The organism is Pseudoalteromonas neustonica, assembly GCF_001653135.1.
GTDB classification, from domain to species: Bacteria; Pseudomonadota; Gammaproteobacteria; order Enterobacterales; family Alteromonadaceae; genus Pseudoalteromonas; species Pseudoalteromonas neustonica.
Map to the genome: position 1 here is coordinate 1 of NZ_BDDS01000006.1, position 57671 is coordinate 57671.

The following is a 57671-nucleotide window of genomic DNA, read 5'->3' on the forward strand; positions in this document are numbered from 1 at the left end:
ACAAGCTCCAATTACCGCTTGAATCGGCCGTGGTTGTCGTACTAACCCCACCCACGTTAACCGTCACGGTGGCGCCTGATTCTGCGCCGCCACCTTGCACGAGTACATCGTTATCCTCGCTGGCATTGACTTTGCCATCGCCTTCAATTGGCGTGGTGATCGTCAGTGCATTCGGCGCTTGGTTATCAAGTGTGATCGATGTGGTCGCCGCCGTTGAGGTATTCCCCGCGCTATCTACTTGCGTTGCTGATACCGTAAGCGTGCCATTATTCAGCGCGCTAATATCCAATTCGTTGCCTGACAAGCTCCAATTACCGCTTGAATCGGCCGTGGTTGTCGTACTAACCCCACCCACGTTAACCGTCACGGTGGCGCCTGATTCTGCGCCGCCACCTTGCACGAGTACATCGTTATCCTCGCTGGCATTGACTTTGCCGTCGCCTTCAATTGGCGTGGTGATCGTCAGTGCATTCGGCGCTTGGTTATCAAGTGTGATTGATGTGGTCGCCGCTGTTGAGGTATTCCCTGCGCTATCTACTTGTGTTGCTGATACCGTAAGCGTGCCATTATTCAGCGCACTAATATCCAATTCGTTACCTGATAATGTCCAATTACCGCTCGTGTCAGCTGTGGTGGTTTTAGTTACACCACCAATGTTAACCGTCACGGTGGCGCCCGATTCTGCGCCGCCACCTTGCACGAGTACATCGTTATCCTCGCTGGCATTGACTTTGCCATCGCCTTCTATTGGCGTGGTGATCGTCAGTGCATTCGGCGCTTGGTTATCAAGTGTGATTGATGTGGTTGCCGCCGTTGAGGTATTCCCTGCGCTATCTACTTGCGTTGCTGATACCGTAAGCGTGCCATTATTCAGCGCACTAATATCCAATTCGTTACCTGATAATGTCCAATTACCGCTTGAATCGGCGGTGGTAGTTGTCGTCACGCCGTCAATGCTGACTGTGACTGTTGCGCCTGATTCTGCGCCGCCACCTTGCACGAGTACATCGTTATCCTCGCTGGCATTGACTTTGCCATCGCCTTCAATTGGCGTGGTGATCGTCAATGCATTCGGCGCTTGGTTATCGAGTGTGATTGATGTGGTTGCCGCCGTTGAGGTATTCCCCGCGCTGTCGGCTTGTATTGCTGATACCGTAAGCGTGCCATTATTCAGCGCGCTAATATCCAATTCGTTGCCTGATAATGTCCAATTACCGCTCGTGTCAGCTGTGGTGGTTTTAGTTACACCACCAATGTTAACCGTCACGGTGGCGCCCGATTCTGCGCCGCCACCTTGCACGAGTACATCGTTATCCTCGCTGGCATTGACTTTACCATCGCCTTCTATTGGCGTGGTGATCGTCAATGCATTCGGCGCTTGGTTATCAAGTGTGATTGATGTGGTTGCCGCCGTTGAGGTATTCCCTGCGCTATCTACTTGCGTTGCCGATACCGTGAGCGTGCCATTATTCAGCGCGCTAATATCCAATTCGTTGCCTGATAATGTCCAATTACCGCTTGAATCGGCGGTGGTGGTTGTCGTCACGCCGTCAATACTGACTGTAATTGTTGCGCCTGATTCTGCGCCGCTACCTTGCACGAGTACATCGTTATCCTCGCTGGCATTGACTTTACCATCGCCTTCAATTGGCGTGGTGATCGTCAGTGCATTCGGCGCTTGGTTATCTAGTGTGATTGATGTGGTTGCCGCCGTTGAGGTATTCCCCACACCATCTACTTGCGTTGCCGACACCGTAAGCGTGCCATTATTCAACGCGCTAATATCCAATTCGTTGCCTGACAAGCTCCAGTTACCGCTTGAGTCGGCCGTGGTTGTCGTACTAACCCCACCCACGCTAACCGTCACGGTTGCGCCTGATTCTGCGCCGCCACCTTGCACGAGTACATCGTTATCCTCGTTGGCATTGACTTTACCGTCGCCTTCAATTGGCGTGGTGATCGTCAGTGCATTCGGCGCTTGGTTATCAAGTGTGATTGATGTGCTCGCCGCCGTTGAGGTATTCCCTGCGCTATCTACTTGTGTTGCCGATACCGTGAGCGTGCCATTATTCAGCGCGCTAATATCCAATTCGTTGCCTGATAATGTCCAATTACCGCTTGAATCGGCGGTGGTGGTTGTCGTCACGCCGTCAATACTGACTGTAATTGTTGCGCCTGATTCTGCGCCGCTACCTTGCACGAGTACATCGTTATCCTCGCTGGCATTGACTTTACCATCGCCTTCTATTGGCGTGGTGATCGTCAGTGCATTCGGCGCTTGGTTATCAAGTGTGATTGATGTGGTCGCCGCCGTTGAGGTATTCCCCGCGCTGTCGGCTTGCGTTGCCGATACCGTGAGCGTGCCATTATTCAGCGCGCTAATATCTAGTTCGTTGCCTGACAAGCTCCAATTACCGCTTGAGTCGGCCGTGGTTGTCGTACTAACCCCACCCACATTAACCGTCACGGTTGCGCCTGATTCTGCGCCACTACCTTGCACGAGTACATCGTTATCTTCGCTGGCATTCACTTTACCGTCGCCTTCAATTGGCGTGGTGATCGTCAGTGCATTCGGCGCTTGGTTATCTAAGCTGATGGTCGTGGTTGCTGCCGTTGAGGTATTCCCTGCGCTATCTACTTGCGTTGCTGATACTGTAAGCGTGCCATTATTCAGCGCACTAATATCCAATTCGTTGCCTGACAAGCTCCAATTACCACTTGAATCGGCCGTGGTTGTCGTACTAACTCCACCCACATTGACAGTGACTGTTGCACCAGATTCAGCGCCAGCGCCAGTGATCAGCAAGGCATCATCTTCTGCAGCACTGACCTTACCATCTGTTGATATTGGGGTAGTAATTGTCAATGTATTTGGTGTTTCATTATCAAGTGTGATTGATGTGGTTGCCGCCGTTGACGTATTACCCGCACTATCCGATTGAGTTGCTGAAACACTCAAACTACCATTATTTAACGAACTTATATCTAGTTCATTACCTGCAAGACTCCAGTTACCACTTGCATCGGCGGTAGCAGTTTTAGTGATCCCGCCAATATTTACAGTAACGGTTGCACTTGACTCTGCACCAGAGCCTTGCACCAGTACATCATTATCTTCTGCTGCATTAACTTTATTATCAATTTCAATTGGCGTTGTAATCGCAACAGCACTTGGTATTTGATTATCTAAAATAATTGATGATGTAGCGGCAGAAGATGTATTGCCCGCGGTATCTGTTTGCGTCACATTGATTGATAATGTGCCATTATTCAATGAACTAATATCAAGTTCATTGCCACCAGCAAGTGTCCAGTTACCGCTGCCATCTGCAGTAACAGTTCCTATCACACCATCAACCGAAACTCTTACCGACGCGCCGGCCTCAGCTCCACTGCCAGATATAACAACATCATTGTCTTCACTGGCGTTTACTTTACCATCACCTTCTATTGGTGTCGTAATTGTTGGCGTACTCGCACCAGCATCAATCGTGATGCTAAGCAATGCTGATAATGTACTATTATTTCCTGCCAGATCTGATGCATAAGCCGTTATTGTGTGTGAACCTGCTGATATAGCCGATGAAGGTGTGAAACTCCAAATACCACCAGCGGGGACTGTAACAGTACCTAAAACACCGTCGACATTTGAAGTCAGTGTAATAACATCTCCCACTGTCGCAGTACCATTTAAAGTCGGTGTGGTATCTGTTGTTATATTATCTGTATTTGAAGTTCCTGTATCACTGGCAGTATCTAAGTCAGGTATACTTGGCGTGCTTGGCACAACAGTGTCGAGTGTAATAGCAATACCCGTTGACGCAACGGATACATTGCTAAGTGCGTCAGTCGCTTTTGCTGTAATCGTGTGTACAACATTTGCTGTCAGTTCACTCGTTGTAATTTCCCATGTTCCATCGGTTGCAGTGCCAGTACCAATTACCGCATTACCCGTTTGATCACTAAGCAAGGTAATACTTGCCCCCACCTCTGCTAGGCCTGATAACGTTGGTGTAGTGTCATTCGTATAATTATCAGTATTTAAAGACCCTGAATCTGAGCTTGCAATTAAATCCAGTGAAGTAGGTGCATTTGGTGCTACATCATCAGTAACAGTAATAGAAAATGATTCTTGGAAGGTCGATGTACTATCATCCGATTGTACGCAAACTATGTACGTACCACTTGAAATTGCGGATTGAGTCTCTAAAATACTGCCATTTATTTGAAAGCTACTATTACCTGCATTAGACGAGCAACTACCACTTGTCGAGGTATTTGGTGCCACCAACGTATATGTATGACTGGTATCATCAAGATCAGTTGAACTGATTGTTGCAACATCAGCCCCTGAGGCTGTGACAGATTGATTAATAGTTGTAGCAGATAATGAAATATCAGTAGGCGCATCATCTAGCTGCGTAATTGTCACTGTAGCCTGATTAGTTCCGGTACTGTTCAATACTCCATCAGAGAATATATAATTTAATGAAGCTGAGCTTGACGGATCATCTGAGTTATTAGCATACGTCAAGTTTTGTAATACAGCATCAACCACCGCAGAACTAGCATTACTATTAAATGTTAAAACCAAAGTTCCTGCGGAGTTGGTTGTAACAGTCCCGACGCTATTACCGTTATAAGTGAATAACTCACCTTCGGTAAGTACTCCTAAAAGGCCGGAATTACCAAATACATCTTTACTGCTTGCGCCACCGCTTCGATTAATGGTTAAACTTGCATTATTGTAATTTCCAACACTGCCATTGAGCGCATCAAGCTCAGTGTCGGCAATAGTTACGTCACTATCCAGAACAACAGCTGTCCCATTTTCTATAAATGTCGCCCCTCCATTGAGAGCACTAAATACAGGCGCTGAATTTGCTGAAATAAAGGTAATAACGGTATCTGATCCGCTATCAGCAACAGTAAATGCAAGATCATTGCCTGGTGCATTAGTCAGTGATAGTGTTAATTCTGAAATATTAAAATCAGTGGCATTCGTATCAACTTCTAATGTACTAGTACCATTAAATTGCACGTTTGCGGTTGAAAGACCCGTTACACCCGTTACGGTAATTGTGTCTCCAACCGCTAAGTCTGTAATCGTATCGCCATTGAGCTGTGAACTACTGCCAACAAAATTATCGTTGCCAGCATTACCTGTTAAGGTATCGGTTCCACTTCCTGGGCGCAAAGTATCAGCGCCAGAGCCGCCTTTAAATGTATCGTCACCATTAAAGTTTGATGATGTGATAGATAAAATATCCGAACTAAATGCACTTGCATCTAAGCTCACTGATGCCGAGATAGCACTACCGCTGGCATTTGAGAATGACACAGTGGCGCCATTAGTATCAAAGTTATCAGACAGAGTAATTGTGGTGTTACTATTTGTACCTAACGACAACGCCTCAATATCTGAGACCGTTGTGTTCGTAAAATTAAACGTACCACCGTCCATTAATTTCAACGTATCAATACCAGCAGAGCCTGTGATAGCAGTGCCAAAATCACTTATATTATTCGCATCAATAGATACCGTTGCCGCAGACGATAAGCTCAATGTACCAATATTAAAAAATGAACCTGCTGTTACATCCGCACCATCGATTGCACTTACACTATCGGCTACTGTCGGTTCGCCGAATAAAGTACCACTAAAACCAGCAGCACCAATTGCAAACGTGACCGAGGTATTACTAGAATTATCACTTATATTTTGAGTTGCTGAACTCACTGTTATAGTGCGGCTATTTGAAGAGTCATCCCCCACATTATATGTTTCAACATCAAAGAGTGTAGAGAAATCTCCATCCCCAGTAATATTCACAGTTTGCGTACCGAGAGCGGATATAGTGCCTGTAAAAGCAGCTTGTTGCGAGCGCGTCATAGACACTGTTGCGCCACTGGCCAACGTTAAATTTTCAATATCGCTAATCGTAGCTGCCGTGATATTAGCACCCGTTGAAAGGGACAATGTATCGTTGACTGTACCCTTACCTGTTAGTGCTCCGGTTAATGTTAAACTACCCGCAACAAAAGTGACGGCATCTGTTTCTGAATTCGCGGTTATATTTTGAGAAGCAGAACCAATTGAAATCGTTCGCGTATTTGTGCTGTCATCACCAATTGAAAATGTTTCAATATTGCTAAGCGTCGTTAAATTACCATCACCCGATACAGTAATAGTTTCAGATCCAGGCGCTGTTACTGTGCCTGTAAATAAGCCGACTTGTGATGCTAAAAAATTAACCGATGAGTTGGATGCTAAGGTCAGGTTTGCAAAATTAGATACTGTAGCGCCTGTTATATCAGCACCTGTTGTCATGCTTAAGGTGTCGCTGCCACCATTTGCATTGAGTGTACCCGAAACCGTTAAACCTGCAATATTTACCGTATCTGCGCCCGCGCTACCGGTTATATTTTGGGAGCCATTTGATAACGTAATTGTATTTGCAGTGCTCAACACATACGTTTCAATATCACTCGCAGCAACTAACCCATCCGTTGTCGCAGAAATAGTAATTTGATCTGTACCTGCGCCTGAAATTGTAGAAAACGCATCATGCTGCGCTTCTTTCATCGTGACAGATACGCCGCCGCTCAAATTAAGCGTTTCAAAGTTTGAAATCGTTGCCGCCGCTAAACTCGCGCCATCAGCTAGCGTAAGTGTATCTGTGCCATCCCCACCATCGAGAGTTCCTCGGTACGAAAAGTTGGAAATATCGACTGAATCAGCTAAATTACTGCCTGTAACAGACTGATCTCTATCTACAAGCGTTAATGCAATTGGTGTATTCAAAACGTATGTTGCAATAGTGCTATTTGCCGTTAAATTTGCATCGCCCCCACTGCCTGCTGCAATTGTAAATATGGGAGCACCGCTCCCCGAAATAGTCGTAAATTGCTCATGCTGCGCTTCACTTAGCGTTAAAGTGGCGCTGCTAGGCATTGTTAATGTTTCAAAGCCTGTTAATGTAGTGAAAGCCGTTAAATCGGATCCTGTCGGAACGTGAATGGTATCTGTACCCGTGCCACCATCAGCCACTGAACCTGTAATATGTGATGGATTGCTTATCGTTAATGTTTCGGAGTCACTACTAAACGTTATTGCCGGATTTAAATTTGTACCATCTAAGGTGCTAAAACCCGCTGCTGTAGAGCTAGCTGCTGCTAGATTAGCCACTGAAATTGTCGCGGTACGGCTAGTACTGTTTTCAGTGCCATCATTGATAACAACAGAGACCGTTCGCGCGGTTTCATTTGGGCTAGCATTAGTGTTGTTATACGTTATTGCTTTAAGGAAAGTGGCCACTTCTGCCGTTGTTGCAGTTGCACCTGTAATAGAAATTGTATCTTGTAAAGTAATAGCCGATGCACCACTAACACCCCCAAGTGCATTTTGCGCACTGGCAGATACATTAAGACCCTCAAACAACCCGTCTTGATCGTTTGTTAATGCTACGGTTATTGTTGTTATTGTATCGCCATCACTATCACCGGCACTAGCATCGGGCGCAATATTTACAGCACCACTACCTTCGGTAAATGATACTGAACTCCCCGTACCTGGAATCCCACCATTTAAATCAACAACAGGCGCTGAATTTGTAGAAGTACCTGTGGCACTCAAAGACACATTATACATACTCTCATTTGCATCAGTGTTGCTAATTCTTAAATTACCTGATATCCCACCAACTGTTGTCGTTTGTACAGTTACAAGTATCGTACATTGCATACCTGAGCTTAATGTTTGACCATTCGTAGCACATGTACCGCCTGTAATTGAAAAGTCGCTACTTCCACTTGTTATAGAAACAGCCGTAGTCGTTAAATTACCAGTGCCTTCATTTTTTACCGTAAAGGTTTTTGTTGTAGTTGCTACACCATCCGCTGCAACACTGCCAAAGTCTTCGCTTACAGTTGTCGATCCACTTTCTTCAACATCTATTTCTGGCGATGACCCACAAGCGCCAACACTACCACCTCTCAAAGTACAGCTAGAAGAGCTTACAGTGGTGCACGCCCCGCCTGGTAGGGTGCAGTTTGCACTTGCAAACACCTTTCTTATTAGTAAATCACTTTTTACTTGTGTATTATCGCCCTTAACAATACTTACTTTTTGTTCATTCGTTTCAAGTAATCCCTGCTCTTTTAAAAAGCTTAATGTATTATTTATATCTGGGTTTACTAAGTGTGATTGGGCTTTTTGCCCTCGACTAAATGTCGAAAATGGGCTTTTTGACTCTATACCAACTATTTCATCTTCAGTTTCTAGCGCTAACTTTTTTGAAAATTGTTTTAAATCTACAGCTTCATTTACTGTTTCTGCGTAAGCCCCGCTAGCTATTACTGCAGAAATCGCAACCCCTAAAAAAGTTTTATTTAAGCTTAAACGTTCCATGATACTCATCCTCGACAAAATTCAAAAATATGGCTAGACAACGCGTCTGAGCTTTGAAATAGCTCTGGTTTCCTGCTGTTCGGTACAACAGCAATATCGTAAATCTGTTTTACATCACCCGTAAAAGTCAAATTACCTACCACCTCACCTGTATTTACATTCACTAACCATATTGCGCACACACTTTTCCCATCTAATAATCTTGGGTTTGCTTTAAAGCGAATATGCTCTTCTGATTTACGTAATGTACTCGTACCGACAAGCATCAAGTCACCAAAAAACGTCATTCCCCTTGTAAAACCTTGCAACTCACATAAAACTCTATTAGTACCTGACTTTGGATCGTATACATGAATATCGCCATCTCCAGATGCACAATAATACACCTTGCCTGCGTGGCATCTTGGCGAATGTGGCATTGAAATACCTGATTTGATGACCTTATTTTCAACGACATCAATAAGCACCCCTTTATTCCCTAGCTCTTCACGCCAACCTTGTGCTGTATCTGATTCACTAAAGGCTGTAGCATAACGAGGCACACCATCTAACAACGCCATGCCATTTAAATGGCATCTATTTTCCGGCTTCAGTTCTGAAATAAACGACGGCACCCAAGCAGCGACAAAACTATGGTCAGGACTTAACTTACTTAAACAAGAGAACATCGAGTTAACTACCCACAAACCATCATTACCCCAACAAATATCATGGATGTTGATCATACCTGTTGATAAAGTCGCTCTTTCTATAAACAAACTGTCGGCTGCCTTTACATTTTTGACTTGTTCATCCCACTCTTCACGAAATTTGGGGCTATCTCTGAGTTCATTATCTTGTAATTTTTTTGGCAACTCTTCATAACGATCAAGGTTCCCATTAATAACATCAGCATAACCACTTGGTGTTTTTTGAAAGTCGATTACTTGATTTAGTGTTCCAAGCGTGACCCTATTTTCGTCGGCATAAAGTCCCATTGGTCTTGGAAATGCCTTTAATTTTGTTTCTAGCTTGCCATTATTGGAACGCACTAAAATAACACGTTGTGATTGATAACTTGTCGCAATCAACGATATGCCCAACTGAGCCAATATTTTTGGGAAGTTGTCACTGTGGGTGCTACTAAAATCTAACGGTTCCATTTCAGTGCTCATTAATTTCACTACCTTTTGATCTAATCAAAGTTACACTCTTTATATTATTTTTATTAACTACATGTGCAGGCAAAATATTTTCAACCATCGTTAATTTTGTTAACGGGTATTCAACTCCGCATGCTTTTAGCTGTGCCACAACGCCTGAAACAATAGCGGCTGATGATGAGGTGCCACCAAAATTTACATACCCATTAAGTGACGTTGATTCAATTGAAGAAGGGGCGTAATAATCAACACATTGCCCATAATTAGAAAACTCAGCAACATTCCCATTTTTATTTATTGCCCCTATAACAACCACTGAACTTAATGCCGATAGATGATTGACTTCACAAGCTTTCTTACCCGAATTTCCTGCTGAAACAACGATAATAGGTGCATTTGATGCAGATGCAACATTCTCAATTACCAGTGACGTAATACCCGATAATAACGGTAAAACCCAACTACAGTTGATAACATCCGCTTTCATCAACTTAGCGACCTGAAATGCCAATATTATAGAAGATGACCATGTTGAAACTTGCCTGATAGCTATTATTTCACTAGTCGGTGCGAAACCCTCAACCCCTATATTATCTTGCTTTGCAGCAATAACTCCAACAACACGTGTACCATGGTAATCAGTTGGGTTTTTAGCACTGGTTGCCAGTGTTTTTTCATCAGGATCATATTCAAACAATACTGTTAAATCATCAAACTCTGGGTGAGTAAAATCAAAGCCGTCATCAATAATTGCAACCCGCACAGTATTCTCTGGTTTATCGCATAAAGGAGCATTTTGTGACACAAGCACGCTGCTAGTCTGCCTGCTTGTTCCTGACGTAACTAACTTTGTGACAGGTGCAATATCTGGTTCGATCTCTAGCACATCTTGATGTTTGCTTAACGCTAAATAAACATCAAAAAAATATTCGGGTCTAGGTGTTACCCAGTAAACCAATTCACTTCCTATATTAGCGATTACTTGAACTTGTTTTATTTCATCATGTAGCTGTGAGATCTCATCGACTGATAGCAAAGAGAGTATTATTATTTTTTTGTTAAAAGCGTACATCTTCCCTGCATCATCAATCAAAAAATTACTGTCATGCTTGGCAAATACAACACTACCTTTAGAGCTTTTAAATTGCAGCTTGTCTAAACTCGCCTGAGCAGATACATCTCTTGCAAATAAGCACACAACTATAATTAAACAGCTGAAAACAATATGCCAATTAAGGTATTTCAACATAAGTAAATAACAACCAACAGAGCTCTTTCAAACAACATATAACTTACTTCCTGCACAAACATAATGGTTTTTCATCATATGTAGAATACAGATTTCAAACTAAAATCTGTATTCTCACACATCAATTTCTTGGTGGATAAATTCCATCTAGTGCAATGCAAAAGTTTAACGCTAAGCTAGGTTGCATATTTTCATGCCGCTGACTCTTACCTGACGATGCTAAACTGCTGCTACTCATAGCACTTGTATTACTATCCAGTGGCGCAGTATATCGCAGTGCACCACCTGAGGAGGCAACGTCTATTGCAAGTTGATTATCACTTGGTTGGTCAGTATTACCAGCTTGAAATACACCTGAAATAACATGGTCATGCTTAGGTAGCTGTATGGGGGCCAACGCTACTTGGCTAACACCACCAAAGGTAGAAAATGGCCGAGTCGTTAGTCCTATCCCTGATCCCGCATGCATTGGTGCTCTGCCTTGTAAATCAGGGACTCCAAATGTTGTTCGTCCATCACCACCGAAATTAGTTCCCAGCAAACTAAATAGCGCTGTAGATTGTGAAATACTGAGTATTTGCCCTGCGCATTTAGCCCAAGCTCTAGGACTATACGTAAGACCAAATATTCTAATTTCAGCCATAAATGGTTCAGCCATAATATTTCTCCTTTAATTTCTTGATGGGAAGAGGCCGTTGAGGCAAATAATAAAATGTATAGCCAAATAAGGCATCATATTAGTATGCGGCTCATTAGCACCCACAGTTTCAACTGCAGCGTCATTTAGTTGCTGACTTTCTCCCGTGACAGCGCCTGATATATAAGTTGACTCAGTTGCAGGGCTTCTCGCCAAAACATTACCAATGGCTGTAGATGTAGTTGCACGATTATTATTTGCCTGCAAGCTATGGGTGTGTGCTGGCATCTGCTGTGGTAGAAGCGTCACTTTTTCTACGCCAGCCTGACGCGCTATAGGGTAAGGTTGTAATCCTGGGCCTTGCCCAAAATGTACGGGTACACGCCCTCTTAAATCAGGCAGCATAAATGACGAGCGCCCATCACCGCCATATTGTGCGCCAATCAATGCAAATAACACTTGGTTTTGACTTATTGAAAAAGTAGACCCGCTACAAAATGCCCACTGCCTAGGTGAGAATGTAGTAGCAATCATTTTTATTTCACCGACAAATGACTCAGACATGCTAGTTTCCTTTTTTAATTTCTAGCTGGAAAGGTACCTTCCAGTGCAATACAAAAATTAAGTACGAGTAAAGGTTGAAGATTAGTATGTGGCGACCCACTCCCGCTACTACTAACAACATCCTGAGCAAGTTCTGTCAAATCTAACGATGAACCGTATACGAAAGGTTCAGCTGAGGTACCCTTATTATCCTTTGATTCAGAAAATATACGATCTGTAAACGCGGGGCTATTAGCGGCTATGCTAGCCGTAGCTTTTACTGCATGCGTATGCGCTGGCATTTCATCTAACGTTAACCTAACCGTTTCCTCCCCTGAACTATCTCCAGCATAAAAGGGACGGTTTTCAGTGCTCAAAAACCCACTACCGATAGGCGTGCGCCCCCGTAAGTCCGGTAACTTAAAATCACTTGTTCCGTTACCACCAAACTGAGTCCCTAATAGAGCATATAGTGCCTCATTCTGTGTAATTGCGATAACTCCACCATTACAGAATGCCCAATCTTTTGGGGCAAAATCAAACGCAAATGGTCGTATTTCAGATATAAACGGATCAGCCATATAAATCTCCCTACTCACTTTTATTAAACGAATAATTTAGTCTATTAAACACGAAGTACTATTTTTGTGTCGTGATGTATATCTCATACTCAGTTTCGCTATTTGGTGATAGAAACAGCTCTGCATCATTAAATGCATCGTGTGTGAGTCGATATGTGCCTTGTTCTAAAGGTTCATTTGCAGAGCCTTTAAGCAAAACACGAAATGCATCCCATTGTTCCCCATTCAGTTTTGTTCTATCAACTGATGATACCTTTAACTCTACTTCACCATCTTGACCAGCAACTTTAACAATGGATCCTTGTGCTCTTTCAACATTTTCAAACGTAAATTTTTCCATATTCAACTCCTGTGTTTAACTTCGCTTAGTCACACACCACTCATTAATTTCACTGGGTGTGGGTACCACGCCATAAATTCATATGGCGGGCTAATTGATTCAACTTGAAACCCTAAACGCGCATATAACTGCTTAGCAGCAAAATTATGTTGCTCAACGGTCAGTGTTAAAGGTGCACCAGATTGTAATGCGGCACTTTGAAACGATTGAATTATAGCTGAGCCAAAACCATGCCCTCTCGCACTTGGTAAAAAGCCAATATCGACGATACGAATTTCATTTGGGCCAAAATCAATGGTTGCCTTACCGATTGCTTCATGATGTTTTTCAATAATGAAGTACATTGCGTTAGGAAATTTTTCACCATACCCTTGTGTTTGTGCTTTAAATTGCATTTCTACAATTGACTCAACAAAATCTTTTTCGCCATCAATTAACTGTAAATCTTGGCGCATTGAACTATGCAGCTTTTCTAAAAAAGGCTTATCGTTTGCATTTGACGGTCTTATATTTAAGCCCTTAGGAATATTAAGTTTCATTACCTCTTTAGCTCCTTAGCTTACTTTTTTTACTGCAATATGTTTTTTCTTTAGAGTTCATAATTAAATCCAACAACCACTCATTAACATTACAGTCTATGACAAAGTTGATTCTTGGTGTATCACCGGTATTTATTACAGAATGTTCCGCATCCGCATTTATATACCAACAGCTGCTCTGACTTATTGGAACTTTTAAATCATCCACTAAAAATTCAACATGTTCTGATGTCTCTAAAGAAATATGAATACGTGCCTGGGCTGATAGCTCAATACTCAATCCAAGGTCTCGGTGGGGTTTAATCAAAGAGTTGGGGGAAAGGCGCATAAGCCGTGCAGATAAAATATTACATTTAAATTGTGACAATAACTCACTAATAGAAGGTAAATATTGAAGGTGGTCGCCATCAATAAAACTTGAGCTAGATTCAATTGCGAAAGATTGCAGAATCACATGCTTATCAGCATGCTCAACAGGCACTCTTAAAGGCAATACATCCCAACCGCCCTGATAACACTGAGTATTAACATGTCTAACCCATTCCAATTTTTTTGCTACAAGCAAATCTGCAGACATCTTTTTTACATTATAAAAAATTTCAAGCTTGGCAAACGAAATGACTGGAGAGACTATATTTTCACCAGCATTAACAACTTCAGGAATAAGTATGTCATCATTCATTATTTATTCTCAAACGAAGAGAATGAATGAGTAAGTATTTAATCTTAAAACAAAACGTATACAGGGTGGGGACAAGATCGATTTCTGTATGTATATTGTTGCGGTATGTTGAGCTACTTTCACTCACTATAACGGCTTTAGCACATGACTCTAATTGCATTTTAAGTAAAGACTTTAAATAACAAATTATTGGTTTTGCGCGCCGTAAACGCTTTATAAGCTGCGGACTATGTTTTTCCATACTTAAACATTCCTTTGAGCTTTTATTACAGTATAAAATTCTATCGCAAATTAATACTACATTCAGATAACATAATAGCCCACAAGACGTAGAACACAATTTTTTAGTTCTATTATTTTTAATAATCACTTACTTGAAAAGTCTACCAACTTATTTTTAACAATAAGTTATACATAAGTTTGGCATAAGTTAAAAATAAAAAATATTACACCCTATTACACGGCATTCTTTTTTATTCATAGCGAGTCTTTAGCTACTTACTTAATGGAGTCATGTTTATGTATTGTACAATACGAGGTGTATCCCCCTTATTTGGACAACTACCGTGCGGTAATGTATGCCGCCAAACAATTAAGCTACCTGCCTTTGCAGCCAATGGAGTACTGTGAAATTTATCGAAATTAAAAGAATGTGGATTAGTATTTTTAGGTAGGTTAGCCAGCCAGTTCTCTATTTCTTTATGAAAGCCAGATACACAACTGAATGCACCTTGCTCAGCGGTAACGTCAGTAAGGTACAACAACCCTTGCGTTGCAAAGGTGAGTGGTTTATTAAAGTTTATATCCCAGTGAATATGTGGCCCAGGAAACTGCCAACTTTCTGTCTGTGGTGGATTAAAACTAAGTCTGTCAGTGCTTACTATTAAGTTTTTTCTCCCCCAGAGTTGCTCAAAAACATCTCGAACTTGAGGAAGAGAGCGTATAACTTGCATGGTTATATCATTAAATATTTGTACCATAACCCCCTGTTTAAGCGCATGACAGCTATACCATGAAGCGGGGTTGTTTTTATCCATTTTCAAACGTTCATAAAGCATATTACAAACGTCTTCACATAATTTTTTTGGCACCAACGCTGGAATAATAACATAACCATTATCATCCCAGCTTTGCCACTGCAGTGGCGTTAAAATAGAGTAACGAGGCGTCTCTACTGATGCTGTTTCATTTTTTATGTCTGTTTCCTCAAAAAATGAAACAATGCTTTTATTAAGCTGATTTCTTTTTGCGTTTGAAATAGCTCTGCCATGCACTTTTTTTACCCAATTTTCAAATTCGAAAAAACTATCACTCGCAAAAATAGACTCTATAGTCGGTGTGAGCCCTAAGCCTAGAGTGTCCATTATCATGACATCAAGCGACCATTCGTCTTCTATTATTTTTTTATCCGCACAGCCTTGTTTTTGTAACTGTACTTTGTGCCACATTCGCTTTAATTGAAATAGACCTAAGCCTCCAGTTTCTTTATAACAAGGAAGTGTGCTCTGCGCCATTGTGTCCGAAGGTGGCACTTTTGCTATCAACTCATTTTGCATAATAACTCCTTTTCCTTGCCTGATTTCAGACAACTAAAACACCTTAAATTGATTTATTAACGCTGACTAAACTTAATTAGAATAGAGTGCTATATTATTGCAAGCAACAATTGTTGTAGATAAATACAGGGAGCGATATGGATACTGAGTTACTGAACAGATACCGTAATGCGGTTACACATTTGCTAAATGAGCCAGGTGATGCTGGGTTGATGAAGCCTTTTATCAACGATTTAAAAAATTACTTAGGGAATATTACGTCTATATCAACTGATTTAGATATGAATGACTGGAATGATGAAAATACATCCCAAGGCGTTGCAATTTCTCCCGTACAAGCCGCTAAATGCACTGAAGAGACTCTTCGTACGCAAATCTTTATGCAAGGTGTTAAATTCGCTATTGAAGTACGTTTAAAAGCAACGACTGATGATATTCATATTCTTTATGCCGGTACAGGCCCTTATGGTACGTTACTTATTCCTTATTTAAGTGTTGCCACAAACCCGCGCATAAAAGTCACTCTCATTGACATTCATCCAGAAAACATCAGTGCAATTAAAAAGCTAGTAAAGCACTTTTCAATCACCCAAAACATTGTTGCAATCACGTGTGATGACGCAACGCGTTGGCAAGCACCAGACTCCCAGCAATTTGACATTATTATTTCTGAAACCATGACGGCTCTTTTAAAGCGAGAACCCCAAGTTTTTATTTTTGCTCATTTATGTCAATACCTGAGTGAATCTGGCACCTTGATCCCACAAAAAATTTCTTTAAAGGCATGGCTAACACCTTTTAACTCTTTAATGCAGACAGAAGATAAACCGAGCACTGACATACTCCTAAAAGAGTTTTATTGCTTAAATATCGACGAAGCTAAGCGTTTAAATACGGGAGATACATCCGCCTTTAAAGGCAGTATGCTGATCCCAAATGGCGTTGAAACTAATTACAGACTAAAACTAACAACCGATATTCAAGTATACAAACACCTTAAATTGACCGAAAACCAATGTAGTTTGAATATACCACTGACTTTTTTACCTCATGATGCGCAGCTTCGTGGCGGTGAAGCTATTCATTATGAATATATAATGCCCAAATGCGCAGACTTTATATTTAAATTCCCCATAAAAAATACAATTAAAACAGAGACTAAATTAGCTAAATTTACAGATCTTAATAATTTAGGTTTACCAGGCGTAAAGCGTATGTTTGAGCGTGCACAGGCAGCTAAATGCGGTCACTCCTTCAGCATAGCCGACGATGAATGGGCATTATGGACCAAGCTATTAGATTCATTAGCACTACCATACCATGAAACGACAGCTGCACTTTATCAAAGCCAACGTATTGAAGAATTCGAACATTGGTTAAACATTAATAGTAATCTAACACCATCATGATGATTAACTCTAAACACAACACAGATAAACAGTTAACAGACGTTAATAAAATTTTAGCCTTTCTTACTAATATTGGCATAAAGCACCGATATGAAACACTAGATGAAAAAACTTTTTTGCCTGGCCTTAAAGTAAATAATGGTACTTTATTACTTGATTTTGAAAAGGGATTTTATCCTGGTGACATTCTCCATGAAGCAGGTCATATTGCGGTTACCTCTGAAACAACAAGAACCTGTTTAACTGGGGATATGAAACACCATGATCATCAAGCGGCCGAGGAAATGACTGCAATTGCATGGTCATGGGCTGCAGCCTGCTATTTGGATATTGCACCCGATGTTTTATTTCATGAAGAGGGTTATAAGGGTGCATCGGCGAGTCTTATAGAAGCCTTTAGCACTAACACAGGGTTTGGTTATCCCCTTTTATATTCATGGTTTATGTGTGAACAGCCGAATCACCCTAACGGTTATCCAAACATGTTAAAGTGGCTAAGAGATGACGCCTATACCCAAGCTCAACTAAAAAAATTACGATTATAACTATAAGGAATATACGTGCTTGATAAAAACCTCACTCCAGAGCAACTTACAATAGTATGTGCTGATCTAGCCCATCTAAGATTAATAGCCGATTTAAAACTGGCACCTACAATCCCTTACTTTGCCGAAAAACCTTATCCTATTGGCCGTTGCAGAGAGATAAGAGATGAAGTATTCACATTATTACAAACGCAAATACCAACAACAAATAAACCTGGGCTTAGCTTGTTAAAAGAGCTTATTGCACAAGGCTCCCCATTGCAAAAAGCGTGGGGCTCTTTACGGGATGAGTATTTTCAAAACGCATTTATTTTGGGCCCTTGGTATATTGATGTTTCTAACGACACCGTAAATGCCAACAAACCCAGAATAGAAATTTTGCCTTTAGCAACATCAAACTTTACGCCCATCAAAGATTTTACTCAGTTTATAAAAATAGCACGGTCCTATTGGAAAGTAGATATTTATAGGAATGATGTTTGCCCCGCACTTGCTCCCTACATGCCACTACTATGTGTAGGCACTAATGGGGCTAGCTGGCTTGGGGCTGCGAACGACGACATGCTAAATATTGCAATTAATAGCAACTTTAAAGAATCAAGGCTTATTTTGAACTCTTTACCACGTGCTCCCGTACATATTGTGCAGCGCTGGCAAAAAGTATTAGCTGGTTTTAGTAATGATCATTTGTTAGTACACGAAGGTGATCCCATCAAATATTGTGATGTTTATGCTAAAAGCTCATCTAAACCCGATCTAGTAAAGCGAGATGCAGCCGTTATAGCCTATTCATCTTTACCTAAATCAGTGTAATAAAAAGTTTAAAAGCGCAAGCTGCTTAATGAATCACTAGGGCTTGTTGACCTTTCGTGATTGATTTTGCAGCAGTATGTTTGGTCTTTAGGCAAGGCAGCGCCTATGGTGTGTGGTTGTTCCCCATAAATAGGCGATAACGCAGTATAAATGACAAACATGCGCTGCCCAAAGGGTTCTTCCTAGGGGCGATTGACTCTTTGTTGCTCGATTTTTACTTAGCCCGCTAGGTTACAAACCTCGCGCCGCGATTAAATCGCCCCTAGGTTGAACAAATTTCAACCCACAAAGGTCAACACGCCCTAGCAGACATTTTTATTAACCAAGTATACTTAAACATCATACATCGCGAACAACAGCACGCATTTTTAAAATTTAACTTCTAGAGGTTGTTATTGCTAATAAATTTGCTTTATTAATCTCTTTTTCATGACTAAACGATAAAAAAGCTGCTATTGTTAATTTATCTTAAAATGACTTCAAGGACTGGATCATGAATCAACACACAGCACATGAGTACCTAAAAAATAAACCTCTGGTCATGGTTACCCAACCTTTCGGCCAAGAAGTTGATGTATATAAAGTGAACCATAAAATGTTTGCAACACTATCCGTCGGAAACGAAGGGCAAACAGATGAAAATGGCAATTTAATCTGGTGGATGAATTTAAAATGCGATCCAGACGAAGCCCAAGCACTGCGTGATATTTTTCCGTCTGTCATACCGGGTTATCACATGAATAAACGGTTATGGAATACTGTTATTCTTGATGGCTCAATCCCTAATGGGGAAATTGAACGCATGATAGATAATTCTTTTAATTTAGTGGTCGCAAACATGCCTGAAAAAGACCGTAAAGCAATTGAAATACATCTATAAAAAATTGATATAAACTGCACTGTTCAATTTATTTGCTCAGTGCAGAGTAATCTATAATGATTGACACTAAACATTCCCTCTAACACACGCTAAAACACTATTTCGAGTTAATACCGGCCAAAAGTAAATACTTTCTTGCGTGACCAAGTACCTGCAGCGTGTTGACCTTTCGTGATTGATTTTGCAGCAGACTGTTTGGTATTTAGGCAAGGCAGAGCCTATGTCGTGTGGTTGTTCCCCATAAATAGGCGATAACGCAGTATAAATGCCAAACATGCGCTGCCCAAAGGGTTCTTCCTAGGGGCGATTGACTCTTTGTTGCTCGGTTTTGACTTAGCCCGCTAGGTTACAAACCTCGCGCCGCGATTAAATCGCCCCTAGATTGAACAAATTTCAATCCACAAAGGTCAACACGCCCTAATAAATCACCTGCGTTCACCATTAAATGACTTACGAAAGTATACCGTAAACATGACTGCCCTTTTGGTAAATTAATATCAGTTTTATTCACCGCTATTTCAAATATTTTGTGCCTATTTATTCGCTTTTAATAATTAAACCTTTAGTTGCCAGTAACTGCTTATTGGCTCCCATACGTATAAGCAATCCGCTATTTTTTAAATTTTAACTCGTATTTCAATGGTCCTTAAAGGTTTACCACACCTTTTAGCTAACTGAGCATTCGTAACATCGCAATCTTGCTCACTAATATACACGACAAAGGTCAATATTTTATTAGAGAGTGTAAAAGGCGGTGTATATTTGGGCATTATTTGTATTCATTGCTTAGGTGTTAAATTGCAGTGTGATAGTTAAAGTACCACTTTAAAACTTTATTTTTACAGCAAGCCCGCTATTTAATTTAAGTCAAATCCATAAAAAAAACCGTTAATTTGATTGCTCAAATTAGCGGGTTTTTTAGGGTTTTTAAATCAACGAATTTAAAAACCTATATTAGTGGAGCTGCCCCGTCCGCAAAGCCTCGATTATTATAGGCCGTCAATAAAAACAATGGCTTACTTTAAAATCAGAAACTTAGTTTCTTATGCTATTTTTTAAGGTCTTGTGTAATTTTTTGAATTTGGACATTATGTGGACACATAAAAAACAAGGAAAGTTATGAGTTTCAACTTATTCAAAAAACACCTTAAGTACACAATTTGCATTATGGCAACAATAGTAGCGCTTATGAAGTTTTTCTATTTCATAGATGACTACAGTGATTCATTTAAGAGCAATATTGTTCCTGAAATAGTAGGGATCGCAATTGTAACGGGTATTTTAATCCGAATTCACTTTGTACCTATTTATATAATTCCTAAACTGATTTAGAATCGCCACTCTAATCTGTTTTAAGGAATTTCATGAAAAACCTGATTGTTATATTTTCATTACTTGCTCTGTTATGTACTGCAAGTTTTGATGCTGAAGCACGTAAAAAGTTCGGTAGTAAAAAGCGCGGAAAAACCCCTGAAACCCAACAAACTGCACAAAAACAACAAACCGACACCAATACTGTCGCTCCAGCAGCTAAGCCAAAATCAAGCAAAAAAGGCATGATGGCGGGCATCTTTGGTGGTTTGTTAGCCGGAGGCTTAATCGCCTCAATGATGGGTGATGATTTCGAAGGTATGCAAATTTTAGAAATGATCGTAATGGCCGGTATTGCCTTTATCATCTTTAAACTTGTAATGGGCATGATCCGCCGTAAAAATGCCCCAGCGATGGCGCATGCGCAAGGTACATTTAACGCGCCACAAATGAAACAAGCCGCACCAGAGCAAGCGACTGCTACAGGTTTTAGTCAAACGAATAACGTGCCTTTTAACCTGCCACCTAATTTTGATACCAATGGCTTTTTACAAGGCGCTCGTACTCATTACCACACTTTACAAACAGCGTGGAATGAAGCTGATTACAGCACGATGGCTGAGTATTTAAGCCCTGAGCTAGTGGCGGAGTTTAAAGCTGAACGAGAAACAATCCAAAGCGTAGCGACTGAAGTCATGTTTATTGATGCCGAGCTTGTTCGTGCTGATACAAACGCACAAAAATGGCAACTGAGTGTTCGCTTTAAAGGTAAATATCGTGATTTAGGTGATAATAAAGAAGAGCCTATTTTAGAGATTTGGCACTTAGAGCGCGGCACTGATAATGACGCACCTTGGTTAATAGTTGGCGTAGAAGATTTAATTGATTCATAAAATCTAATCACTAAAAACAAAAAACCGCACAACATAATGTTAGTGCGGTTTTTTATTATTTAAATAAACGCTATTTATATAAACGATGTAATGTAAATATAATTACTTACAAACGTCTGCAACAGCATTTGCAAAGTACTCAATGTTTGTATCACTGATACCTGCCACGTTTACACGACTTGAACCAACAATATAGATTGAATATTCTTTTTGTAAACGATCGATTTGCGCTTTATTAATACCTAAGAACGAGAACATACCGTTTTGGCGATCAATAAAAGAGAAGTCTTGTGCAATCCCTTTCGTCGCTAGGTTATCTTTAATAAGCGTACGTAAACCATTAATACGGTTACGCATTTCATCAAGTTCGCCATGCCACATTTGTGTAAGCTCTGTGCTACTTAAAATAGTATTTACAATGTCAGCACCGTGCGCTGGTGGCATTGAATAAATACCACGCACCACACTTAACAGTACTGAATTTGAAATATCAGCCGTTGCAGCATCTTTAGCGATAATAGAACATGCGCCAATACGTTCACGGTATAAACCAAAGTTTTTAGAACATGAAGAACAAATAATTAGCTCATCAACCGCATTCGCTAAAATACGTAAGCCGTTTGCATCTTCTTCAAGGCTTGAACCAAACCCTTGGTACGCAATATCTACAAGTGGTGTAAAACCAACATCTTTAGCAAGCTGCGCTACAGTGTTCCACTGTGTTTCGTTTAAATCCATACCACTTGGGTTGTGGCAGCATGCGTGCAATAAAACAACATCACCTTTAGGCACTTGCGTAAGGGTCTCTATCATTTCATCAAATAATAAATCTTTATTTTCGTAATCGTAGTACGGGTATTCTTTAACTGTCAGACCAGCGGCTTCAAACAAGCTGATATGATTAGCCCAAGTAGGATTAGTAACCCATACTGTTGCCCCTGGATTACAACGAACAATAAACTCAGCAGCAACACGCAGTGCACCTGTACCGCCGGGCGCTTGTGCTGTACGAACACGGTTAGCTAATAACGCTTGGTGCTCACCTAATAATAGGTTTTCCATTTGCTGACAGTAATCTAAATTACCTGCCAAACCAATGTATGATTTACTGGTTTCATTTTCTAGACGAAAGGCTTCGGCTTTTTTTACTGATTTTAATACTGGCGTATTACCTTGCTCATCTTTATAAACACCCACCCCTAAGTCAATCTTATTTGGGTTAGTATCTTGCTTATAGGCCGCCATAAGGCCAAGAATAGGATCTGTTGGTAATGGTTTTAATACTGAGAACATTGACTATCTCTTTCATTATTTAGGGGTTAGCTGTTGCACTTAGCTTAACATAAAAGGTCACTAGATTGACTAGTGTTATTTACACTAAAAAGTGAGGAATTTTAATACAGCAAGCAATTAATAGCGCTAATGTTTGTTGATTAAAAAATTCGTTATTGAAGGCCTCACCGTCAACAATACCCACACAACGATTTTTACTGTCAAAAAGCGGTAAACACGCTTCTGATTTAACTTTAGGATCACAAGTATAATACTCTCCACCCGCAGCCAAATATTGCTCAACATTGTTTATTACACGGCCTTTACTGCTCAGTGCAACCTGTACATTATTACTACCCGCTGCAAATGCTTCAGTAAGTGGAAAAAGAGGCCTGCTTGGTGCGCCAAAATAAGCCAATTTCAGAAGCTGGGCGCCCTCTTGCGTTTGCGTATTTTGATAGATACCGTACCAATCAACATTCGTTTGACTTACAACATAATCAACGATGAGTTGTAATGTTGCCAACTTATTAGTGGTGTGCTGATCTTGGCTTACATAATCAGTTAACTTAAATGGCTCATCTTGTAAGTAACCAAATAAACTGCACGTCCCACCTTCGCCTAATTCTGGTATTTGATATTGCCAACGTACAGAGGGCAACTGTACCTGATGCCCAGCCAAATGCTTTTCAAGCTTGATAAGTTCCGCAGAGACTAATTGAGGTGACACATCTAATTGTGCCAGCGATAAATAAGAAGAAGCCATTTAGCCGTCCAAACATCTAAAAAACAAATCATAGCATGACAAATGACGTTCGACTAGGCTTGTAGCGATGTTAATCTATAACACATTTCTATTTGATTCCCAGATGCGTTATATGACACCTGTTCGGCTATTTCTTCAAGTAGTGATAACCCACGACCATGTTCACGCGTTAAACTATGTCCGTTGTTATTATCGGCGCTAAAACCATTACCTGAGTCACATATAGTAAAATAAACACACAAGGTTTCCGGACAATAACGCATATCAACAATGATCATCGCACCTGTTAATTTTTCTAGAGCGACTTCTCTTTGTTGGTAATACTCCATAAAGCCATCTTCTTGATTTTTAATATCGGAATCTAATCCCAAAACACCATGATCGAGCGCATTGTTATAAGCCTCAGATAATAATAAAAAGATGTTTGACCGGTGCGCTTTCAACCCACCTACTCGGGTAATTACATCGACTATCTCTAGTACCGGATCGGTTTGCTTTATTTGCGTTGAGTTTAAACTTAATGAAAAGTTAAAAGGTAGTGGAGAGTAGCTTTCTATTTCTTTTTTTGGTGCAGGCACAGCTAAACAGTTAAACAAAACTAAACTTAAATCATCTTGCTGTTTAGTGCCATGTGCAAAGTTTGTCACATGTTTAATCACCTCATTACTTGAGATTTGCGCTTTACTTGCTAATACCTCTATAAAGCGCTGCTCACCAAAATAGTCGTCGTATTCATTGGTGGTTTCAATAATCCCATCCGTCGATAAAACCAGCCGCATGCTGGGGTCAACTTCAAAATGAATCAACTCGCGTTCAAACTCATCGGTTTCTAATATACCTAAAGCCATATGTTGCGATTCTAATGTTTTTAAAACATCTCCTTGTTGGTTAATTAAATACGCATCAGGTAAGCCACCTAACCAAGCCGAAATGCTTTTTCCTGAGCTACTTAACTCAATAATATTTGCAGCACAAAACATATGACCAGGTAATAGTTTAGCTAAAACTGTGTTTACTTCATTGGCAATATCGCTTACTGCCATGCCTTTACCGACCATGGTATAAAATACTCTAGAAGCAGGTAAGGCACCCACGGCAGCCGCTAAACCATGACCAGTAAAATCTCCCAACATACAATATAAACTACCAATAGGGCTTTGTGCCACTAAACACATATCACCATTAAACATTGATGCAGGCGAAAGGTGAAAATCTATATTTTCAGTAAATGCATATTGATTTTCGAGCGCATTATTAAATATATGCTCAACTATTTCATGCTCTCGTTCAGTTTGATTATAGTGATATTCTAATAACTTATTTTGCTCGTGGGCCTTCAAGCTCAGTTGCCGAGTACGGCTATGTGCTTTGATTTTTGCACTTAAAATAGCCTTATCAAAAGGCTTATTAATAAAATCATCCCCTCCCACCGCTAAGCAACGTTCAAAACTACCTTTTTCTTCTAATGCCGTAATAAAAATAATAGGTAAATAAACATCACTACTTAATTTTTTTATCCTTGCTGCTGTTTCATAACCGTCCATTATTGGCATTAAAACATCCAACAAAACAATGTCTATTGCTTCTTTTTCTAATAGCGCTAATGCTTCTACACCGTTACCTGCTAATAAAATATTGTAACCTTGCTGCTCCAGCATAACTTTTAATAGTGTGCAATTTATGGGTTGATCATCAACAACAAGAACGCGCATCATCAGTCGATATCAAATTTTTTATCAAAACGAGATATTTGCAGAATTTTTTTCAATTGCGGTTGGCAATTACTAATATGAATCGCGTTAACAGATGTCCCCAATGTTTTTTTCATGTTAAGTAACATACCCAACGCCGAGCTATCCATATAGTCGGTTTCGCGTAGGTCTACAACCACCCTCACTGTAGTATCATTTATACCAGCGTAGGCTTGGCGAAACGATTGAACCAAATTAAAATCAAACTTCCCTTTAATTTGAATCGTTAGTGTAGTGCCATCCGCTGAGGCACTCTTACTTAAACTCATACTCAACTCCTGATCAGATTATCCGTTCTTATTGCTTTAAATATAACTGCTTAAAAATAATTAGCCAAAAATAAAAGCACCTAAGCGCAAATTTGTTATTAGATTTGATATTATAGACGTTATTGTTATTTAACTTTTTTCACCGCAGGCTAAGCATGAGTGATAGTAATCTCGTTTATTCAACCGAAACCGGGCGCATCAGCCAACCAAAACCAACTAAAGAAATTGAGAGCAAAACCTTTAAAGATGGCGCCCTGCGCATCGAACGCCAAACAAAAGGCCGTAAGGGCAAAGGCGTTATGTTGGTCACCGGCATTGATAGCGAACAACACGACTTAAAAAAACTCGCTAAAACCATTAAAAGCAAAATGGGCCAAGGCGGCGCAGTAAAAGACGGCATCATAGAAGTACAAGGCGACGACCGCGACAAACTTAAAGCCATCCTAGAGGCACTTAAATTTAAAGTAAAAATTGCCGGGGGATGAGCCGCTGGGTTTATAAATGCGCTGCTGATATACAAAAATACGCAGCGATTCCCCCTGTTACCCAACGCAGTGGCAAGAAAGAATGAATACATTGGCGATACTCGTGCACTAAATTTTTAAGGCAAACATTTGTGGAATGGGCAGGGTTATCTGTGCGTTATTCATTTTGAGCTAAAGCATATTATCGGCAGCAAGAAACCAAAGAAAAACCTCATAATACCATCATCAGATCATTGTCATTTAAGTGGATACGAATCCTATTTAGGTGCTGGAAAACACATACGCCCTACGATGAATCAACTTACTTAACTGCATTGAAAAGTAAGGGATCACCGCTGTTAAAATTTGCGGTGGAAAGTGAGCTTTACCGTTTGCTGTCCACCTCAGGGCGTGTTGTTAGATGCGTATTTTACACAAACCGTAAACTTTTGAGCTAATTTTACAAGCATGTAACTGACAATAGGAAACAGCGGTGTAAATAATATAAATATTAAGAAGAGTCCACCATCCATTAGACCTGCTTCAGTATTCCTTAATGGAGTTATATAAATAGCTATCAACACAAGCGCAAAAGTAAGTGGCCCTGTAAATAAGGTAATTACTAATTTAGATACAGTATTAAGTTGTTGCTCATATGACTTTGCATAATATTTACATACTAAAAAAGAAATATAGAAATGAACAAAAAGAAAAACACCTAAAACTAGATAACTCACCAAACCTCCCTATACGTATAACGAGGCTGTAGAATAACTCGTTTTTTAATTTATTTTTATTGATGCTTCAACCATAGCTGAGTTCCTATTTTGGTTCAATCGGTTACTTCGATTTTACATAAATATAAAAAAAGGATTTAGTGTTGTTTTAATGGGCGTTTTGGAAGGGATTGCAGGTGTGTGAGTGGTTTATTTGAGGTGATAAGAGTTTACCCTATTTGGGACTGTTGAACTTTGTAGTATGTATATTAACGCCAGTATTGGTAGCCAAAGCGAGAAATACAATGATAATACTTTATATCAAGCAAACTTACTTGACGCTTTCTTACCGTTGCCATACATCACTCTGTTTGCTTTTCACACTAATTTAAAGCAAGTAAAAAATATGGAAAATACAAAATTTAGGATGGATGTCATCTTTGTTATTTATTATATTTGCGATTGCCAAACATTTAGTTTCTCCTCACTAGAGTAGACACCGCTAATCCCAACAGCTAGTGAGTTGGAAAAAGGAATTAAAGCTAGACTATTTATACCACATCGAAAAGGAAGCTGCTCGTATGACTGCGACACAGCGCTCATTCTTATTTGCCCCGCGAGTTCGTCTAACCAACAATAAAAAGTCATTCTCACATTAGGCTTTGCGTTTGTATAAACATCCTTACTATCACGTAAAAAAGCAATGATTGATCCTTCGGTATTACCTAATGCGTTTATTGCAAAAGCCATCATATTCTCTTGAGCTTCAACATTAATTTCATTAGACACAATGACTCTCAAAGATCCAGCCAATTCCTCTAAATCTGAATGCATTTCAATTTAAACCTCTAGCACACATAACGAGGCTGTAGAATAACTCGTTTTTTAATTTATTTTTATTGATGCTTCAACCATAGCTGAGTTCCTATTTTGGTTCAATCGGTTACTTCAATTTTACATAAATTTAAAAAAGGATTTGGTGTTGTTTTAATGGGCGTTTTGGAAGGGATTGCAGGTGTGTGAGTGGTTTATTTGAGGTGATAAGAGTTTACCCTATTTGGGACTGTTGAACTTTGTAGTATGTATATTAACGCCAGTATTGGTAGCCAAAGCGAGAAATACAATGATAATACTTTATATCAAGCAAACTTATTTGACGTTTTCTTGCGATAGCCATATGATATTCTGTTTGTTTTTTGCACTAATTAAAAGTTAGTGCGAAATATAGAAAATACAAACTTTAGGATGGGTGTCATCTTTATTTCTTTTAAGCTCGCTCAATCAGCGGAGAAAAAGTGGTACCGTCTGCGGGGCTTTAAGTTGCTAGCGGATGTGATAACAGGCGTAAAATTTAAAGACGGAGAAAGAATAATACAAGATCAAGCAGAGCATCAAGGTGGCTTCATACACCAGATTTGACAATAACTCAGCGACTCGCCATAGCCTGTGGTATTACCAGTAAAGGCCCTTGTAGAAGCTCAAAAACAAAAGGAATTAACATTGCATTAGGCAATGATTACTTAGCGTCACAAGGTTTAGTGTCATTGAGAGATGTTTGGATCAATATTCATTACGGGAGATGAACCGCCCATTGCACCTCCTGTTAATAAAAAGCGCATGATTGGTGGTGTGGGGGCTGGAGGTTAGAGACCTCCGGCTACCCGATTATGCGTATTTTAACCTAAACTCTGTACAAGCTAACTGCTTATTATTTAATACAATAAAGTTAGGGACATTACCAATAGGCTCAAAGCCTTGTTTTAACAATACATGCTTTGAAGCTGGGTTGTTTTCTAATACTTTAGCTTCTAAGGAACGAATGCAAAATTTTCTTTTTGCAATATCAATTAGTGAAGCCAGACAAAAGCTTGCATAGCCTTGAGATAAAAAACGTTTTGAAACCCTATAACCGACAACAGCTTTATTAGTGCTAATATCTCTTAAATTGGCTCTTGCGACAATTTCATTATTTTTAATAAGTAAACCACAAAACGCTGTACCAGAATTTACCTTATTAAGTTCTGCATCAATGTGGTTTCCGACACCTTTAGCCGAATAAAAATCATGTCCTCGAGGCTCAATTAATGATTCAAACCATGATCTATTTTCTAGCTCGAAAGCTAATAATTTCTCCAAATGATCTTTAGATAACAGCTCAAGTTGCATTGAAACTCTCTATACGCATAACGAGGCTGTAGAATAACTCTAACAGCCAAATTCAATTAAAAAACGAGCTCCTGTAATTAACTCTAAGCGTTTTTAAAGCATTAGATAATGCATTTGGAACCCATAAAACAGGCTGTTTTTCTTAAAAAAGAGTAATTCTACAGCCACAACTTTTCAATAACGGGCGCAGGCGCGTGGGGTATAATGGCGAAGCCGCCCCGCGTGTATGCGTCCCAGCGAACGAAGTGAGTGAGTTAATTGAGTTGTTAGGCACTCAAGGCCCCCAATAATTAAAATAATATATAGTGCCTTTAGGTACTGTAATAGACATGTACATACCGCACTCAATATGCACATCGCCATGTGATATTTTTCCTTTTTGTGAGGAATTATGAGGCCAAGGCTTACTATTAACGAAACACTTATCAGTCCCTTGGTCTTCAATAACTAGATAAGTACTACCATCATCAGACGTTCTGTATCTTCCACGCAACTCATATGTAGCATCCGGATCTTTATTTAATAGCTGCGGCACAGCAATTATCAACAATGCTGCTACAGGAATTAATATTAAAAACCCTAAGATAAGTAAAAACTTCTTCAAAGTTTCTCCGAGTGCCTAACAATTTTATAGTGCGCGCGTCGCGCATATTTCTGCCGAAGTCACGCTCATGTATCTAATAAGTCTTTTTTAACAAATAACTTAACCCATTGCTAGCTATAATTATTTCTTGGTACTAAATATAATCAGAAAAAGAAAATACGCTCGAAGCTCTTTTTCTTGAATATGGGAGCAAAACAACTAGACTGTATATTTATGGCTATGTTGTATTTCAGTGTTGGTGAACTATATTTAATATACTGAAACCTAATAACGGTAGGTGCAACATGGCTTCCAAGCAGTTTCAAAATATACTACATCACATTACCAACTTAAATTACGCTCAACTTAAAAAGCTTCGCCACGAAGTTGAATCAAATATTGTCACTAACCAAGTAGGTCAAGCCATTGCCGACCATGAAGAATCAATATCTCATTGCCCCCATTGTGATTCACATAATCTAAATCGTTGGGGAATGACAAAGCAAGGAATTCAGCGCTTTAAGTGTAAATCATGCAACAAAACATTTAATGCACTTGCAGACTCACCACTTTACCGAATGAAAAAGGCTGAGAAGTGGATCGAATATACCAAATTGATGTGGGAAGGCGTATCCCTTAGAAAATCAGCTAAAGCTTTGAATATAACACTTAGAACGTCATTTCGTTGGAGACATATGTTTATTAAAGCCCCTGCCAGCTTTAATCCTTCAGTACTAACGGGTGTTATTGAAGCTGATGAAACATCTTTACCAGAATCTTTTAAAGGTAAGAGGGTTATTAACCGTAAGTCCCGTAAACGTGGTGGTGGAAAAATCGAAAAAGTTCCTATTCTCATTGCTCTTGATCGTAGTGGTGCTATATCTCACAAGGTTTTAGAGCGAAATACAAAAGAAAATATTCAAGCACAATTGAAGCCTTTATTATCATCAGGCTCAGTGCTTTGTACTGATGGAAACTTATCGTATAAAGGTATTGCTAAAGAACTCAATATTGACCATAAACGCTTAATTGGCTTGGATAACCAAAGAGTGGTAGAAGGTATTTACCATATCCAAACACTTAATAATTATATGATGCGCTGGAAGGCATGGTTAAGACGTTTTAATGGCATTGGTACAGACTACATTGAGAATTATTTAAGCTGGTTTAGGTTTATGGAAGATAACACTGAGTATTCAGATCAAACATGGATAAAAGAGGCATTATGATATGAATTTTTAATACCCACACTCAACTACAACATAGCCCTATACATACAGTGCAATTTGGAAGTTGAATATTATTTATGAAATCTCTTTTTCTAAGCATGATTAAAGATCATATGTATAGCAAGCGGTATGCTAAGAGCACTATTGAAGCTTATCTGTTTTGGATAGCTGCCTATATCCGTTTTAATAATATGCAACATTCAAGCTCCATGGAAGATACTGAAACCGAGCAACCTTAAAACTTACCGCTTACCGCTGCTACCTCAAAACACCACCGCTTTTCCGCGCCCTGATGCTTCAGAGCCTGCGTCAAGTTTGCCATCGCGTTCAATAATCACGTGCATATCTCCAAAACGGCGTTCATTGAGTGTATAGCTCATGTTTTCAAGTGCTTTAACAACCTCTGTATCTAAACCTGGGTGATGACGGATCACGTTTTTAGGCCAAAGTTGATGATGAAAACGCGGGCTGTTTACCACTTGTTCTGCACTCATATTAAATTCCACCGCATTTAAAATAGATTCATACACTGAGCTAATAATCGTGGTGCCACCCGGTGAGCCGGTGACCATTTTTACTTTATTGTCTTTGAGTAAGATGGTTGGCGTCATTGAGCTGAGCATACGCTTATGGGGCTGTATTTCATTGGCTTTGCCGCCGAGCGCGCCAAATACATTCATTACCCCTGGTTTTGCACTAAAGTCGTCCATTTCGTCGTTAAGTAAAAAGCCTGCACCTGCGACCACTACGCCACTGCCGTATCCTAAATTAATCGTGGTGGTATTCGATACTGCATTGCCCCACTTATCAACAATTGAAAAGTGTGTGGTTTGTTCGCTTTCATATAAACCGGGTTGAATGTTTTCAGTCGTTGATATTTTATCTAGCGTTATCGTACTGCTACGCTTTTCAAGGTAATCACTGGCAATTAACGCCGCTTTTGGTACATCAAAAAAGTCGGGATCGCCTAAATACTCTGCCCTATCAGCAAACACGCGTTTGCCTATTTCGGCTAATAAATGAATATACCCTACTGAATTATGCTCCAGCCCTTTCGCAGGTTTTGTTAACTCATACATTTTAAGCCATTGTAAAATAGCGATGCCACCAGAGCTGGGTGGTGGCGAAGTAAGTACTTCATAACCATTCCACGCTGATTTCATAGGGACTCTTGATTTAGCTTGATACGCTTTTAAATCTGCTTGTGTAATAATGCCACCGTGCTCAGACATAAAGTTAGCAATAATTTTTGCTGTTTCACCTTCATAAAACCCCGCTTGGCCTTTATCACGAATACGCTTTAATGTGGCTGCTAGTTCTGGTTGTTTGAAGTTTTTATTCGCCTTAGCACTGGAGAAATAATCAGCAAAGTTAATAGATACCTCTTTTTTAGCCATCCGTGCAATATAACGCTCTATGCTACTAGCAAGCTTTGGATGCACTATAAATCCATGTTCGGCTAGCTTAACTGCTGGCTCAACTAATACGTCCCAATTGAGTGTGCCGTGTTTTTGATGCGCTAACCACATGCCTGCAACACTTCCGGGAACGCCGCTGGCATGGATCCCGTATACTGACTTATTAGTAATGACGTTACCTTGCTTATCTAAGTACATATCTCGGTGAGCTGCGCTGGGTGCTGTTTCGCGGTAATCAATAAAGTCTCCTTTGCCGTCTTTTTGGATCAGCATAAAGCCACCGCCGCCGATATTCCCAGCCTCAGGTAAAGTAACGGCTAACACAAACTGCGCTGCAATTGCGGCATCTACAGCATTTCCGCCAAGCTCTAAAATAACACGTGCCGTATCACTGCTATAACTATCTGGCATTGCAACGGCCGCTTGAGCCAGCTTGGTATTATTTGCTAACACGCTCATTTGTAATTGAATAACTACTACACTCAATAGCAGTAAATGCCTAGCACCTAAAAACATAATTAATTCCTTATTGTATTTATTTTTTAATTATTTTATTAATACACTCTGTGCGTGATACGGTCAAACTACTATTACTCAATCTCAATACTTTTGCGATAGAGTACCGCTGGTAAATCACCATTTTCGTCAGTATGAATGTATTGCTTAATAAACTGCATTCCTAGTTTTTGCATTACTTTAATTGAACCAATATTGTCTTTTAGGGCTGTTGCACTCAATGCGGTGACACCGGCTTGTTTTTCTATGACTTCTGCCACTGCTTTAGCCGCTTCGCTTGCGTATCCTTTTCCCCAGCTTAGTTGCTTAAATCGCCAACCAATTTCTATATCACTAAAATTTGACTCATCTGTAAAAAATCCCATAGGACGTATCAACACCCAGCCTATAAATGTATTAGTGTCAGTAATATTTACTTGCCATAAGCCCCAGCCTTTATCTGGATTAGTGTAGGCTTGCAAGCGAGGGATAAATACCTCTTTAATCATTTGCATTGAGCTTACTTTACCACGCGTGAGGTGGCGCATTACATCTGGATCGCTGTCTAAATCAAATAGTAGCTGAGCATCTCTTTCGCCCATTAATTTAAAATTAAGTCGTGCTGTTTGGGGTATATTCATTTTTCTACCTGTATATTGCTTGTTATTGCGTTGTCATTAATAATGACCGTACCTAAGATAAAAACTCTTAGGCTTCAATCCTTTTATTAGAGAACAAATATGAACAAATTAGCAAGTTTAGTTTTATTAGGTTGTGTAGCATTAACTGGTTGTGAAGATGCTAACGAAGTAAAAAAAGATGCCTCTGAAGCAAAAGCCGACGTTCAAGAAGCGCTCACCGATGCATGGAATGATGTAAAAGAAACCACTAACGAATTTAAAGGTGAATCGCTTGATGAGCTACTTAGTGAGAGTAAAAAGTTAGGCCTAGATATGTATGATGACGGTAAAGAAGTCGCTCTTGATGCATGGTTAGAGAGTAAAGAAGCCGCTGGTGAACTCACTGAGAAAACCAAGCAAAAAGCGCAAGAACTCGCAGCTGAATTACGTGAAGCACGTGAAAAACGCGAGCAAGAGAAAAACAACTAATAACATATTTTCCTTGTGGGCTATGTGTTTATTCACCTAGCCCTTTGATCCGTTGTTGTAACTTAACTAAATACTGTTTTTTAGTGATCAACACATCAAGATCCCCTTCAAACGTATACACTTTTTTCATATTAACAAGAGTGAATTTGCCTTTGATCAACGACATTGCACAACTTAAATTTATAAAATTAAAATACAATATAAAACGTTGCAGCGGATCTGTTTCAACTTGGCGTAAACCGAGTTTATTAGCTGTTCGCGGATTAATAATATAACTCGATGCTTTTAAAGTAATGTGTGTTGGCTGATGGTTTTCATACTCGCTTATCAGCGTTAATAGCCCTTCAATGTAGCCTGAAAATACCTGTTTAGTGCGCTGCTGCGCGCTATCTTTTGAATTAAGTACAAAATAGTAATCAAATAAACTTCCGCCATGTAGCACCAAACGTGCATTTTTTACTTTTTCACCAATCAACAAGGGTGAATAATATTTAAGGCTACCCGCTTTAATTCCGCTGGGTATGTCAATAAATGGTGCAAATACAGAAAGACTGATTGAAACAGCAAATATTGATAAAAATAAAACTGAGAGCATAAAAAACAACCCTGCTAAAACGAGGTTACCTACAATAAATAACCCCGCTAATTTTAATTGAAAAGCGTGCTGTTGTTGTCGCGTGAGTAAATAAAACGTATGTTCCATTTTAATGCTGATCCTTATTTTTTTATATCGTCACTATATTCTCTCAATACAATGCCTGTAAATATAAAATAAGCATACGAAAGCTAGGGTGTGTTGACCTTTGTGGATTGAAATTTGTTCAATCTAGGGGCGATTTAATCGAGGCGCGAGGTTTGTAATCGAGTGGGCTCGATAACTGCTCCTGCGTTATTCTACTGGCTCACATCCATGTGAGAATAAGTAAAAATCGAGCAAAGCTTCCGCGTCCTGCTCACACCTCTTTGTTACCCTCTATGCAGGTAACAAAGAGTTAATCACCCTTAGGAAGAACCCTTTGGGCAGCGCATGTTTGGCATTTATACTGCGTTATCGCCTATTTATGGGGAGCAACCACACACCATAGGCGCTGCCTTGCCTAAATACCAAATAGACTGCTGCAAAATCAATCACGAAAGGTCAACACGCCCTAGATACTTAACATGGCGATTCTATGGATAAACGAAAGTAAAATTTCAATATTATGGTCGTCAATTGTTTGGGGATATGTGATGTTAAAAATGCCACTTTTGCTTTGTAATAAAACAAAAATGACATTTTAGCTAACCAGCGCTTTTAGTGCTTAAATAAAACTTGGTTCGACCAAATTAAATAATCGTTTTACGTGACCTTAGGTGATTAAAAGAGTCTTTTGAATATGCTTCTTTTACATCAATAAGTTGCTGATAACTACCAAGGAAGTACGTTTTTGTTGGGATTGCACTGTCTTTAAAGCTAATAAACGCGCCCTCAGTTCCATTAATTTGTGTCTCTCGGCTTACTTCAATCCAGTCCATTGCTCTATTGATATAATTGTAGACCTCATTATTTTGGCCTTTTTCTTTTAACTCAACCGACTCATTCCACCATGTTTGATATTGAATAGTGTACTGAGATTTTGAATAAGGGAATGCAACGCGGGCGTTTGGCTCTTCTTCGCTTATTTCATCATAGAAAGGACCTGCTATAGCACCGAGCGTAACGTAACTAAACAGGCCTAAATCACTACTCTTCGCATTAATTAAATCTGACGTTAAACTCTGAATTAACTGATCTTTCCCTTCTTTTTTTAGACCACTAATTTTCACAACTTTAGATGTTAATTTATGTGGTGCAGGTGCATCAAAGTCAGGAGTGAATGGCATGCCATCGGTATTCGTTAAATTACCTACGTGCATTTTATTCTTTAGTACATCGTAAAGGGAGTTTCGTGACCAATTACTCATTAATGCACTGTTATAGTTAGCTTTTGTATCTGTACCTTGGTGTACTGGTGTACTATTGCTAAAGTTGTTTGTTACAAATTCTTCTAGTGCCTGCCAACTTCCCTGCCAATAGCCGTACATAGAGCTCGGGTGGCATAACTTTCTAACTTCACTTGTCGCGTGCTCAGCAGCAACTGCATTAATTTTTAAATTAGTGCCGACCAGCATATCGGTACTTGCGTTATTTATAACGTCTTCCCATTGCGATAAAAGCTCAAACGTGGGCAAGAGTTGCGCATGCTCGTCATTAGTATTCCAGTTTATTACAAAACGATGGATCTCTTCTGGGATCTCAAATGCTTTTACTTTAAAGTTGGTCACTATACCGTAACTTAGGGCGCCGCCACCACGTAATGCCCATAATAAAGCTTGATGGGATTTTTCGTTTACTTCAACAATATCACCGTTACCTAATACAACAGTAGCCCCCACCAGCGACTCACAGCACATCCCTTTGCTACGTGTCCATGGTCCCCAGCCTCCGCCTTGAATAAAACCAGCTAAACCGACTGTTGCGCATGTACCATGAGGTATTGTCAATGGCGGGTTATTATCAGCTAGCTTTGGCACCACCTGAAAAAAACGATAACCTGAGCCTATACTAGCAATATAGTCGCCGTTAACTTTATCAACGTTAAAATCTGTTAATCGGCTCAAATCTAATAAAATCACATCGGTGCCCGTACACTCCCCTTCATGGTCGTGTCCACCAGAACGAACGCGGATCGGTAAGTTCAAGCTAATAGCTTGCTTATATGCCTGTGCTACATTTTTTGTTGATTCACACATTATAATAACAGCAGGATTGAATCGTAAACGAGTATTAAATATAAGGGTTTGCGCTTGATACCCTGTTAACCCTGGAGTTTCAGACACTGATGGGGATGCTTGAGTTAGCAGCTGATCATCTTTAAAATCCAAAGACTTAAGTGCTTGAACCAACCTTAGCGTATTATTCCAATAAGTTGCCATCAGGCTCTGGGCGCTTTTTAGCTGTTCGTGCGGCTGTTGCGAAACTTCATGAACTGTATTTTGGTTATTCATCATATATTCCCTTTATTATCCTTGTGACATAAACACTCGTCACGTTTTTGACCGGTTACTGACTCTGCAAGCGTTTGAATTGCTGGCGCTAAATCATCACGTGCAATATCAACTTTAATGAGGTAAGGCGCTGATGTATTTTCATATAAAATATTAAATGCATCTTGTAGATTTGCCACTGAATTGACATTTAAATATTTAACACCGTAAGCCTGAGCTAACGCTTCGTAATCCCAAGAAGGTAATTCATCAAAAGGAGCAAATTTTCCTTCAGGTGTAAATGCGCAAATATCTACAAATGATTGCTCAATAGCATAAACCTCGTTACTCATTACAAATACAGCGGTATTACAGTGATTACGCCTCAGCGTTGAAAGTGTCTGGCACATCATCATAAACCCGCCATCCCCTGCAATTACAATACTACGGTTATCATTTGCAAGTGATACACCTAAAGAGCACCCTGTTTCATGTCCCAGAGATCCCCATGCGGCATCACTGACGAAGTGATTTTTTTCTATGCCAATCAATCTTGCAGCCATATAAAGTGATGAGCTTTCACCTAAAATAAGGTTATATCTTTTTAAGGGACTCGATTCATTTAACTCTTGTTGATAAAAAGTAAAGAAGCTTTCGTAACTAATTTGGCTGCACAAATCGCTATGCTTAGTGAGCGGCAGTGCATTGAAGCCAAAATTGTCGGGCTTTGAAAACGTCACGTTAAAGCCTGCTGATGAACACAAAAAATGCGCAATCAATTCATTAATGAATACTGCTAGGCTGGTATGAATAAAGTGATCACTGTTACCAACAAGCGCACCATCCATATTGACTCTTATTAGATCAGAGCCTTGATTTGTCAGCATCGTGATGTAGTCATCAGTAAAAATGACCCCAAGCGCTAAAACTGCATCGCATTGCGACACATAATCGAACGTTTCAGGTAATGAGGCTTCGCCTGCATAGGTGCCTACAAATAATTTATGGCTAATTTCGCTTCGCTCGCTGATCACCGATTTAGCCAATGTGCTTGTGGTATAAGGTATATTAAGTAAATGTAAAAGTGACTCTACCTTGTCTTGTAAGCCTAACCTTGCGATCTCTATCCCCAGCATAATTATTGGCTGTTTTGCACTTTCTAGCTTTTGTATGGTCTGTTGTAGTAATGTTTTTTGCATACCTAGGTTAGCTGGTGAATCGGTAATAACCAGCGGTTGCATGGGTGCTTTGCATTCTGCCCCCCAGACATTTTGCCAAGCTTCTAAGTAAATTGGCCTTTTTTCTTTTATTGCACACGCTAATGCTGCATCTATAATAGTTGGAGCCATCTCAGGATCTGACAGTATTTCACTTGCCACGGTCACACTTTCAAATATGACTTGGTTTGAATTATAATTACCCGTTGAGTGATGAAATAATGCGCCTGTATCTGCGATAATTTTTCGATCATCAATTGATGGGCTAGCCGTGATCACCACCACAGGATTTCTTTCTACATAGGCGCCTGCAATTGCGTTTATAACACTTAATGTACCGACTCCATATTGCACCGATACTGCGCCAATTCCTCTGTAACGAGCATAACCTTCGGCCGCATAACCTGCACCTAGCTCCGTTATGTCACCAACCGCATCAATACCATCAAACTTATCAAGTGCGCTCATAAACTCCTGTACATAGTCACCCGGTACTTGAAATATTTTTTCTAGACTTTGCTCTTTTAAGCGCGTTAATAAATAGTCAGCAACTGTAAAATTATTGGTACTCATGGTTAATTCCTTCGTACGCAAATTTCGTTACTTCATTAAGTGTATTACTGCTTGCATTAGGCTGCACTTTTTCACTTTGATCTTTGCAGGTCTTATTGCAATTAACAGGTAGATAATTATGCTTTTGATCTAACCAGCATGGTGTGGGTAAATCAAAAAACTCCTCGAGTGTTGATTCTGCTGTATTTAATGCACCTTCAACCCAGCCTTGTTCGTATGAGTACGCCTCACCAATAATATATATGTTTTCTTTATCAACAGGGTGGCGCATACGACACATAATTTCATCTAAACGATAATTTGCTTTCCACTCATGCCAACCCCCGCCATAAGGGGCGTCTCCCCAATCTTGGTAAATGGCCGAATACGGCATTGCTAATTCTTTTTGCTCATGAAGCGCTTCTATTTGTCTGTGTGCAGCTTCCACCATGCCAGTGGTTATTTGGCATTGGCTTTTAGGGACTATTTCTTGTGGGGTATAACCTTCACATCCATAGCTTGGTGTGTAACCAGAATATAACTCACCAGACTCTAAGCCTTTCCAATAGGGGATAGAGCCAATATCATTATATGACGCCATCAATAACGAATTTGTATTTGGTAAACCGCCTGCTTGGTCGCACTCTGTTCCCATATAATATGTTTGCCTAATTGGTAAGTCGGTCACTGAACGACCTGCAACTAGACCTAAACTTCGCCACCAAGGCTGCTCGTAAGCCATAAACATTTTTAGCGCTTTTTGTATAAGTACTGAGGGGATATTTTCTTTTAACCATGGATCAGCAAAAAATTCAGACTCAATAAGCTCCAATGAACGTCTTGGCATTGCCAAAATTAACCGTTTCGTTTTTACAATTTCCTGATCAGTGACGGTTAAGTCATCAACTGTTTTGCCATATTGATCTGTGCACGTTGATTGAAATATTAATTCATATCGATAATCAGGATCATCCAAATAGTTAATTTTCACTAACCGTTTATTCATTTTCACTTTGTCATCTTCGGCTAAACAGCTTGGTAACGCTTTAAACTGCGCGCACAGTGTTAATGGCAGTGCCTGGAATCCATCAGTAAGAGTGAGAAACTCAGTGTCATCACTGTATTCTGTTGCGGGAAGCTGAGTAACCGCACTTGCATTAGCAACATTAGCATCGTACCCGCCAGCCTCTTTCATAAATAAATAGGCTTCGTTACTTAGTACTCGCTCAAGTAGATTCCAAAAACCATACTTCCAAATCTCTTTGCCAAATACTTTCACTTTCATTTGCTCACACAGACTCATGTCAGCAAAACCAGGACAAATTAAGTTCATCACCTTAACTTGCAAATCCTCAGGGCCAAAGCCGCGTTCAGATGCGTTTAAGTTATAAGGTATTTTATCAGGGCACTGCGCAAAATCTCGGTAACGAAAATATTGACCGCGCAGATAAAAAAGATTATTTTCACTGCCCGCTTTTACATCTTTCAAAGCGGGATCTTTTGAATTAGGATACATGGGTAAAGAAGAACCCATTGGGAAATCTTGCGTTTTCAGGTTCAGATTATTAACTAATGCATTAACCATGACATGATCTGAAGGAATAAAACGCATTCCCCCTAACTCAGCAACTACATTCGGTAACCCGGGCAGTGTTTTACTGTATAAACGTCCCCCTATGCGGTCACTGTATTCAAATAGTGCTATACGTTTTGCTTTGCCTTCATGCTGTTGTAGCCTCCACGCACTGTAAACACCAGACACGCCACCACCAACAATTGCTATATCAAGTTCGTTCTTCATAATTGTTTATTCCTTAACTAAATTAAGCTAAGGCTAGTCAAAAATAATTACGAGTTCTATTACACGCTATTACAAAATGAACTGTGACTATAAATTCACAAAAAAAGGTAAGCCTAAGCTTACCTTTTAATGTTTAAACCAGGTTTTTTTAGTAATTAAAGCTCAAAATCTTTCTTAAACTTAATACCAAATTCACTGCGGTCATTACTGCGCATCACGCCTACAAAACCCGATTGTTGCAGACGACCTACATCGTAAACTTCGTTTAGCACATTTTCGCCGTATAATGTCACTTCCATATCGCCATAAGCATTAAGGTAAGAAATATTAAAACCGACTAACTCACGCGAATCAATTTGCTCACTTTGGTTAAATACTGACTGACCTTGCATATCACTACGGTATGAATAGTTAGCATTAAGTGCAATTGTGCCGCCGTTACTTAAGTCAACAAAGTAAGATGGCGCAACCATTACAGTCCAACGTGGTGTTAATGCCGGTGAATCTCCGATACCAATACCTTGTACGCCAGCATCAACCTCTGTAATTTCAGAATCTAAATAACCAACGGCGCTGCGAATAGTGAAATCATCTGTAATTGCGATAGTTGTTTCAAGCTCAATACCTTGTGCTTTTGAAGCACCTGCATTTTCAACAATTGTTACAAACCCACCACCAGCCGTTGGATCAGAAAATGGTAATGCCAAGTCTGTGTAATCAGTTACAAACACAGCAAGCATCATAGATACATTTTCATGTACCTGCCCTTTTAAACCCAGCTCGTAGTTAATTGCTTTAGTTTCATCAAACGGTACGAATTGATCAGGCCCACCAAATGGACGAGGCGGAAAGCCCCCTGTTTGATAACCTTTTTGAATTTGACCGTATACGTTCATGTTGTTGCTAAGTTGGTAAGATGCGTTTACATCCCATGTTACTGCATCAAAATCAGCGGTTACGTATTTACGCTCAGAAAAACTTGGGAATACCGCATTCGCTGCTTTTTTATCTTTTGAATAACGAAGACCACCACCAATGCTTAAATCATCAGTTAAGTCATAGCTTGCATTTATATACGCTGCATATGAGTTGGTTTCTTGGTTTACGTCAAAGAAGCCGTAGTCTCCAAATGATGCTGATACGCCATCATTTAATAAACCATTCGGAGTATTCCAAGGACTAAATACAAAAGGACCTGAACGTGTAAAGCCATCTTCGTTGAAATAATAAAGGCCAGATACAAAGTCCATGTCCGCAAATGTACCGTTTAATTGAATTTCAAACGAGTATTGATCCGCGCCACCCTCTTCTGGAAATTCTGATAAATTAAGCGCCGTTGCATCATCATCCAAACCGCCGTCATATTCTGACGTACGATAACTTGAAATAAACTTAGCCGAGTAAATATCGTTAATCGCCCAATCAGCACTCAACGATGTACCCCAACCTGAATATGACGTTGATTCAATACCTGCAACAGTTGATGCTAAATCATCTGGATTTGCAGGTAGCATGTCAGCTGTTAATAGTGGGAAGTCGCCATTAAAAGGGTCGCTTGCATCTAATGGTTGTGTTAATTCGATTGTGTAAGGTGATTGGCCCGATTCATTATCAACAGCATCCAATGAGAAAACCATTGAAAAATCACTATTTGCTTGCCATTTTAGTGCAACGCGCCCGCTCGTTTCTTGTTCTTCGCCAATTTCTTTTTCAGGATTGGCTAAATTGATTGCTCTACCTACACCATCACGTTTTTTGTAAGATGCACTGGCAGACATACTCAGCTCATCAGTCAATGCATTATTAAAATACACATCGCCAGCGATGCGCCCACGAGAGCCCACTTTTGCTGTCGTTGTTAAAATACCTTCATCACCGGGCTGTTTTGTAATGATATTTACTGCGCCACCTAATGTATTACGCCCATATAAAGTCCCTTGAGGGCCACGTAACACCTCCACACGCTCAACGTTTGGTAATGACAAGTTAGAACCCATTTGACGCCCTAGGTAAACGCCATCTAGGTATACACCAACACCAGGATCTGTGGTGATGATGTGATCTTGTAAGCCTATGCCACGAATAAAAACAGATGCATGGGCTGCATTACCCACACCATAACGAGTAATATTTAGGTTAGGTACATATTTACCTATGTCTTCAAGATTACTCATATTGGCTTTATCGATAAGATCTTCACCGATTGAAGTCACCGCTGTTGGGGATTCAAAAATACTTTCGGTGCGCTTACGTGCTGTTATTTCGATTTTCTCAAAAGCATCCTGCTTTGCAGTGGTTTTTTCATCTTGAGCATAAGTTGTAGTCGCAAAAGTGGCAATTATTGCTAAGCTTAACTGTGAAAGGTTACGTAATTTCAAAATTCTCTCCAAAGGATACCGTGTGTGTGTTTGCGCTGTTTTAAATATCAGGCACAAAAAAAGATGCTTAAATAAGCATCTTTCCTCTGGAAGGATATTATATGACAGTATTGTGAATTTGTGTATAAATTTAATGTAAGTCGTCACTTTTATTACTTTAGTTAAACATTTCATTAATTATGATAATAAACCATTCGCAAATAGGATTTATAAAACCTAAAAAAAACAAATTACAGATTATTTACCCATTACAAGAACAAAAACAACATACATAAGATAAAATAAAACATAACATTCGATAATTTACCCCTTTCATTCTATAATGTAGTCGAAATCAACATACTAAACACCTAGGACACACATATGAAAAAGCTATCCTTAGCTGTCGCTATCTGCTGCGCGTGCGTAACAAGTTATGCAAACGCTGAAGTTCGCATAAACGGTTTTGCATCAATAGTTGGCGGAAAAACATTAGATAACGATTCAACCTTGTATGAATATGACAATGATATTTCATTCAAAAATGAGAGTGTCTTTGCATTACAGTTATCTGCTGACTTACAAGATAAATTGAGCGCAACAGCACAAATTGTTGCCCGTGGTGAAAATGACTTCAATGCGGAATTTGAATGGGCCTACTTAACTTACGAATTTACCGATGAGCTGCAACTCAGTGCAGGTAAAATGCGTGTGCCTTTTTATCGTTATTCTGACTTTATAGATGTTGGCTATGCATATCGCTGGGTAAGACCACCTCAATCTGTTTACAATATTCCATTTTCAACATACGAAGGCCTTAGCCTGCTGCACACATCACAGCTAGGTGACTGGGACTCAACTCTACAAATTATTTATGGCAGCTTTGATGGTAATATTGGAGTTGTTACTTATAACGATAAAGCTGAGCTAAATGATATAGCAGGCATTAACTGGACTTTATCATATGATTGGTTCAGTGCCCGTGCAGCATACCTTGTTGCTGAAACATCTATTGGCCTAAGTGATCAAGAGCCTACAGGCCAAGCTCTAAATGGCCTTGAGAAAACACTGCGTGATAACGGGTTAGTAACACAAGCAAATGATATTGCGATTTCTGAAGATGATGGAACATTTATCGGTGTTGGTTTTTCAATTGATTATAACGACATACTATTTGACGCTGAATATACTCAACTTGAAGTTGAAAACAGTATATTAGCAAAACAGTCGCAATATTATGCTTCTGTTGGTTATCGTATGGATGAAATTATTGTGCATTTCACCTACGAGAACAATGACGATAAACATGACGCCGCTGATTTTGATAAAATAACTCAAATCCCTGATCTTAATGGCGCTATCAACCAAGCACTTTTGGGCACTAAAGCACAAAGCACTGTTTACACGATAGGCACTCGTTATGATTTCCACCCATCAGCGGCGCTAAAAGTAGATTTTAGCCGTTTTAAAAATGACATTACAGATACTGAAACGGACGTTATTGCCGTTGCTGTAGATTTAGTTTTTTAAGGGGATAAAAATGAAAAAGCTAATTTTAGCGAGCCTAATTTCAACCTGCTCTTTTGTAGCATTTGCTGATGTTGCAGTTATAGTAAACCCAAGTAATAGCAATTCATTAGACAAAAATGAGATAAAAAAAATCTACCTAGGTAAAAGCAAATCATTTGCCGATGGTGTAAAGGTTAACCCCGTAAATCAAAACGGTAACAGTGTTGTTGATGAGTTTAATAACAAGGTTGTTGGCAAATCAAGTAGTCAGCTAAATGCTTATTGGTCTAAGCTTGTTTTTACTGGTAAAGGCACACCGCCAGAGAAACTAGATTCCGATCAAGCAGTTATTGATTTTGTAGTAAGTAACGCCGATTCTATTGGTTATATTGACAGCGCGAAAGTAAGCGATGCTGTAAAAGTAATTGCTACATTTTAAAATATAAGCGTATGTAAAATACCCAAACCACCTCAAGATGCGAGTTTTAGTTGGAATTAAAAGCGATTTAGGCAAGGCATTGACTGCAAGTAATAGTGGTTCTACTATTAAAATCAATTCCTTATAAAAGTAACGCAGTCTAAATCGCTTTAAAACCAACCCGTTGGGCGTTTCATAGGGACTTACTCTCATCGTTGCTGCTTCTTGAGGTGGCTTGGGTATAATACCAGTCAGTTTAACTGACTGGTATTTTTTTAAACGTTTTATTAATCAAGTACTTTTGCGTCATTAGCTTTATTGAGCAAACTGCGACTTTGGGTTAAAAAGTGCGCGGTTGAATCTGAAAAATATTCTTTTGCTTCAGCAAATGAATCTATTAGCCCAACTTTATCACCCGCTTTGAGCTTTTTTAACGTACTCGCAAATGTCTCTTGATACTGTGCAAGTAACGGCGCTACATTATCAAATTGTGCTAACATAATATCGGAATAAAGCTCTGGTGATTGTGCAAATAAGCGCCCTACCATCATTAACTCTAATTGGTATATTGGTGACGAGCAACTTCGCAATTCTTCAAGTGTATGGCCTTGCTTAGCTAAGAACTGGCCGTAAACAAAGGTGGTTAAATGGCGCATAACTTGAATAATTTGCATAGCTTCATCGTGTTTTTTAGCATCAAGTTCAACTAACTGACAGCCCCACACTTGCAGCTGAGATAATAATCCTTGCGCAACTTGATGCTCACGCCCTTCACAGACCACCACCGTTTGCTTAACCCAGTGAGAAATATCAGGACCAAACATGGGATGTAAACCCACTACAGGCCCGCTATGTACCTCTTTTAACACACTTAGTGGTGCTTGCTTAACCGATGTTATATCAACCAATAAACAATCATTATCAAGTGGTGGTAATGCTCTAACTATCGTTTCTAAGGCGTTTATAGGCACACTGATCATCACCAGTTTTGCGCCTTTTAAAATTTCTTGTGCATTCGTTTGCTGATCTTTATCAAGGATCCTGACTTCATAACCAGAGCGAATAAATTGCTGAGCAAAAAGCTGCCCCATTGCACCTTGACCACCAACAATAACAATAGGTGATAGCTGCGGGGCACTACATGCCAATTTAGCTTGTTGGTTCTGATACGCTTCTCGCATCATACGCCTAAGAATATCTTCAACAAGCTCAGGATTAACGCCTTGCTTTATTGCTTCTTGGCGTCTGGCCGCTAACAAAGAGGCTTCACGCTCTGGTGCATGTAAAGGGGCACCTGTTTGCTGCTTAATTTCACCAATTTTTTGGGTAATACTATTACGCTGAGCAAGCAATGCAACCAGCTGTGTATCGCACTCATCAATACCTATTCTTAACTGGTCTAAATCTTTAATATTCGCCACGCTCTATACACCTCAAAAATGTAATTTTGTATATTTATATTTACATAAAAGTAAACTAATCAATACAATAAATACTAACAGGATCGGTTAACTGTTAAAAGGTTAAATAAAGAAAAGAATGTGATTTGAGTTGGGAGTTGGGAGCTATGAGTTGTAATTTATAAGCTGTCCGGAGTTATCGTCACCGCTTGCTAATCGACTTTAGGCGTTCACCTTAGGGCTTATAACTTTATTTGGCGGATTATCAGTAATTCTACATTACCCAACCGATAAAATAATTAAACATTTTTGGACTGATATGAGAATGGTAGTGCCTGATCTCTAATACCAATCGTGTTAAGTTAATGACCATTTATAGCGAAAGATAAGTACAGTGATAACAAGGCAGAAATTTTGACATGGTGTTGTTCTCGGCAATTGCTCCTGCATTGCTCTAGCTCCTGCATCCATGCAGTCGTACATGAAAAATTACTAACGCAGTTAGCGCTTTATTTAGTCCGCTAGAATGGTTAAATATTTAAGCCGATTGGTATAATATCTAACTTATTCTTTGTCACTAAAAAACCAAAACGGGTTGCAACCCGAAGGCTGCAACCCGTTTTTTTGCGTTGATAAACAGCGCGTATTAGTTAAGCTTTTCTCTAATACGTGCAGATTTACCAGAACGCTCACGTAGATAGTAAAGTTTCGCACGGCGAACTGCACCGCGACGCTTAACTGTTACGCTATCGATAAGAGGGCTGTGCGTTTGGAATACACGCTCAACACCTTCACCGTTCGAGATTTTACGAACTGTGAATGCTGAGTGAAGACCACGATTACGCTTAGCGATTACAACACCTTCAAAGGCCTGTAGACGCTCTTTAGCACCTTCTTTTACTTTTACCTGTACAACCACTGTATCACCAGGGCCAAATGCAGGTACGTCTGTTTTAAGCTGCTCATCTTCAAGCGCTTTAATAATATTTTGGTTTACTTTTGCCATTATGTTTCTCACTTTCCTAGGTGTAACTGTCTTCTAGCCACAAGCTTTTTGGTACTCTTGCTGAAATTTTGCGAGTAATACCGCTTGCTCCTCAGTCAGAGCTAGGTTATGCAACAAGTCAGGACGTCGTAGCCAAGTTCTGCCTAATGACTGCATTAGCCGCCATTTTGCTATCTCTTGGTGGTTTCCGCTGAGTAATACAGCAGGCACCTGTTTGTCGTCCAATGTTTCTGGCCGAGTATAATGAGGACAATCTAGCAAGCCATTCGAAAATGAGTCTTGCTCTGCTGACTGGTTATGCCCTAAAACACCTGGCACTAATCGCGCTACTGCGTCAATTAATGTCATAGCAGGTAGTTCACCACCACTCAAAATAAAATCACCAATTGACCATTCTTCGTCAACATATGACTCTATTATTCTCTCATCTATACCTTCATAGCGACCGGCAATTAAAATCAGTTTTTTAGAGCTTGCGAGTTCGCTTGCCCCTTGCTGATCTAATTTGCGCCCTTGCGGGGACATATAAATTACTTTTGCACCATCACCTGCCGCTGCTTTAGCGTCAAGAATGGCTTGTTTCAATGGCTCAACCATCATCAACATACCTGGACCGCCCCCGTAAGGGCGATCATCCACTGTTCTATGCTTATCAATAGCATAGTCACGTGGGTTCCAGCAGTTAAAGTCGATCAGACCATTTTTTACTGCGCGACCAGTTACACCTTGCGTTGTAATGGCATCAAACATGTCCGGGAAAAGGCTGATAACCCCTACCCACAACGAACTAGTTTGACTCATTAAAAGCCAGGATCCCAGTCTACGGTAATTTCTTTAGCATCGTGTTTAATCTCTTTAATAACTGTATCAGTTAAAAATGGAATTAAACGTTCAGCTTGACCAAATGCATCTTTATTGTTTGCTTTAACAACCAATACGTCATTTGAGCCTGTCTCCATCAGGTCATCAACGATGCCTAAGTTATAACCTTTATCAGTTATAACCGACATGCCAATGAGATCTCGCCAATAGAACTCGCCTTGCGGAAGTTCTGGTAATTGCGCTGCATCCATTGAGATTTCTGCATGGGTATAAGCCATTGCTTCGTCTCGGTCGTTTACTTGCGCAAATTTAGCGATAAAGCCTTTGTTGTGGCGACGCCAGTCGACCACTTCTAAGGTCTGCCATTTACCTTGCTGCCCTATCAACCACGGGCTGAATTCGAAGATCCCTTGGGGATCATCAGTAAATGAATGTACCTTAAGCCAGCCCTTTATACCATATGGGGCACCGAGCTTTCCTACGACAATTATTGATGAGGTGTTCTCTTGACTCATGGTTACACTTACGCCTATTAAGCCGCTTTACGAGCGTCTTTTACTAACTTACTTACGCGATCTGAAAGAGATGCGCCCTGACCTACCCAGTGTTCAACACGAGATAAATCTAAACGTACTTTTTCTTCTTGACCACTAGCAATTGGGTTAAAAAAGCCTACTTTCTCGATGAAGCGACCGTCACGCGAGAAACGGCTATCCGCAACCACAATTTGATAGAAAGGGCGTTTTTTAGCGCCACCACGTTGCAAACGAATAGTTACCATACCGTCCTCTAAATAGATTGACTGTTTTCATTAATAAGAATTGCTCCCCAGTATGGGGAGCTGGGGAATTGTACGAGTTTTTAGCAACAATGCAAGTAAGAAGTGACTCAAAATAGGAGTTAACTTGATTAAACTATGATCTCCGCGTTAATTGAGTCTATATAAGTCTTTGAATGCATAATTTATCCACAAAAAAAGAGGCTGTTTGCCTCTTTTTTAAATTAATTTGTACACAATACCTACAAAACTTAGCTGGTAATTAAAACTTAGGCCCACCACCACCCATCATTCCAGGGGGTAACATGCCTTTCATACCGCGCATCATTTTTTGCATTCCGCCCTTACCTTTCATTTTTTTCATCATTTTTTGCATTTGCGTAAACTGTTTTAGCAACTTATTTATCTCTTGCACTTGGGTACCAGAACCCGCTGCTATACGCTTTTTACGCGAACCTTTAATGATTTCAGGACGGGCACGCTCTTTTTTAGTCATTGAGCTGATAATCGCTTCCATTTGAATAAAGGTTTTATCACCCATTTGACCTTTCACTGCATCGGGTAAGTTTGACATACCTGGTAACTTATCAAGCATCGACATCATGCCACCCATATTTTTCATTTGCTTTAGTTGCTCAGCAAAATCATCCAGGGTAAAACCATCGCCTTTAAATACTTTTTCAGCTACTTTTGCAGCTTGCTCTTTATCGACTTTCATCTCGACTTCTTCGATCAATGAAAGTACATCACCCATCCCTAAAATACGGGATGCTATGCGGTCAGGATGAAAAGGTTCGAGTGCATCAGTACGTTCACCCACCCCCATAAATTTAATCGGCTTACCGGTGATATGGCGAATAGACAACGCCGCACCACCGCGAGCATCACCATCGGTTTTTGTTAATATAACACCAGTAAGCGGCAATGCTTCGTCAAATGCTTTAGCTGTGTTTGCCGCATCTTGACCTGTCATAGCATCAACGACAAATAAGGTTTCGATTGGGTTGATTGCTTTGTGCAGCGCTTTTATCTCATCCATCATGTCATTATCGACATGTAATCGGCCTGCGGTATCGACTAATACAACATCAATAAACTTCTTTTTTGCGTGTGTTATAGCGGCCGTTGCAATATCAACTGGCTTTTGTGATATATCACTTGGGAAAAATTCAACTTCAACTTCTGCAGCAAGCGTTTCTAGCTGTTTAATTGCGGCAGGACGATATACATCGGCACTGACCACTAACACTGATTTCTTTTTACGTTCTCTTAAAAATTTCGCAAGCTTGGCAACACTGGTGGTTTTACCCGCACCTTGTAAACCCGCCATCATGACAACAGCTGGCGGTTGTGCGTTTAAGCTTAGCTCTTCGTTTGCTTCACCCATGGCTTTTTCTAGCTCTTCACGAACTATTTTAATAAAAACTTGCCCTGGGCTTAAACTTTTAGTTACTTCAACGCCTACCGCACGTTCTTTAACTTGTTTAACGAACTCGCGAACAACGGGTAAAGCAACGTCAGCTTCTAAAAAAGCCATACGAACTTCGCGTAGCGTATCTTTTATGTTGTCTTCAGTTAGGCGACCGCGGCCGCTGATATTCTTTAAGGTTTTACCTAATCGTTCTTGGAGGTTCTCAAACATGTAAAGGTTCCGATCAAACGTGATATACCGACAGCTCAATTTCACACCGTGAGCAAATTAATAGTTTGCTCTTTATATGCGTTAATTTAACTTAGTCAGTAATATTAAAATTTTAATTAAAAACAGTATACCGTAAATTAAGGTGCACAATATAGTACTCAAGTAGGCTGTTTGAGTTTCTTTTTACAAAGCCTAGGCATTTGTCTTGCTATAAAATACAATGGACTTACTCTAACAAGGATATTTGACTCAAATTGAGTGGCCCAAGTACTATGCTGATTATTAGTTTAACTATTATTGCCAGTTTATTTTACGTTTTAGCGACATCACATGTCCTATCTCGATTATTTCACCAACAAGGTCCGAGCCAAAAGCTCACGGTGATACTAAGCACTATCGCTATCTTAGCGCACATGCTATTGCTGGTAAATTCGGTCTTTCGTTCTGATGGACAAGATTTGAGTATCGTGAATGTCGCACTCTTAACTTGCTGGGTGATCGTGGTGTCTGTCACCACGGTTTCATTAAAGTTCCCTGCAACATTACTATTGCCTGTGGTGTATGGTTTTGCGGCTTTACTAACAATTGCTAGTTTATTTATTCCTCATCATATTCTATTGCAAAGTATTGATATACAAATCGGCCTTGTTACTCATATATCACTCTCTTTACTCGCTTATTGTGTACTTATTATTGCTACGTTATATGGTGTGCAATTTTATTTTATTGATAAGCGGTTAAAGCGCAAAGATTTAGCGATCGTGCGTAGTCATCTTCCTCCATTAATGGTGGTTGAACGCCAGCTTTATCATTTATTGACATTAGGAACAGCACTTCTTACTTTGGCTTTGCTATCAGGGTTGGTTTTCCTCGAAGGTATGTTTGCTAAAGAGTTTATACATAAAACCATTTTATCTTTATGTGCATGGGCTATTTTTGCCACGGTTACACTTGGTCACTTAAGATTTGGCTGGCGCGGAAAACCTGTTGTACTTGCTATAATGAGTGCTGCATTTGTACTGACATTAGCTTATTTTGGTAGCCGCTTTGTGCAAGAAGTTATCCTTAATAAGTTTTAACTTGACTCAGCGTGCTCTCTACCGCTTAATATACCTTGATTAAATAAAAAAGGATCCTTCTTTGGACGACATCTCTACAAGTGTTTTGTTTATAATACTTGGAATACTCATACTTTGTTCTGCATATTTTTCTGGTTCTGAAACGGGCATTATGTCAATTAACAGAATCCGCTTACGCCACCTTGCCAAAGAAAACCACCGCGCAGCAAAGCGTGTCAACAAACTCTTGAGCCGTCCTGATAGACTTATTGGCCTGATCCTAATTGGTAATAATCTGGTAAACATTGCTGCCGCACAGGTTGCAACTATAATTGGTATCCGTTTATATGGTGATTTAGGTATCGCTATTGCCACTGGCGCACTTACGTTAGTCGTCCTTATTTTTGCAGAAGTAACACCTAAAACGCTTGCTGCGCTTTATCCTGAAAAAGTTGCCTTTCCAAGCTCGGTAATACTCAAAGGTTTGCTAAAGATTCTCTTTCCATTTGTCGTCGTTGTTAACTGGATGACCAATGGTATATTACGCTTATTTGGTATTAGTGCGGCACAAATAGATGAGCACAGTATGAGTAAGGAAGAATTAAAAACAGTGCTGAATGAATCTGGTGCGCTGATCCCCGCTCGTCACCAAAGCATGTTGACCTCTATTTTAGATTTAGAGCAAGTCACTGTTGAAGATATTATGATACCCCGTAACGAGATCGTGGCCATTGATATCAATGATGACTGGAAACTTATTAGTAAACAGCTTACCCACGCACAACATACACGCGTACTTTTATACCGTGACCAAATTGATGATGCGGTAGGTTTTATCCACTCACGTGATGCGCTGCGCTTATTAACGAAAGAGCAATTTGATAAGCCATCACTACTTCGCGCAGTTCGTGAAATTTACTTTATCCCTGAAGGCACATCGCTTAATACACAGCTGTTTAAATTTCAGCAATCAAAAGAACGCATTGGTTTGGTCGTCGATGAATACGGCGATATTCAAGGCTTAGTAACCCTTGAAGATATTCTTGAAGAAGTGGTTGGCGACTTTACGACTACTCAAACACGTACTCCAAGTGAAGAAGTTGTATCACAAGAGGATGGTTCATTTTTAGTGGATGGCGGTGCTAACGTACGTGATCTAAACAAAGAAATGGATTGGGAATTTCCGCTTGATGGCCCAAAAACGCTAAGTGGATTAATTGTTGAGTACCTTGAAGATATTCCAAATGCAAATTTAAGTTTACGCATTGCAGGCTACCCTATCGAGGTAATTGAGGTGAAAGAGAACATGATTAAACTTGTTCGAGTTCAAGCCGCTTTACGCAAATCCTAACCCCAAATGATAGAGTAACCAGTAAGTTACTCTATCTCTCTTTCTTATTTCTGAATTTTCCGACATAGATTCTCAACCCAGTGATATATATTAAGCTATTATAATTCTTTATCTTACGGAGAACTTTAATGGATGATATTTCAGTAGAGACTATATACACCAAAGCTATCGAAATGCTTATGTTGTATGGCCCTAAATTCTTACTCGCAATATTTGTATTAGTTGTGGGCTGGTGGTTTATTGGCCGAATTGCAAATATGACCGAAAAATCAATGGCTAAAGTGAAATTTGAAGCCGGTTTAACTCACTTTTTAGTCTCGTTTATTTCAGTGATATTAAAAGTCCTATTACTCATTTCTGTTGCCTCGATGATTGGGATCGAAACCACCTCATTCATCGCGATGCTCGGCGCTGCAGGTTTGGCTGTAGGTATGGCTTTACAAGGCAGTTTAGCTAACTTTGCTGGTGGTGTACTTATCTTGTTCTTTAAACCATTTAAAATTGGTGATGTCATTGAAGCACAAGGGCATATGGGTAAAGTCGTTGAAATTCAAATTTTTGTTACTATCTTACTTACCTACGACAATGAAAAGATTATTATCCCTAACGGCGCACTTTCAAATGGCTGTGTTAAAAATAAATTTGCAGAGCCAACTCGCCGTGTTGATATCGAATTCGGCATTAGCTACCAAGATAATGTACTAAGGGCTCGCGAGGTGTTAATGGCTGTCCTAAATGAGTATGAGTTAGTGCTTAAAGGTGATGAAGCGAAGAAACCTATTGTGCATGTTAGCCAACATGGTGATAGCCATATTGGCATGCTCGTTTGGGCATGGGTTGACTCTGAAAATTATTGGCCGGTATATTTTGGTTTATACGAGCGCGTTAAGATCGCTTTCGATAAAGAGAACATCACCATTCCATTCCCACAAAGAGATGTACATATCCATCAATTTCCAGGGAAGTAAATAGCCTTCCCCCTTAAAACTAACAAGCCCGCAGTGCGGGCTTGTTAGTTTTAAATTAGCCAAATAAACGATCTAACCAACCTTTGTCTAAACTATCTTCACATTTTTTAAGTTGAGCACCATAACGGCTTGCCCTATTTTTTACTTTATTTGCGACACCCATTAGCCACTTTTTCTTTTTGTAGGTGCCACGTTTATAGCCACCCCAGCCTTCGTGGTAATTTAAATATTGTGCGTAAGCATCCCATTTTGATATGCCATTCACTTTATGCGTTTTATAAACAAACCAACCCATGAAGTCGATAGCATCATCAAAATCATCACGATCAGCCCCGCTGTTACCTGTTTCGCGAATATAATCAGACCATGTTGGTGTTTTAGCTTGGGAGTAGCCATAAGCAGAACTTGCACGCCCGGTGGGAATAACCCATAAAAAATATTCCATTGGAGGTGCTGCATCATGCTTAAATGAACTTTCTTGATACATCATACTCATTAGCACATGCTTTGGTGAGCCCCACTTTTCTTGGGCATTTTTGGCATCATAATACCAACTTGATTTTTCTTCAAAAATCTTACAGATATCATTAGGTTGCTTTGGCGGAGCGGTCGCGCAGCCGGTTAAAATCACTCCCAGCGATAGAATTATTAAATTTTTTTTCATTTATTTTGATTCTCGCTGAACTTTTAATAAAAACATCGGTCTTAGTTTATGAATGCGCAGTTTAGCATTGTTTCATCCCTGAAGAATTTTTACGCAGCCCATATGGGCTGCGTTTTTTTTGTCTGTTATTTATCTTTAAAATACTCATCTAAAAACACTTTAAAAGATACGCTATCAGCAGCAACTACAGCAAGCTCGTCCTGTATTGAACGCTGTGCTTGTTGTTGCAAATAGCTATCAGAATAAACGTTGTATGGCGTTGCTTGATGGCTATGCTTGTAATTTTTAGCTAATGCTAAAGCAAAGTGTCCGTTATCAAGACCTGACTCTTTCAATTGCGCCACATAGCGACCTGAATAAGTAAGTGTAGGATCTGTGATCCACGAAGATAAGCGTGCAACCGTTTCACTGTAGTATTGGACACCATAAGCATTATCCATGTAATGAGCCACAGAGCGAAGCTGAGCAAACACCTCTTGTCCCCAGTCGACTAAATTACTTGGTGCGCCTGATTTATTGAGCTCAACATGACTAGCACGCCCATTATTAACAACGGTATCTAGATTCTCAGTGCTGCGCTGTTGCGAGTCCCAATCCATGTCCGGTGAATCTTTTAACAAGCAATATGTTAAAAATACATCGAGAAAGCGAATTTGTTCAATATTAATGCCTGTTTCGCTAAACGGGTTCACATCTAATGCACGAATTTCTATGTATTCAATACCACCACGTAATAATGCATCCGTTGGTGTTTCACCACTTTTTGCATTGCGCTTAGGCCGGATTGGAGAATAAAATTCATTTTCTATTTGTAAGATATTTTTATTAAGCTGTTTTGGTTGATCATTATTGTAATCGCCAATGCCACTGTAAATATCTGATGGCGTATTAATCGCACGCTTTAAGCCGGCGACATACTCATCTAATGAGTTATACATAACCTTTAATGATGACTGCGCACTATTTGTATAACCTAAGTTACCTAATCGAAGCGCCGTGCCTGTTTCAAGGTATAGTGTACCTTTGCCTAATTTTTTAAATGGTAAATCCGTCTTACGACCTTGTAAAAACGAATTACATAAAGCGGGTGACGCACCAAATAAATAGCTTATTAACCAAAGCTCTCGTTTAAAGTTACGGATCAAGCTGAGGTAACCTGCTGAGATAAAATCAGTTAACGGTCCCTTGTCGCCTTTTATTGTCTGCAAACTTTGCCAAAACGTTTCAGGGAATGAAATATTAAAGTGCACGCCAGCAATAGCTTGCATCATGCTGCCGTAACGGTTTTTCAATCCTTGGCGGTAGAGTGTTTTCATTCGGCCAATATTGGAATCGCCAAATTGAGCTAACACTATGTCGTCTTGGTGCTCAATGAAACACGGCATACTGATAGGCCATAATAACTCATCCCCCATCTGCGCTAAGGTAAACTTTTGCAAATCTTGCAACTGACTTAACGTTTCTTCGGCAGATTCACTAACCGGTGTAATAAACTCTAATAACGATTCAGAGAAATCAGTGGTGATATGCCCATTTGTTAACGCACTACCAACCCCTTTAGGATGTCTTTGCTGTGATATAACACCATTAGGCTGAATCCTCAATGCTTCTCTTTCTATGCCACGTTGAATACCTTTAATTGCGTATTGATGTTGTTCTGGAGATAACGCTGCTAGCGTTTTATTTAGATCATGTGTAGTCAAAAATGCTTCCTCGAGCCACGTGGCTTAATCTTAAGTCAATGGGGGCGAATTGATAATACTCAAGGCTAAATAATAGGGATCACACTTATTCTAATTATTTGCCACACAAACTACCGCGCGAATTACAGCAAGGCGTACAAATTTGCCAATGCATTATAGACTAATCTTGCCATTGAAAGTGTCAATATACAATTGCTTTAAACGCACCACTGTCATGACATATATCATGATGTGGTTTATTCAAAATACATAGACCCGCCCAGTCGAGCTAACCATTCAAATAACTGCAAAGTAAATATGGTTAATTGACCTTTTATTTGTTTTAGATCATCAAAAGTGTAATTAGCAATCTATGCGTACCCACTTGAGGTATTTTACCTTTCATTAATTTAGGATGAACTTTATAATCGAGTTTAATAATAAAGTATGTTTAAGGACTACCCATGCGTCGGGGTCAGCAAATAAAGAATGAAGAGGTTACTTTTTCACAGCACCAAGAATTGGTCTCTACAACAGATTTACGTGGTGTGATCACTTATGCTAATGACGCTTTTTGCGCAATAGCAGGCTACACATTAGAAGAGTTGATGGGTAAAAACCATAACATTGTTCGCCACCCTGACATGCCCAAAGCTGCATTTAAAGAAATGTGGGAAAAGCTAAAAGCAGGCCACTCATGGCGTGGAATGGTTAAAAACCTCTGTAAAGACGGTCGTTATTATTGGGTTGACGCTTTTGTTACCCCTATTTTTGAACACGGTCAATTAGTTGGCTATCAATCTGTCCGCAGCAAGCCGACACAACAATTAAAACAGCGCGCCACTGAATTTTATAAAAAAATAAATGCTGGAAAGTCACTCACTTCATACCGTGAATTAGTTAGTGTAAGGCAAACATGTGCGTTGATCATCACGTTACTGGGTTTAACTCTGTTAGCTGTGACTATATCTGTTACTGCAGCCCTTGTTGCAGTGTTATTTTGTAGCGCTATTGTTTTCCTCAATTATGACGAACTGATTGTAACTCCCAATTTATTAAAGCAGCAAAAGGCTGAGTTTGATTCTGTCTCACGCTATATTTACGTAGGCACTCACCCATTTAGTATTAGCGAATACAATCGTGAGATGCTCAACGCAAAACTACGCACAGTGCTTGGCAGAATAAAAGATGCCACCATAACATTTAACGGTATAGCGTCTAATTTAGATAACCAGTCGTCACTTACAGAGCAAGGTATTTCGGCGCAAGGTCAACGTCTAAGCCAAATAGCGACGGCAATGTCGCAAATGAGCACAACAATTGGAGAGATCTCCACAAGCACTCAAAATACCGCTGAACAAGTTAATGTAACCTACCAAAGCTGCTCTGATATTAAAGTTCACATTGCTGATAACAGCTCAATGGTGTCAGAACTTGCATCTCAAGTAGAGCAAGCGGCTAGCACTGCAAATGCATTAGCAACAGAGGCTGATAAAATTGGTCAAGTAATGACTGAGATTGAAGGCATTGCTGAACAAACCAATTTATTGGCTTTAAATGCTGCAATTGAAGCTGCACGCGCAGGTGAACATGGCCGCGGCTTTGCTGTAGTAGCTGATGAAGTGCGTGCACTTTCTTCACGTACCCAACGTGCAACATCGCAAATTCACAG

The 57671-nt window shown here is 39.9% G+C and carries 48 protein-coding genes and 1 pseudogene (1 of these 49 running past the window's edge); 17 read left to right on the forward strand and 32 right to left on the reverse strand.

Annotated elements, in window-relative coordinates; genetic code table 11:
* The 10 genes from A7967_RS10295 to A7967_RS10345 form a co-directional block, all read right to left on the reverse strand.
* Window positions 1–8410: beta strand repeat-containing protein (locus A7967_RS10295; RefSeq protein WP_064435680.1), on the reverse strand; the 8410-nt coding region annotated here is incomplete at its 3' end.
* Window positions 8411–8415: 5 nt separating this feature from the next.
* Complete coding sequence (locus A7967_RS10300; RefSeq protein ID WP_231659034.1) at window positions 8416–9564, reverse strand: TIGR03032 family protein; 1149 nt, start codon at window positions 9562–9564, stop codon at window positions 8416–8418.
* Window positions 9554–10801 (reverse strand): S8 family peptidase, encoded by a 1248-nt coding sequence (locus tag A7967_RS10305; protein WP_054205194.1) that lies wholly within the window; start codon window positions 10799–10801, stop codon window positions 9554–9556. Before A7967_RS10305 ends, A7967_RS10300 begins: the two co-directional genes overlap by 11 nt.
* A 121-nt stretch (window positions 10802–10922) precedes the next feature.
* Entirely contained in the window at window positions 10923–11459 is a 537-nt protein-coding gene (locus tag A7967_RS10310) for a phage tail protein (RefSeq protein ID WP_054205193.1), read from the reverse strand.
* A gap of 12 nt (window positions 11460–11471) precedes the next feature.
* Entirely contained in the window at window positions 11472–12002 is a 531-nt protein-coding gene (locus A7967_RS10315) for a phage tail protein (protein WP_054205192.1), read from the reverse strand.
* 14 nt (window positions 12003–12016) lie between these two features.
* Window positions 12017–12562, reverse strand: coding sequence for a phage tail protein (locus tag A7967_RS10320; RefSeq protein ID WP_054205191.1), 546 nt, complete (start codon window positions 12560–12562; stop codon window positions 12017–12019).
* Window positions 12563–12620: 58 nt separating this feature from the next.
* Entirely contained in the window at window positions 12621–12902 is a 282-nt protein-coding gene (locus A7967_RS10325; protein WP_054205190.1) for a DUF6916 family protein, read from the reverse strand.
* Window positions 12903–12931: 29 nt separating this feature from the next.
* Window positions 12932–13441 carry a GNAT family N-acetyltransferase gene (locus A7967_RS10330; protein ID WP_054205189.1) on the reverse strand — a complete coding sequence of 170 codons (510 nt, stop codon included), beginning with the start codon at window positions 13439–13441 and terminating at the stop codon, window positions 12932–12934.
* A gap of 7 nt (window positions 13442–13448) precedes the next feature.
* A complete protein-coding gene (locus A7967_RS10335; protein WP_054205188.1) occupies window positions 13449–14123 on the reverse strand; it encodes an aspartyl/asparaginyl beta-hydroxylase domain-containing protein in 675 nt (224 codons plus the stop codon).
* 494 nt (window positions 14124–14617) lie between these two features.
* Window positions 14618–15679, reverse strand: a complete 1062-nt coding sequence (locus A7967_RS10345) for a phytanoyl-CoA dioxygenase family protein (protein ID WP_064435681.1) — start codon at window positions 15677–15679, stop codon at window positions 14618–14620.
* Window positions 15680–15816: 137 nt separating this feature from the next.
* Here A7967_RS10345 and A7967_RS10350 point away from each other — a divergent pair, with 137 nt between their 5' ends.
* The 6 genes from A7967_RS10350 to A7967_RS10375 all read left to right on the forward strand — a co-directional run bounded on the left by A7967_RS10350 (window position 15817) and on the right by A7967_RS10375 (window position 21530).
* Entirely contained in the window at window positions 15817–17088 is a 1272-nt protein-coding gene (locus A7967_RS10350; RefSeq protein ID WP_064435682.1) for an SAM-dependent methyltransferase, read from the forward strand.
* Window positions 17085–17633, forward strand: a complete 549-nt coding sequence (locus tag A7967_RS10355; protein WP_054456084.1) for a hypothetical protein — start codon at window positions 17085–17087, stop codon at window positions 17631–17633. The genes A7967_RS10350 and A7967_RS10355 overlap by 4 nt, the downstream gene beginning before the upstream one ends.
* 15 nt (window positions 17634–17648) lie before the next feature.
* Complete coding sequence (locus A7967_RS10360) at window positions 17649–18446, forward strand: hypothetical protein (RefSeq protein WP_064435683.1); 798 nt, start codon at window positions 17649–17651, stop codon at window positions 18444–18446.
* Window positions 18447–18939: 493 nt separating this feature from the next.
* Entirely contained in the window at window positions 18940–19326 is a 387-nt protein-coding gene (locus A7967_RS10365; RefSeq protein WP_054205182.1) for an MmcQ/YjbR family DNA-binding protein, read from the forward strand.
* A gap of 1119 nt (window positions 19327–20445) precedes the next feature.
* Entirely contained in the window at window positions 20446–20658 is a 213-nt protein-coding gene (locus tag A7967_RS10370; protein ID WP_064435684.1) for a hypothetical protein, read from the forward strand.
* 32 nt (window positions 20659–20690) lie between these two features.
* On the forward strand, window positions 20691–21530 hold the full coding sequence (locus tag A7967_RS10375) for a Tim44 domain-containing protein (protein WP_054205180.1): 840 nt from the start codon (window positions 20691–20693) through the stop codon (window positions 21528–21530).
* Between the two features lie 102 nt (window positions 21531–21632).
* Here the strand turns inward: A7967_RS10375 and A7967_RS10380 are convergent, their stop codons facing one another.
* The 4 genes from A7967_RS10380 to A7967_RS10395 form a co-directional block, all read right to left on the reverse strand.
* Window positions 21633–22823: an amino acid aminotransferase gene (locus A7967_RS10380; protein ID WP_054205179.1), complete on the reverse strand. Its 1191-nt coding sequence runs from the start codon at window positions 22821–22823 to the stop codon at window positions 21633–21635.
* Between the two features lie 79 nt (window positions 22824–22902).
* Window positions 22903–23568 (reverse strand): GAF domain-containing protein, encoded by a 666-nt coding sequence (locus A7967_RS10385; protein ID WP_064435685.1) that lies wholly within the window; start codon window positions 23566–23568, stop codon window positions 22903–22905.
* Window positions 23569–23621: 53 nt separating this feature from the next.
* A complete protein-coding gene (locus A7967_RS10390) occupies window positions 23622–25283 on the reverse strand; it encodes a fused response regulator/phosphatase (protein WP_209438563.1) in 1662 nt (553 codons plus the stop codon).
* Window positions 25283–25588, reverse strand: a complete 306-nt coding sequence (locus tag A7967_RS10395; RefSeq protein WP_054205177.1) for an STAS domain-containing protein — start codon at window positions 25586–25588, stop codon at window positions 25283–25285. The genes A7967_RS10390 and A7967_RS10395 overlap by 1 nt, the downstream gene beginning before the upstream one ends.
* Before the next feature lie 155 nt (window positions 25589–25743).
* Here A7967_RS10395 and A7967_RS10400 point away from each other — a divergent pair, with 155 nt between their 5' ends.
* A complete protein-coding gene (locus A7967_RS10400; RefSeq protein ID WP_054205176.1) occupies window positions 25744–26073 on the forward strand; it encodes an SUI1 family translation initiation factor in 330 nt (109 codons plus the stop codon).
* Window positions 26067–26432: pseudogene (locus A7967_RS23705) on the forward strand (transposase); the annotation flags it as partial. The gene A7967_RS10400 and the pseudogene A7967_RS23705, both read left to right, overlap by 7 nt.
* A 786-nt stretch (window positions 26433–27218) precedes the next feature.
* On the opposite strand, the gene A7967_RS10410 reads toward A7967_RS23705, so the two are convergent.
* The 3 genes from A7967_RS10410 to A7967_RS10420 all read right to left on the reverse strand — a co-directional run bounded on the left by A7967_RS10410 (window position 27219) and on the right by A7967_RS10420 (window position 29538).
* Window positions 27219–27602, reverse strand: coding sequence for a hypothetical protein (locus tag A7967_RS10410; protein ID WP_064435687.1), 384 nt, complete (start codon window positions 27600–27602; stop codon window positions 27219–27221).
* Between the two features lie 831 nt (window positions 27603–28433).
* Complete coding sequence (locus tag A7967_RS10415) at window positions 28434–28934, reverse strand: GNAT family N-acetyltransferase (protein ID WP_054205174.1); 501 nt, start codon at window positions 28932–28934, stop codon at window positions 28434–28436.
* 274 nt (window positions 28935–29208) lie between these two features.
* The gene (locus A7967_RS10420; RefSeq protein ID WP_054456076.1) at window positions 29209–29538 is read right to left on the reverse strand and encodes a hypothetical protein; all 330 of its coding nucleotides are present in this window, start codon (window positions 29536–29538) and stop codon (window positions 29209–29211) included.
* A 284-nt stretch (window positions 29539–29822) separates the two neighbouring features.
* On the opposite strand from A7967_RS10420, the gene A7967_RS10425 reads away from it, so the two are divergent.
* On the forward strand, window positions 29823–30746 hold the full coding sequence (locus A7967_RS10425; protein ID WP_064435688.1) for an IS1595 family transposase: 924 nt from the start codon (window positions 29823–29825) through the stop codon (window positions 30744–30746).
* A gap of 98 nt (window positions 30747–30844) precedes the next feature.
* Window positions 30845–30985 carry a phage integrase N-terminal SAM-like domain-containing protein gene (locus tag A7967_RS22345; protein WP_082355613.1) on the forward strand — a complete coding sequence of 47 codons (141 nt, stop codon included), beginning with the start codon at window positions 30845–30847 and terminating at the stop codon, window positions 30983–30985.
* A gap of 24 nt (window positions 30986–31009) precedes the next feature.
* Here A7967_RS22345 and ggt read toward each other — a convergent pair whose 3' ends face one another.
* Window positions 31010–32680, reverse strand: coding sequence for a gamma-glutamyltransferase (gene ggt / locus A7967_RS10430; protein ID WP_064435689.1), 1671 nt, complete (start codon window positions 32678–32680; stop codon window positions 31010–31012).
* 74 nt (window positions 32681–32754) lie between these two features.
* Entirely contained in the window at window positions 32755–33300 is a 546-nt protein-coding gene (locus A7967_RS10435; protein ID WP_054453337.1) for a GNAT family N-acetyltransferase, read from the reverse strand.
* A gap of 99 nt (window positions 33301–33399) precedes the next feature.
* On the opposite strand from A7967_RS10435, the gene A7967_RS10440 reads away from it, so the two are divergent.
* Window positions 33400–33768 carry a hypothetical protein gene (locus A7967_RS10440; protein WP_054453335.1) on the forward strand — a complete coding sequence of 123 codons (369 nt, stop codon included), beginning with the start codon at window positions 33400–33402 and terminating at the stop codon, window positions 33766–33768.
* A 28-nt stretch (window positions 33769–33796) separates the two neighbouring features.
* Here A7967_RS10440 and A7967_RS10445 read toward each other — a convergent pair whose 3' ends face one another.
* From A7967_RS10445 to A7967_RS10465, 5 genes are all read right to left on the reverse strand, one after another.
* Entirely contained in the window at window positions 33797–34471 is a 675-nt protein-coding gene (locus A7967_RS10445) for a hypothetical protein (RefSeq protein WP_064435690.1), read from the reverse strand.
* 623 nt (window positions 34472–35094) lie between these two features.
* Window positions 35095–36798, reverse strand: a complete 1704-nt coding sequence (locus tag A7967_RS10450) for an FAD-binding oxidoreductase (protein WP_235575713.1) — start codon at window positions 36796–36798, stop codon at window positions 35095–35097.
* Window positions 36795–38564 (reverse strand): thiamine pyrophosphate-binding protein, encoded by a 1770-nt coding sequence (locus A7967_RS10455; RefSeq protein WP_054205166.1) that lies wholly within the window; start codon window positions 38562–38564, stop codon window positions 36795–36797. The genes A7967_RS10450 and A7967_RS10455 overlap by 4 nt, the downstream gene beginning before the upstream one ends.
* Entirely contained in the window at window positions 38551–40344 is a 1794-nt protein-coding gene (locus A7967_RS10460; RefSeq protein ID WP_054205165.1) for a flavin monoamine oxidase family protein, read from the reverse strand. The genes A7967_RS10455 and A7967_RS10460 overlap by 14 nt, the downstream gene beginning before the upstream one ends.
* A gap of 155 nt (window positions 40345–40499) precedes the next feature.
* The gene (locus tag A7967_RS10465) at window positions 40500–42722 is read right to left on the reverse strand and encodes a TonB-dependent receptor (protein ID WP_054205164.1); all 2223 of its coding nucleotides are present in this window, start codon (window positions 42720–42722) and stop codon (window positions 40500–40502) included.
* A gap of 363 nt (window positions 42723–43085) precedes the next feature.
* Here A7967_RS10465 and A7967_RS10470 point away from each other — a divergent pair, with 363 nt between their 5' ends.
* Window positions 43086–44231, forward strand: a complete 1146-nt coding sequence (locus tag A7967_RS10470) for a porin (RefSeq protein ID WP_064435691.1) — start codon at window positions 43086–43088, stop codon at window positions 44229–44231.
* Window positions 44232–44241: 10 nt separating this feature from the next.
* On the forward strand, window positions 44242–44649 hold the full coding sequence (locus A7967_RS10475) for a type 2 periplasmic-binding domain-containing protein (RefSeq protein ID WP_054205162.1): 408 nt from the start codon (window positions 44242–44244) through the stop codon (window positions 44647–44649).
* A 266-nt stretch (window positions 44650–44915) separates the two neighbouring features.
* Here the strand turns inward: A7967_RS10475 and tyrA are convergent, their stop codons facing one another.
* From tyrA to ffh, 6 genes are all read right to left on the reverse strand, one after another.
* Window positions 44916–46049 (reverse strand): bifunctional chorismate mutase/prephenate dehydrogenase, encoded by a 1134-nt coding sequence (tyrA, locus tag A7967_RS10480; RefSeq protein WP_054205161.1) that lies wholly within the window; start codon window positions 46047–46049, stop codon window positions 44916–44918.
* A gap of 625 nt (window positions 46050–46674) precedes the next feature.
* On the reverse strand, window positions 46675–47034 hold the full coding sequence (gene rplS / locus A7967_RS10485; protein WP_007581406.1) for a 50S ribosomal protein L19: 360 nt from the start codon (window positions 47032–47034) through the stop codon (window positions 46675–46677).
* A 33-nt stretch (window positions 47035–47067) separates the two neighbouring features.
* On the reverse strand, window positions 47068–47835 hold the full coding sequence (gene trmD, locus A7967_RS10490) for a tRNA (guanosine(37)-N1)-methyltransferase TrmD (RefSeq protein WP_054205160.1): 768 nt from the start codon (window positions 47833–47835) through the stop codon (window positions 47068–47070).
* Window positions 47835–48371 carry a ribosome maturation factor RimM gene (gene rimM, locus A7967_RS10495; RefSeq protein ID WP_054205159.1) on the reverse strand — a complete coding sequence of 179 codons (537 nt, stop codon included), beginning with the start codon at window positions 48369–48371 and terminating at the stop codon, window positions 47835–47837. Before rimM ends, trmD begins: the two co-directional genes overlap by 1 nt.
* A 17-nt stretch (window positions 48372–48388) precedes the next feature.
* Window positions 48389–48637, reverse strand: coding sequence for a 30S ribosomal protein S16 (rpsP, locus tag A7967_RS10500; RefSeq protein ID WP_016708927.1), 249 nt, complete (start codon window positions 48635–48637; stop codon window positions 48389–48391).
* 259 nt (window positions 48638–48896) lie between these two features.
* On the reverse strand, window positions 48897–50276 hold the full coding sequence (gene ffh / locus A7967_RS10505; protein ID WP_054205158.1) for a signal recognition particle protein: 1380 nt from the start codon (window positions 50274–50276) through the stop codon (window positions 48897–48899).
* Window positions 50277–50548: 272 nt separating this feature from the next.
* On the opposite strand from ffh, the gene A7967_RS10510 reads away from it, so the two are divergent.
* From A7967_RS10510 to A7967_RS10520, 3 genes are all read left to right on the forward strand, one after another.
* Window positions 50549–51355 carry a cytochrome C assembly family protein gene (locus A7967_RS10510; protein ID WP_054205157.1) on the forward strand — a complete coding sequence of 269 codons (807 nt, stop codon included), beginning with the start codon at window positions 50549–50551 and terminating at the stop codon, window positions 51353–51355.
* Window positions 51356–51416: 61 nt separating this feature from the next.
* Complete coding sequence (locus A7967_RS10515) at window positions 51417–52685, forward strand: HlyC/CorC family transporter (protein ID WP_152960587.1); 1269 nt, start codon at window positions 51417–51419, stop codon at window positions 52683–52685.
* 128 nt (window positions 52686–52813) lie between these two features.
* Complete coding sequence (locus A7967_RS10520; RefSeq protein ID WP_054205155.1) at window positions 52814–53653, forward strand: mechanosensitive ion channel family protein; 840 nt, start codon at window positions 52814–52816, stop codon at window positions 53651–53653.
* A 55-nt stretch (window positions 53654–53708) separates the two neighbouring features.
* Here A7967_RS10520 and A7967_RS10525 read toward each other — a convergent pair whose 3' ends face one another.
* The gene (locus A7967_RS10525; protein ID WP_054205154.1) at window positions 53709–54317 is read right to left on the reverse strand and encodes a transglycosylase SLT domain-containing protein; all 609 of its coding nucleotides are present in this window, start codon (window positions 54315–54317) and stop codon (window positions 53709–53711) included.
* Window positions 54318–54442: 125 nt separating this feature from the next.
* Window positions 54443–56020, reverse strand: a complete 1578-nt coding sequence (gene gshA, locus A7967_RS10530) for a glutamate--cysteine ligase (protein ID WP_054205153.1) — start codon at window positions 56018–56020, stop codon at window positions 54443–54445.
* A 443-nt stretch (window positions 56021–56463) separates the two neighbouring features.
* Between gshA and A7967_RS10535 the strand changes: the two genes are divergently transcribed.
* Window positions 56464–57671: the 5' portion of a methyl-accepting chemotaxis protein gene (locus A7967_RS10535; RefSeq protein ID WP_064435692.1), read on the forward strand. 340 nt of this gene lie beyond the right edge of the window; the window shows 1208 of its 1548 coding nt (coding positions 1–1208); the start codon lies at window positions 56464–56466; its stop codon lies off the right edge, out of view.

Excerpts from the sequence above, each read along its gene's own strand:
- A7967_RS10300 (WP_231659034.1), bottom strand. The coding sequence starts at position 9,564 with ATGAGCACTGAAATGGAACCGTTAGATTTTAGTAGCACCCACAGTGAC.
- A7967_RS10305 (WP_054205194.1), bottom strand. The coding sequence starts at position 10,801 with ATGTTGAAATACCTTAATTGGCATATTGTTTTCAGCTGTTTAATTATA.
- A7967_RS10310 (WP_054205193.1), bottom strand. The coding sequence starts at position 11,459 with ATGGCTGAACCATTTATGGCTGAAATTAGAATATTTGGTCTTACGTAT.
- A7967_RS10315 (WP_054205192.1), bottom strand. The coding sequence starts at position 12,002 with ATGTCTGAGTCATTTGTCGGTGAAATAAAAATGATTGCTACTACATTC.
- A7967_RS10320 (WP_054205191.1), bottom strand. The coding sequence starts at position 12,562 with ATGGCTGATCCGTTTATATCTGAAATACGACCATTTGCGTTTGATTTT.
- A7967_RS10325 (WP_054205190.1), bottom strand. The coding sequence starts at position 12,902 with ATGGAAAAATTTACGTTTGAAAATGTTGAAAGAGCACAAGGATCCATT.
- A7967_RS10330 (WP_054205189.1), bottom strand. The coding sequence starts at position 13,441 with ATGAAACTTAATATTCCTAAGGGCTTAAATATAAGACCGTCAAATGCA.
- A7967_RS10335 (WP_054205188.1), bottom strand. The coding sequence starts at position 14,123 with ATGAATGATGACATACTTATTCCTGAAGTTGTTAATGCTGGTGAAAAT.
- A7967_RS10345 (WP_064435681.1), bottom strand. The coding sequence starts at position 15,679 with ATGCAAAATGAGTTGATAGCAAAAGTGCCACCTTCGGACACAATGGCG.
- A7967_RS10350 (WP_064435682.1), top strand. The coding sequence starts at position 15,817 with ATGGATACTGAGTTACTGAACAGATACCGTAATGCGGTTACACATTTG.
- A7967_RS10355 (WP_054456084.1), top strand. The coding sequence starts at position 17,085 with ATGATGATTAACTCTAAACACAACACAGATAAACAGTTAACAGACGTT.
- A7967_RS10365 (WP_054205182.1), top strand. The coding sequence starts at position 18,940 with ATGAATCAACACACAGCACATGAGTACCTAAAAAATAAACCTCTGGTC.
- A7967_RS10370 (WP_064435684.1), top strand. The coding sequence starts at position 20,446 with ATGAGTTTCAACTTATTCAAAAAACACCTTAAGTACACAATTTGCATT.
- A7967_RS10375 (WP_054205180.1), top strand. The coding sequence starts at position 20,691 with ATGAAAAACCTGATTGTTATATTTTCATTACTTGCTCTGTTATGTACT.
- A7967_RS10380 (WP_054205179.1), bottom strand. The coding sequence starts at position 22,823 with ATGTTCTCAGTATTAAAACCATTACCAACAGATCCTATTCTTGGCCTT.
- A7967_RS10385 (WP_064435685.1), bottom strand. The coding sequence starts at position 23,568 with ATGGCTTCTTCTTATTTATCGCTGGCACAATTAGATGTGTCACCTCAA.
- A7967_RS10390 (WP_209438563.1), bottom strand. The coding sequence starts at position 25,283 with ATGATGCGCGTTCTTGTTGTTGATGATCAACCCATAAATTGCACACTA.
- A7967_RS10395 (WP_054205177.1), bottom strand. The coding sequence starts at position 25,588 with ATGAGTTTAAGTAAGAGTGCCTCAGCGGATGGCACTACACTAACGATT.
- A7967_RS10400 (WP_054205176.1), top strand. The coding sequence starts at position 25,744 with ATGAGTGATAGTAATCTCGTTTATTCAACCGAAACCGGGCGCATCAGC.
- A7967_RS10410 (WP_064435687.1), bottom strand. The coding sequence starts at position 27,602 with ATGCATTCAGATTTAGAGGAATTGGCTGGATCTTTGAGAGTCATTGTG.
- A7967_RS10415 (WP_054205174.1), bottom strand. The coding sequence starts at position 28,934 with ATGCAACTTGAGCTGTTATCTAAAGATCATTTGGAGAAATTATTAGCT.
- A7967_RS10425 (WP_064435688.1), top strand. The coding sequence starts at position 29,823 with ATGGCTTCCAAGCAGTTTCAAAATATACTACATCACATTACCAACTTA.
- A7967_RS22345 (WP_082355613.1), top strand. The coding sequence starts at position 30,845 with ATGATTAAAGATCATATGTATAGCAAGCGGTATGCTAAGAGCACTATT.
- ggt (WP_064435689.1), bottom strand. The coding sequence starts at position 32,680 with ATGTTTTTAGGTGCTAGGCATTTACTGCTATTGAGTGTAGTAGTTATT.
- A7967_RS10435 (WP_054453337.1), bottom strand. The coding sequence starts at position 33,300 with ATGAATATACCCCAAACAGCACGACTTAATTTTAAATTAATGGGCGAA.
- A7967_RS10440 (WP_054453335.1), top strand. The coding sequence starts at position 33,400 with ATGAACAAATTAGCAAGTTTAGTTTTATTAGGTTGTGTAGCATTAACT.
- A7967_RS10445 (WP_064435690.1), bottom strand. The coding sequence starts at position 34,471 with ATGGAACATACGTTTTATTTACTCACGCGACAACAACAGCACGCTTTT.
- A7967_RS10450 (WP_235575713.1), bottom strand. The coding sequence starts at position 36,798 with ATGATGAATAACCAAAATACAGTTCATGAAGTTTCGCAACAGCCGCAC.
- A7967_RS10455 (WP_054205166.1), bottom strand. The coding sequence starts at position 38,564 with ATGAGTACCAATAATTTTACAGTTGCTGACTATTTATTAACGCGCTTA.
- A7967_RS10460 (WP_054205165.1), bottom strand. The coding sequence starts at position 40,344 with ATGAAGAACGAACTTGATATAGCAATTGTTGGTGGTGGCGTGTCTGGT.
- A7967_RS10470 (WP_064435691.1), top strand. The coding sequence starts at position 43,086 with ATGAAAAAGCTATCCTTAGCTGTCGCTATCTGCTGCGCGTGCGTAACA.
- A7967_RS10475 (WP_054205162.1), top strand. The coding sequence starts at position 44,242 with ATGAAAAAGCTAATTTTAGCGAGCCTAATTTCAACCTGCTCTTTTGTA.
- rplS (WP_007581406.1), bottom strand. The coding sequence starts at position 47,034 with ATGGCAAAAGTAAACCAAAATATTATTAAAGCGCTTGAAGATGAGCAG.
- trmD (WP_054205160.1), bottom strand. The coding sequence starts at position 47,835 with ATGAGTCAAACTAGTTCGTTGTGGGTAGGGGTTATCAGCCTTTTCCCG.
- rimM (WP_054205159.1), bottom strand. The coding sequence starts at position 48,371 with ATGAGTCAAGAGAACACCTCATCAATAATTGTCGTAGGAAAGCTCGGT.
- rpsP (WP_016708927.1), bottom strand. The coding sequence starts at position 48,637 with ATGGTAACTATTCGTTTGCAACGTGGTGGCGCTAAAAAACGCCCTTTC.
- ffh (WP_054205158.1), bottom strand. The coding sequence starts at position 50,276 with ATGTTTGAGAACCTCCAAGAACGATTAGGTAAAACCTTAAAGAATATC.
- A7967_RS10510 (WP_054205157.1), top strand. The coding sequence starts at position 50,549 with ATGCTGATTATTAGTTTAACTATTATTGCCAGTTTATTTTACGTTTTA.
- A7967_RS10520 (WP_054205155.1), top strand. The coding sequence starts at position 52,814 with ATGGATGATATTTCAGTAGAGACTATATACACCAAAGCTATCGAAATG.
- A7967_RS10525 (WP_054205154.1), bottom strand. The coding sequence starts at position 54,317 with ATGAAAAAAAATTTAATAATTCTATCGCTGGGAGTGATTTTAACCGGC.